Annotated in this window: 54 protein-coding genes and 1 riboswitch (2 of these 55 cut by a window edge); of the genes, 27 read left to right on the top strand and 27 right to left on the bottom strand. The window is 56.3% G+C overall.

What is annotated here, in order from left to right; genetic code table 11:
- Positions 1-2,000, top strand: the 3' portion of a protein-coding gene (locus APU02_RS18430) for a S8 family serine peptidase (RefSeq protein WP_060570860.1). 43 nt of this gene lie to the left of the window's left edge; only the last 2,000 of its 2,043 coding nucleotides appear in the window; its start codon lies beyond the left edge, outside the window; its stop codon occupies positions 1,998-2,000.
- 35 nt (positions 2,001-2,035) lie between these two features.
- On the opposite strand, the gene ureG is transcribed toward APU02_RS18430, so the two are convergent.
- The 10 genes from ureG to ttdA all read right to left on the bottom strand — a co-directional run bounded on the left by ureG (position 2,036) and on the right by ttdA (position 10,139).
- Positions 2,036-2,653, bottom strand: coding sequence for an urease accessory protein UreG (ureG, locus tag APU02_RS18425; protein WP_042289346.1), 618 nt, complete (start codon positions 2,651-2,653; stop codon positions 2,036-2,038).
- A gap of 9 nt (positions 2,654-2,662) precedes the next feature.
- Positions 2,663-3,337, bottom strand: coding sequence for an urease accessory protein UreF (locus APU02_RS18420; protein ID WP_060570859.1), 675 nt, complete (start codon positions 3,335-3,337; stop codon positions 2,663-2,665).
- Positions 3,337-3,801: an urease accessory protein UreE gene (ureE, locus tag APU02_RS18415; protein ID WP_060570858.1), complete on the bottom strand. Its 465-nt coding sequence runs from the start codon at positions 3,799-3,801 to the stop codon at positions 3,337-3,339. Before ureE ends, APU02_RS18420 begins: the two co-directional genes overlap by 1 nt.
- 9 nt (positions 3,802-3,810) lie before the next feature.
- Positions 3,811-5,514, bottom strand: a complete 1,704-nt coding sequence (gene ureC / locus APU02_RS18410) for an urease subunit alpha (protein ID WP_060570857.1) — start codon at positions 5,512-5,514, stop codon at positions 3,811-3,813.
- Complete coding sequence (locus APU02_RS18405) at positions 5,507-5,827, bottom strand: urease subunit beta (protein ID WP_042289337.1); 321 nt, start codon at positions 5,825-5,827, stop codon at positions 5,507-5,509. Before APU02_RS18405 ends, ureC begins: the two co-directional genes overlap by 8 nt.
- Before the next feature lie 9 nt (positions 5,828-5,836).
- Complete coding sequence (locus APU02_RS18400; protein WP_042289336.1) at positions 5,837-6,139, bottom strand: urease subunit gamma; 303 nt, start codon at positions 6,137-6,139, stop codon at positions 5,837-5,839.
- Positions 6,140-6,148: 9 nt separating this feature from the next.
- Positions 6,149-6,973, bottom strand: coding sequence for an urease accessory protein UreD (locus APU02_RS18395; protein WP_199957080.1), 825 nt, complete (start codon positions 6,971-6,973; stop codon positions 6,149-6,151).
- A gap of 140 nt (positions 6,974-7,113) precedes the next feature.
- Positions 7,114-8,577 carry an anion permease gene (locus APU02_RS18390; protein ID WP_060570855.1) on the bottom strand — a complete coding sequence of 488 codons (1,464 nt, stop codon included), beginning with the start codon at positions 8,575-8,577 and terminating at the stop codon, positions 7,114-7,116.
- Between the two features lie 48 nt (positions 8,578-8,625).
- A complete protein-coding gene (ttdB, locus tag APU02_RS18385; RefSeq protein WP_042324302.1) occupies positions 8,626-9,231 on the bottom strand; it encodes a L(+)-tartrate dehydratase subunit beta in 606 nt (201 codons plus the stop codon).
- On the bottom strand, positions 9,228-10,139 hold the full coding sequence (gene ttdA, locus APU02_RS18380) for a L(+)-tartrate dehydratase subunit alpha (RefSeq protein ID WP_120714909.1): 912 nt from the start codon (positions 10,137-10,139) through the stop codon (positions 9,228-9,230). Before ttdA ends, ttdB begins: the two co-directional genes overlap by 4 nt.
- A gap of 209 nt (positions 10,140-10,348) precedes the next feature.
- On the opposite strand from ttdA, the gene APU02_RS18375 reads away from it, so the two are divergent.
- The gene (locus APU02_RS18375; protein ID WP_060570854.1) at positions 10,349-11,284 is read left to right on the top strand and encodes a LysR family transcriptional regulator; all 936 of its coding nucleotides are present in this window, start codon (positions 10,349-10,351) and stop codon (positions 11,282-11,284) included.
- 30 nt (positions 11,285-11,314) lie between these two features.
- Here the strand turns inward: APU02_RS18375 and plsY are convergent, their stop codons facing one another.
- Positions 11,315-11,932, bottom strand: coding sequence for a glycerol-3-phosphate 1-O-acyltransferase PlsY (plsY, locus tag APU02_RS18370; RefSeq protein ID WP_042289743.1), 618 nt, complete (start codon positions 11,930-11,932; stop codon positions 11,315-11,317).
- Between the two features lie 106 nt (positions 11,933-12,038).
- Between plsY and folB the strand changes: the two genes are divergently transcribed.
- Both folB and bacA read left to right on the top strand, forming a co-directional pair.
- A complete protein-coding gene (folB, locus tag APU02_RS18365) occupies positions 12,039-12,404 on the top strand; it encodes a bifunctional dihydroneopterin aldolase/7,8-dihydroneopterin epimerase (RefSeq protein ID WP_042289321.1) in 366 nt (121 codons plus the stop codon).
- Between the two features lie 93 nt (positions 12,405-12,497).
- Positions 12,498-13,319 carry an undecaprenyl-diphosphate phosphatase gene (bacA, locus tag APU02_RS18360; protein ID WP_042289318.1) on the top strand — a complete coding sequence of 274 codons (822 nt, stop codon included), beginning with the start codon at positions 12,498-12,500 and terminating at the stop codon, positions 13,317-13,319.
- A gap of 96 nt (positions 13,320-13,415) precedes the next feature.
- On the opposite strand, the gene APU02_RS18355 is transcribed toward bacA, so the two are convergent.
- Entirely contained in the window at positions 13,416-14,657 is a 1,242-nt protein-coding gene (locus tag APU02_RS18355) for a multifunctional CCA addition/repair protein (protein WP_060570853.1), read from the bottom strand.
- Positions 14,658-14,722: 65 nt separating this feature from the next.
- Positions 14,723-15,337: a TIGR04211 family SH3 domain-containing protein gene (locus tag APU02_RS18350; RefSeq protein WP_042289312.1), complete on the bottom strand. Its 615-nt coding sequence runs from the start codon at positions 15,335-15,337 to the stop codon at positions 14,723-14,725.
- 240 nt (positions 15,338-15,577) lie between these two features.
- Between APU02_RS18350 and APU02_RS18345 the strand changes: the two genes are divergently transcribed.
- The 4 genes from APU02_RS18345 to glgS all read left to right on the top strand — a co-directional run bounded on the left by APU02_RS18345 (position 15,578) and on the right by glgS (position 21,668).
- Positions 15,578-16,879: an inorganic triphosphatase gene (locus tag APU02_RS18345; RefSeq protein WP_060570852.1), complete on the top strand. Its 1,302-nt coding sequence runs from the start codon at positions 15,578-15,580 to the stop codon at positions 16,877-16,879.
- A 105-nt stretch (positions 16,880-16,984) separates the two neighbouring features.
- Positions 16,985-19,813 carry a bifunctional [glutamate--ammonia ligase]-adenylyl-L-tyrosine phosphorylase/[glutamate--ammonia-ligase] adenylyltransferase gene (gene glnE, locus APU02_RS18340; RefSeq protein ID WP_060570851.1) on the top strand — a complete coding sequence of 943 codons (2,829 nt, stop codon included), beginning with the start codon at positions 16,985-16,987 and terminating at the stop codon, positions 19,811-19,813.
- Between the two features lie 47 nt (positions 19,814-19,860).
- Complete coding sequence (gene hldE, locus APU02_RS18335; RefSeq protein ID WP_042289305.1) at positions 19,861-21,294, top strand: bifunctional D-glycero-beta-D-manno-heptose-7-phosphate kinase/D-glycero-beta-D-manno-heptose 1-phosphate adenylyltransferase HldE; 1,434 nt, start codon at positions 19,861-19,863, stop codon at positions 21,292-21,294.
- 167 nt (positions 21,295-21,461) lie between these two features.
- Complete coding sequence (glgS, locus tag APU02_RS18330) at positions 21,462-21,668, top strand: cell surface composition regulator GlgS (RefSeq protein WP_082636864.1); 207 nt, start codon at positions 21,462-21,464, stop codon at positions 21,666-21,668.
- 34 nt (positions 21,669-21,702) lie between these two features.
- Here glgS and ubiK read toward each other — a convergent pair whose 3' ends face one another.
- A complete protein-coding gene (gene ubiK, locus APU02_RS18325; protein WP_042289303.1) occupies positions 21,703-22,005 on the bottom strand; it encodes a ubiquinone biosynthesis accessory factor UbiK in 303 nt (100 codons plus the stop codon).
- A 132-nt stretch (positions 22,006-22,137) separates the two neighbouring features.
- Positions 22,138-22,343, top strand: a riboswitch (FMN riboswitch).
- A 105-nt stretch (positions 22,344-22,448) separates the two neighbouring features.
- On the opposite strand from ubiK, the gene ribB reads away from it, so the two are divergent.
- Positions 22,449-23,102 carry a 3,4-dihydroxy-2-butanone-4-phosphate synthase gene (gene ribB, locus APU02_RS18320; protein WP_060570850.1) on the top strand — a complete coding sequence of 218 codons (654 nt, stop codon included), beginning with the start codon at positions 22,449-22,451 and terminating at the stop codon, positions 23,100-23,102.
- A 210-nt stretch (positions 23,103-23,312) separates the two neighbouring features.
- Positions 23,313-23,489 (top strand): hypothetical protein, encoded by a 177-nt coding sequence (locus APU02_RS26625; RefSeq protein ID WP_060570849.1) that lies wholly within the window; start codon positions 23,313-23,315, stop codon positions 23,487-23,489.
- Between the two features lie 21 nt (positions 23,490-23,510).
- Here the strand turns inward: APU02_RS26625 and zupT are convergent, their stop codons facing one another.
- Complete coding sequence (zupT, locus tag APU02_RS18310; protein WP_060570848.1) at positions 23,511-24,284, bottom strand: zinc transporter ZupT; 774 nt, start codon at positions 24,282-24,284, stop codon at positions 23,511-23,513.
- 132 nt (positions 24,285-24,416) lie between these two features.
- Between zupT and ygiD the strand changes: the two genes are divergently transcribed.
- Positions 24,417-25,214: a 4,5-DOPA dioxygenase extradiol gene (gene ygiD, locus APU02_RS18305; protein ID WP_060570847.1), complete on the top strand. Its 798-nt coding sequence runs from the start codon at positions 24,417-24,419 to the stop codon at positions 25,212-25,214.
- Positions 25,215-25,245: 31 nt separating this feature from the next.
- Here the strand turns inward: ygiD and APU02_RS18300 are convergent, their stop codons facing one another.
- The 3 genes from APU02_RS18300 to tolC all read right to left on the bottom strand — a co-directional run bounded on the left by APU02_RS18300 (position 25,246) and on the right by tolC (position 28,757).
- Positions 25,246-26,406 carry a glutathionylspermidine synthase family protein gene (locus APU02_RS18300; RefSeq protein WP_042289291.1) on the bottom strand — a complete coding sequence of 387 codons (1,161 nt, stop codon included), beginning with the start codon at positions 26,404-26,406 and terminating at the stop codon, positions 25,246-25,248.
- A gap of 5 nt (positions 26,407-26,411) precedes the next feature.
- Entirely contained in the window at positions 26,412-27,083 is a 672-nt protein-coding gene (locus APU02_RS18295; protein WP_042289288.1) for a DUF1190 family protein, read from the bottom strand.
- 198 nt (positions 27,084-27,281) lie between these two features.
- Positions 27,282-28,757: an outer membrane channel protein TolC gene (tolC, locus tag APU02_RS18290; protein WP_082636857.1), complete on the bottom strand. Its 1,476-nt coding sequence runs from the start codon at positions 28,755-28,757 to the stop codon at positions 27,282-27,284.
- Positions 28,758-28,957: 200 nt separating this feature from the next.
- Here tolC and nudF point away from each other — a divergent pair, with 200 nt between their 5' ends.
- The 5 genes from nudF to parE are packed head-to-tail and all read left to right on the top strand — an operon-like array spanning position 28,958 to position 33,362.
- Positions 28,958-29,590, top strand: coding sequence for an ADP-ribose diphosphatase (gene nudF, locus APU02_RS18285; protein WP_042289285.1), 633 nt, complete (start codon positions 28,958-28,960; stop codon positions 29,588-29,590).
- Positions 29,587-30,009: a DUF1249 family protein gene (locus tag APU02_RS18280; protein ID WP_012907621.1), complete on the top strand. Its 423-nt coding sequence runs from the start codon at positions 29,587-29,589 to the stop codon at positions 30,007-30,009. Before nudF ends, APU02_RS18280 begins: the two co-directional genes overlap by 4 nt.
- A 24-nt stretch (positions 30,010-30,033) precedes the next feature.
- Positions 30,034-30,861: a 3',5'-cyclic-AMP phosphodiesterase gene (cpdA, locus tag APU02_RS18275; RefSeq protein ID WP_042289280.1), complete on the top strand. Its 828-nt coding sequence runs from the start codon at positions 30,034-30,036 to the stop codon at positions 30,859-30,861.
- Positions 30,861-31,442 (top strand): esterase YqiA, encoded by a 582-nt coding sequence (gene yqiA, locus APU02_RS18270; protein ID WP_042289277.1) that lies wholly within the window; start codon positions 30,861-30,863, stop codon positions 31,440-31,442. Before cpdA ends, yqiA begins: the two co-directional genes overlap by 1 nt.
- Positions 31,443-31,469: 27 nt before the next feature.
- Positions 31,470-33,362 carry a DNA topoisomerase IV subunit B gene (gene parE, locus APU02_RS18265; RefSeq protein WP_060570846.1) on the top strand — a complete coding sequence of 631 codons (1,893 nt, stop codon included), beginning with the start codon at positions 31,470-31,472 and terminating at the stop codon, positions 33,360-33,362.
- A gap of 77 nt (positions 33,363-33,439) precedes the next feature.
- On the opposite strand, the gene APU02_RS18260 is transcribed toward parE, so the two are convergent.
- A complete protein-coding gene (locus APU02_RS18260; RefSeq protein ID WP_060570845.1) occupies positions 33,440-34,291 on the bottom strand; it encodes an AraC family transcriptional regulator in 852 nt (283 codons plus the stop codon).
- Positions 34,292-34,455: 164 nt separating this feature from the next.
- On the opposite strand from APU02_RS18260, the gene APU02_RS18255 reads away from it, so the two are divergent.
- From APU02_RS18255 to APU02_RS18240, 4 genes are all read left to right on the top strand, one after another.
- Positions 34,456-36,270 (top strand): DUF2264 domain-containing protein, encoded by a 1,815-nt coding sequence (locus APU02_RS18255; protein ID WP_060570844.1) that lies wholly within the window; start codon positions 34,456-34,458, stop codon positions 36,268-36,270.
- A gap of 32 nt (positions 36,271-36,302) precedes the next feature.
- On the top strand, positions 36,303-37,571 hold the full coding sequence (locus APU02_RS18250; protein ID WP_060570843.1) for an oligosaccharide MFS transporter: 1,269 nt from the start codon (positions 36,303-36,305) through the stop codon (positions 37,569-37,571).
- 23 nt (positions 37,572-37,594) lie between these two features.
- Positions 37,595-38,785 (top strand): glycoside hydrolase family 88 protein, encoded by a 1,191-nt coding sequence (locus APU02_RS18245; RefSeq protein ID WP_060570842.1) that lies wholly within the window; start codon positions 37,595-37,597, stop codon positions 38,783-38,785.
- 179 nt (positions 38,786-38,964) lie between these two features.
- Positions 38,965-40,149 carry a PLP-dependent aminotransferase family protein gene (locus APU02_RS18240; protein WP_060570841.1) on the top strand — a complete coding sequence of 395 codons (1,185 nt, stop codon included), beginning with the start codon at positions 38,965-38,967 and terminating at the stop codon, positions 40,147-40,149.
- Positions 40,150-40,201: 52 nt separating this feature from the next.
- On the opposite strand, the gene APU02_RS18235 is transcribed toward APU02_RS18240, so the two are convergent.
- The 4 genes from APU02_RS18235 to qseB all read right to left on the bottom strand — a co-directional run bounded on the left by APU02_RS18235 (position 40,202) and on the right by qseB (position 43,242).
- The gene (locus APU02_RS18235; RefSeq protein ID WP_042289259.1) at positions 40,202-40,516 is read right to left on the bottom strand and encodes a putative quinol monooxygenase; all 315 of its coding nucleotides are present in this window, start codon (positions 40,514-40,516) and stop codon (positions 40,202-40,204) included.
- Between the two features lie 30 nt (positions 40,517-40,546).
- Positions 40,547-41,128 (bottom strand): NAD(P)H-dependent oxidoreductase, encoded by a 582-nt coding sequence (locus tag APU02_RS18230; protein ID WP_060570840.1) that lies wholly within the window; start codon positions 41,126-41,128, stop codon positions 40,547-40,549.
- A 105-nt stretch (positions 41,129-41,233) separates the two neighbouring features.
- Positions 41,234-42,586: a quorum sensing histidine kinase QseC gene (gene qseC, locus APU02_RS18225; protein WP_042289247.1), complete on the bottom strand. Its 1,353-nt coding sequence runs from the start codon at positions 42,584-42,586 to the stop codon at positions 41,234-41,236.
- Positions 42,583-43,242 carry a quorum sensing response regulator transcription factor QseB gene (gene qseB, locus APU02_RS18220; RefSeq protein WP_042289246.1) on the bottom strand — a complete coding sequence of 220 codons (660 nt, stop codon included), beginning with the start codon at positions 43,240-43,242 and terminating at the stop codon, positions 42,583-42,585. Before qseB ends, qseC begins: the two co-directional genes overlap by 4 nt.
- A 152-nt stretch (positions 43,243-43,394) precedes the next feature.
- Between qseB and APU02_RS18215 the strand changes: the two genes are divergently transcribed.
- From APU02_RS18215 to APU02_RS18190, 6 genes are all read left to right on the top strand, one after another.
- Complete coding sequence (locus APU02_RS18215; RefSeq protein WP_042289243.1) at positions 43,395-43,793, top strand: YgiW/YdeI family stress tolerance OB fold protein; 399 nt, start codon at positions 43,395-43,397, stop codon at positions 43,791-43,793.
- Between the two features lie 130 nt (positions 43,794-43,923).
- Entirely contained in the window at positions 43,924-46,182 is a 2,259-nt protein-coding gene (gene parC / locus APU02_RS18210) for a DNA topoisomerase IV subunit A (protein WP_060570839.1), read from the top strand.
- Positions 46,183-46,459: 277 nt separating this feature from the next.
- Positions 46,460-47,197, top strand: coding sequence for a 1-acylglycerol-3-phosphate O-acyltransferase (plsC, locus tag APU02_RS18205; protein WP_060570838.1), 738 nt, complete (start codon positions 46,460-46,462; stop codon positions 47,195-47,197).
- Between the two features lie 75 nt (positions 47,198-47,272).
- Entirely contained in the window at positions 47,273-48,685 is a 1,413-nt protein-coding gene (gene ftsP, locus APU02_RS18200) for a cell division protein FtsP (RefSeq protein ID WP_042289238.1), read from the top strand.
- A gap of 110 nt (positions 48,686-48,795) precedes the next feature.
- On the top strand, positions 48,796-50,967 hold the full coding sequence (locus tag APU02_RS18195; protein ID WP_042289236.1) for a YgiQ family radical SAM protein: 2,172 nt from the start codon (positions 48,796-48,798) through the stop codon (positions 50,965-50,967).
- A gap of 80 nt (positions 50,968-51,047) precedes the next feature.
- Positions 51,048-51,452, top strand: a complete 405-nt coding sequence (locus tag APU02_RS18190) for a carboxypeptidase-like regulatory domain-containing protein (RefSeq protein ID WP_239692881.1) — start codon at positions 51,048-51,050, stop codon at positions 51,450-51,452.
- A 42-nt stretch (positions 51,453-51,494) separates the two neighbouring features.
- Here APU02_RS18190 and dkgA read toward each other — a convergent pair whose 3' ends face one another.
- Together dkgA and yqhD are read right to left on the bottom strand one after the other, a co-directional pair.
- On the bottom strand, positions 51,495-52,322 hold the full coding sequence (gene dkgA / locus APU02_RS18185; RefSeq protein ID WP_060570836.1) for a 2,5-didehydrogluconate reductase DkgA: 828 nt from the start codon (positions 52,320-52,322) through the stop codon (positions 51,495-51,497).
- A 104-nt stretch (positions 52,323-52,426) separates the two neighbouring features.
- Entirely contained in the window at positions 52,427-53,590 is a 1,164-nt protein-coding gene (yqhD, locus tag APU02_RS18180) for an alcohol dehydrogenase (protein ID WP_060570835.1), read from the bottom strand.
- Between the two features lie 191 nt (positions 53,591-53,781).
- Here yqhD and APU02_RS18175 point away from each other — a divergent pair, with 191 nt between their 5' ends.
- Positions 53,782-54,681 carry an AraC family transcriptional regulator gene (locus tag APU02_RS18175; protein WP_060570834.1) on the top strand — a complete coding sequence of 300 codons (900 nt, stop codon included), beginning with the start codon at positions 53,782-53,784 and terminating at the stop codon, positions 54,679-54,681.
- A gap of 49 nt (positions 54,682-54,730) precedes the next feature.
- Here APU02_RS18175 and yghB read toward each other — a convergent pair whose 3' ends face one another.
- Together yghB and metC are read right to left on the bottom strand one after the other, a co-directional pair.
- Positions 54,731-55,390 (bottom strand): DedA family general envelope maintenance protein YghB, encoded by a 660-nt coding sequence (gene yghB, locus APU02_RS18170; protein WP_060570833.1) that lies wholly within the window; start codon positions 55,388-55,390, stop codon positions 54,731-54,733.
- 162 nt (positions 55,391-55,552) lie between these two features.
- Positions 55,553-56,524, bottom strand: partial view of a cystathionine beta-lyase gene (metC, locus tag APU02_RS18165; protein WP_060570832.1) — the 3' portion only. It continues 216 nt past the right edge of the window; 972 of the gene's 1,188 nt are visible here — the last part of the coding sequence; its start codon lies beyond the right edge, outside the window; it ends in the stop codon at positions 55,553-55,555.

Below are 56,524 nucleotides of genomic sequence, written 5' to 3'. Positions count from 1 at the left end.
CCTGTGCGGCTTACGCTCAAACCGGCACCGCCTTACAGCACGTACATCAGCCGCAAGAGGTTCAGGAAGGCGTTTCGTATGACGCTATTGTCGTTAAGCTAAAACCGGGTAAATCTCAAACCTACCCGTTAAAACTTGACGATCCCGCACTCGTCGCCACCCGCATGTACCACGCGGACAACCTGAGCCGCGAACGCGCAGCTGAAATTGCGGAGCTAAACGCACGGTATGGATTCGATCGTTATCTGCGTATTGAGCTGCCAGAAAATAAAAAGCAAGATCGAAATTATATCGAACATGTGATCAACACTATTCAACAAAATCAGGATGTTGCGACTGTTTATCCTGAAGCTATGCCCGTAGGTTTTCAGGCAGAAAAGCAAGAAGCGGGTCAGTCTTCAACCCTATTAAAATCGACAGTGAACAGCGGCCTGTCGGCCGTGTCTGTGCCCGATTATCGACAGCAGCAGGATTATTTAAAAGCCCCGGATGACAAGCGTTCTGGTTATTATATTGGCGGGGTGAACCGCGACAGCGTTAATCAGTATATAGGGAACGAGGGTGAGGATATCACTATTGTTTCTTCTGAGAACTGCGGCTGGAATGCAAATCATGTGAATTTACCACCTGCTTCATTCGTTCAGGGACCAAATAAAGATACCTGCAATGAGCGGGAACATAATACGGCTTCTGTTGGTATTTTAGCTGCGCGCGATATTGGTTCTGGTGTTCGTGGTCTAAGTTATAAAAGTAAAGTGGGCTATGCGGCCTGGCCTGCGTCGAATCTCTTTAATGTTATTCCGTTATTAAAAGCGGGTGATGTTGTCTCGTTAAATATGCAGACGTATGGCGGAGAAATTACCGGGACCTGTAAATCAGCCTGTTATATTCCCATTGAATATCTGGACAGTTATTTCAACGTCATCAAGGCGCTCACGGATAAAGGCGTGTTTGTGATTACTTCCGCAGGGAATGGCAATATTAATCTGGACTCTCCCGCCTTTAATGGTCGTTGGGATACGCAAGTGCGTGATTCAGGCGCGATTATCGCCGGGGCATTCTGTTCAAAAGACGGTAAAAAAGCGAACTTTAGCACCTATGGGTCGCGTGTCACCAGTTCATCAAGAGGCTGTAGTGATGTCACAACGACGGGCTATGGCAATCTCTATAACAGAACCAATGCAAATTATACCGGAAGTTTTGGCGGGACGTCTTCAGCTACGCCTATTGTGGCAGGCGTGGTGGCCAGCCTGTCAGGTATTGCCAAAGCGAACGGGATCACCGTTACACCGCGCCAGATGCGTCAAATCCTGGCTGAGACTGGCACGCCAATTGCGAATGGCGACTCGGCGAAGGTCGGCACGCAACCCGATATGGCGCGTGCTGTCGCCCGGATCCTGGCGTTGAAGAATGGCAGCGATATTCCTGCTCCTACCGCCGCCGCAGGAGCAGACTACACTATGGTTTCCCCAACCACTGGCGTAAGCACCTATCCTCTGGACGGCAGCAAGAGCCTGAACGCGACATCGTATAACTGGAGCGTGACAAAAGGTGTTGGCACCTTCTTCCTGGAGGAAAAACTGAACGGCGTGCAGGTGAACAGCATCGACAATGCTCATGCCTATGCGGTGATTCCTGCCAATACGGAAGGGCAGGCTACCTTTACGCTGACAACAACAGGGGCGGATGGCCGTACCGCGCAGGACAGCATGACCATCATGGTAAGTAAACCTGCGACGCCAGCGAAGGAAGACACGCCGACAAAAGACGATACGCCGGCGAAGGACGACGCGCCGGCAAATGACGACGTGCCGGCGACCAATACGGCGCCAGCCTATAACGGCAAAATAGCCTATCCGACCAAATGCACCAAAGTATCTTACAACGGTAAAATTTGGTTCAACCAGTGGTATGTCAACCCGGGACAGGAAACACCGGGAACGGGCGGCCAGTGGGGCGCATGGCGTCAACAGGGCACATCCAATAACAGCTGCAAATAACCATGAAGGCCTGGCTTATCGCCAGGCCCTTTTAGTCAGATTCGCAGCATCCCTTTCTCTTTCAGAAACGCAATAATCGTCTCCAGACCGTCGCCCGTCTTCAGGTTAGTAAAGGTCCACGGACGCGCGCCGCGCATGCGGTTGGTGTCGCGCGCCATCACCTCCAGCGACGCCCCGACGTAAGGGGCCAGATCGGTTTTGTTGATCACCAGAAAGTCAGATTTAGTGATCCCCGGGCCGCCTTTGCGTGGGATCTTCTCTCCTTCAGCTACGTCGATCACGTAGATCGTCAGATCCGCCAGTTCCGGACTGAACGTGGCGCTCAGGTTGTCACCGCCGCTTTCGACGAAGATCAGATCCAGATTACCGAATTTCGCGCTTAATGCATCCACTGCCGCCAGATTCATTGAGGCGTCTTCACGGATGGCGGTGTGTGGACAGCCGCCGGTTTCGACGCCGACGATGCGTTCCGGCTCAAGCGCGCCCGCTTCTGTCAGGATGCGCTGGTCCTCTTTGGTGTAAATGTCGTTCGTGACCACCGCCAGTTGCCAGGTGTCGCGCATGGCTTTGCATAACGCTTCCAGCAGGGCGGTTTTGCCCGATCCTACCGGGCCGCCCACACCGACGCGCAGGGGATGTTTGTACTCACTCATTGACTCTCCTCAGGAGCGGAATAATCGGCAGTATTGGGTTTCGTGGCGGGCGGAGGCGATAGCCGCCAGCGGCGTAGCAGAGCCGAGGTGTTCATCCGGACAGCACAACGCCTGCGTTATACCCTGTGCGTAATGTTCGCTGAGGGTTATCATCAGCCGCTGCGCCGCCTGCTGACCAAAAGGTACCAGCTTGACGCCCGCCATCACGGCGCTTTCGATCCAGCTGTAGCCCAGCGTTAAGGCCAGATCGGCGAGCGGCAGCCGCCACTGTACGCCAAGCCAGGCCATTCCGCAGAGCTGGCTGTCAGCGAACAGCGCGCGCCACGCGGGCGGGCTTTCCGGCACCCAGTCCACCACCAGCCGCGTAAACGCCGCGCCTCTGCTGCGCTCTTCTTCGCGCAGTTCGCGGGTTTCCCGACAGGCCAGCAGGTACGTCGTCCAGCGGCGCGCGGCGGTGATATCGTCCTGCTCGCAGGCGCGATAAAGCCGGGCGAACAACGGCAGGTCGACGGTAAAAAAATTGTGCTCCATTTGCTGTCGCTGCCAGCGGGCGAAGGCATCGACGCTGTTGACCCAACCGCTCTCCACCGCCCACTCCAGCCCCTGAGACCAGGTAAACGATCCCACCGGTAGGCTGCTGCTGGCGAGCTGTAGCAGGCGCAACTGCTGGCGGGCGTCACGCATCAGTGCGCATGACCGTGATGATGGTTATGCCCGTGGGACTCGCTGGCGTAGGCGCCCGCTTCCGGCTCAAACGGTAAATGCGCAAAGGTCACGTCAAGATCGAACTGGCGCAGCATGGCGTCCAGCACATGATCGTGATGATAGCGCAGTTCATCCGGCAAAATTTGCAGCGGTACGTGGCGATTGCCGAGGTGATAGCACGCTTTGGCGAGCAGAAACGGGTTGGCGCAGCGCACCACCGAAACCGCTTCATGGGCGGCGATGATCTCCACCACTTCCGTCCCGTCTTCGCTACGCAGGCGGTCGCCGCCGCGCAACAGCAGGCCGCGCGGCAGCATCAATCCCGCCTCGCGCCCGTCGTTCAGTCGCACTTTGGCCCGGCTTTTTACGCGGATATCAATCGGCAGCGTCAGGGTGGCGGTGGCTTGCGCTGTCGTCTCAACCCGTTGCGTTAATAGCAGCATGTCGGCTCCTTAAAATAAAAAGTAACGTTGCGCCATCGGCAGCACGTCTGCCGGCTCGCTGGTAATGCGTTCGCCGTCAATGCGCACCTCGTAGGTCTGGGCGTCGACGGTGATATCGGGTTGCAGGCTGTTGTGGATCATGTCGGCTTTTTTCACCGTCCGGCAGCCTTTCACCACCGCGGTGGCGCTGTGTAAATTCAACTGCTGAGCGACGCCGCTGTCGTGGGCGGCCTGGGATAAAAAGGTTAACCGGGTGTGATGACGCGCAGCGCCTAATGCGCCGAACATCATCCGGTAGTGCACCGGCTGCGGCGTGGGGATCGAGGCGTTGATATCGCCCATCGGCGCGCAGGCGATCATTCCACCCTTGATAATGGCGGCGGGTTTGACACCGAAAAACGCCGGCGACCACAGCGCCAGATCCGCCAGTTTTCCGGCCTCAATGGAGCCGACCTCATGGGCGATACCGTGAGTCAGCGCCGGGTTAATGGTGTACTTGGCGATGTAGCGTTTCACCCGCTGGTTGTCGTTATCGCCGCGCTCTTCCGCCAGCGCGCCGCGCTGTACTTTCATCCGGTGCGCTACCTGCCAGGTGCGCAGGATCACTTCGCCGACGCGGCCCATCGCCTGGGAATCCGACGAGGTCAGCGAAAACGCGCCAATGTCATGCAGCACGTCCTCGGCGGCGATGGTTTCGCGCCGAATGCGTGACTCGGCAAACGCCACGTCTTCGGCGATATCGGGGTCGAGATGGTGGCACACCATCAGCATGTCGAGATGCTCATCGATAGTATTCACGGTGTAAGGCAGCGTTGGGTTGGTTGATGACGGCAGAATATTGGCGTGCGCGCAGGCGGTGATGATATCCGGCGCATGGCCGCCGCCCGCGCCTTCGGTGTGAAACGTATGGATCGTGCGATCGCCAATAGCCGCCAGCGTGTCTTCGACAAAGCCGGACTCGTTCAGGGTGTCGCTGTGCAGCGCCACCTGAATATCCATTTCGTCGGCGACGGTCAGCGCGCAGTCGATAGCCGCAGGCGTCGCCCCCCAGTCTTCATGAATTTTCAGGCCGATCGCCCCGGCGGTCACCTGCTCGCGCAGCGTATCCGGATTGGAGCCATTTCCCTTGCCGAGCAGACCGATATTGACCGGCAGGGTATCCGCGGCCTGCAACATCCGGGCGATGTTCCAGGGGCCGGGCGTACAGGTGGTGGCGTTGGTGCCCGCCGCCGGTCCGGTGCCGCCGCCGATCATCGTCGTCACGCCGGAAACCAGCGCCTCCTGCGCCTGCTGCGGACAGATCCAGTGAATATGGGTATCGACGCCGCCAGCGGTGACGATCTTACCTTCTCCGGCGATCGCCTCCGTCCCGACGCCGATCGGGATCGTCACGTCAGGCTGAATGTCCGGATTACCGGCTTTGCCGACGGCGAAGATCCTGCCGTCTTTGATGCCGATATCCGCTTTAACTATCCCCCAGTGGTCGACGATCAGCGCGTTGGTGATCACCAGATCCACGCAGGCGTCGGCGCGCATCTGTCCCTGGCCCATACCGTCGCGGATCACTTTACCGCCGCCGAATTTCACCTCTTCGCCATAGGTGGTGAGATCGTTTTCCACTTCGATCCACAAATCTGTGTCCGCCAGACGCACTTTATCGCCGGTGGTGGGGCCAAACATATCGGCATACGCTTGCCGGGAGATCTCAGCCATTGTTGACCTCCAGCGCGCCCATGACCTCGCCGCGAAAGCCAAAAATACGCTGCGCGCCTGCCACGCGCACCAGCTCGACTTCTCGCTTTTGCCCCGGTTCAAAGCGCACCGCGGTGCCGGCGGGGATATTCAGGCGGTATCCGCGCGCCGCCTCGCGCGGGAAGCGCAGGGCGGGGTTAGCTTCGAAAAAGTGGTAATGCGATCCAACCTGAACGGGGCGATCGCCGTGGTTTTCCACCACGAGAGTGCAGGTCTCGCGCTGGTGATTGAGCGCAATATTTCCTGCCGCGATCCGGTATTCGCCTGGAATCATAACCTCTCCTTACACGATCGGATTGTGGACGGTCACCAGCTTGGATCCGTCCGGAAACGTTGCTTCTACCTGGATGTCCGGGATCATCTCCGGTACCCCCTCCATCACCTGATCGCGGGTGAGTACATGGCGGCCGTCTTCCATCAGCGAGGCCACGCTTTTGCCGTCGCGTGCGCCTTCCATAATGAAGGCGCTGATCAGCGCTACCGATTCCGGATAATTCAGCTTCAGGCCGCGTGCCAGACGGCGTTCTGCCACCAGCGCGGCGGTAAAGAGCAACAGCTTGTCTTTTTCTCTGGGAGTCAGTTCCATCGGTGTCTCTTAGGTCTGCCAGATACGCGGCAGATGCGGTTGTTTGTGAGTTAACAGCGGACGTAAAAAGCGCCAGATATCGCGCATCGCGCGTTGGATAAGCAGGTTGTCTGCCGCCAGAAAGCGTACGGTGAGCAGCGAGTCAACGAGCGTCGCGCCTGCGTATTCGCCAAGCGGCATAAGCCGTTCACGGGCTCCGTCCAGCATCGCCTCTGTCCCCGGATAGCAAAACAGCGTGCCGCACCACGGCTGGTTCGCGACGGCGGAAAGATCGCCCCCGCGAATTTTCAGGCCTTCGATAAGCAGCGGTATGCCGTCGCGCCAGATTTCCAGTCGGTTGACCAGCGTGCCGTGGCTGAACGTTTCCTGCATTACCGGGCGACCCAGGCAGAGCAGATCCCAGCCGAGCAGCTGGCTTTCGGTTGTCAGATGGAACACGGTGCGCAGGCTGGCGCGAGCGCCGGGAAACAGGATCGTATCCTGCGGCAGCCATTCCAGCGTGGCGTGCGGCGCAAGGGTGAAATCCTGACGCAGTTGCGCCAGTTGCCCTGCGCTGCGGTAAAACTTTCCCGCGCCGGGCTGGGTGATTAACGCGTGGCTGTGGGCGTCAAGGGTGACGGAAATGTGCAGTTCATCGCCGCCGACAATACCGCCAGGCGGGTGAAGCAAATAAAGATGACAAACATCATCTTCCGGGTAAAACGGTCGTTGAACGGCTAACGGACCAACGTGACGCGCTGAGGTGAGCACCGTTTTGTGCGCGGCACGGGTAAACCGCAGGTCCAGTTCGGCCTGCCAGCCCCGAATGAGTGTCTCGTGCGCAACCGTGTCCAGAGCCTTCCCCTGTCAGTTTAAAGATAGGTGCATGGCAAAAAGTATGCCTCAGCACGGCGGCAAAGCGGTCATATGAGACGCTTATGGGAAAGGAGGGAAATCAGAAAAAAGGGGCGGCAGCCCGGCCGCCCCAACGGGGGTTAAAGCAAAACGAGAGGCATCCAGAGCAAACCGGTGACGATCAGTAGCAGCATGAAGATCAGGCCAAAAATCGCCCCCAGCCGCCAGTAGTCAGCCGTCGGCAAATAACCGCTACCGTAGTAGATGGGGCTGGGGCCGGTAGCATACGGGGTAAGAATGCTACCCAGACCAATCGCCGCGCCGACCATCAGGCAAAATACGGGGAGCGGAATGTCCGGCATCGCCAGCGCGGCGGCGATCATCATTGGCGCCAGTGCGGAGGTGTACGCCGTGGCGCTGGCGAAGAAATAACGCAGCAGATAAAACACCACGATCAGCGCGACCATCACCATTGTCGGGGGATAACCGCTCAGGCTGCCTGCCAGCAGGTTGCCAAACCAAGTGATAAAACCGGTATTGTTCAGCCCGGTCGCAAGAGTAATCAGTGACGCGAGCCAGAAAAAGACGTTCCATGCGGCTTTATTACTGACGATGTCATCCCAGCAGATAATGCGCAGCACCAGCATTAACGCCACCACGCTGTAGCCAACCATCGCCGCGTCAATGTAGTCACCGCCGAAAATCCACAGCACCAGCGCGCCGACCATCAGCACTAACATCTTTTTCTCACGCGTGCTTAGCGGGCCCATCGCCTTCAGCTCCGCTTCTGCCCAGCGCGGCACCTGATCGCCGGACTTAAGCACCGGCGGGTACAGCACATAAGCAAGCCACGGGACCAGCAGAACCAGCAAAATACTCAGCGGCAGCATCCCTAAGAACCAGTCGCCCCAGCTTAGCGCCGTGTGCGCCGCGCCCTTCATCAGGCCAATCAGCAGCAGGTTTGGCGCCATCGCGGTGAGGAAAATGGCGCTGGTGACGCAGTCGGCAGTGATCCCCATCCACATGATGTAGGAACCAATAGAGCGCGAACTGGCGTCATTCGGTTGCGAATGATACAGCGGCGGCAGATTACGGATTATCGGGTAGATAATCCCGGCGCCGCGCGCGGAGTTTGAGGGCGTAACAGGCGCGAGGATCAGCTCAGAGAGCATGACCGCGTAGCCGAGAAACAGCGTGCGGTGCCCCATCTTTTTCACCAGCCATAGCGCGATGCGTCGCCCCAGCCCGGTTTTTTCATAGCCCGTACCGAACATAAAAGCGGCAAAGATCAGCCAGATAACTGAATTAGAAAAACCAGATACCGCCCACGATAGCGCTTTGGCGGTGAATTTAAACCCGTCCTGCGCCAGCTGTTCGGGGCTGAACAGCAACCACGGCGAGAGGACGGCGATCGTCGAAATGCCGATCATCGCCACCACCGCGCCGGGAACAGGTTCCAGAATCAGTCCCACAATGACGCCGGTAAAGACCGCAAAATAGAGCCACGTGTGGTTCTCAAGACCGGTGGGGACGGGCAAAACAGCAATAATGGCGATGACCACCAGCGGAGCCAGGTATCGCCACCAACCAGCTAAAGGTGCCATTGTCGTATCCCTGCGAAGAGGGAGAGGCGGGGCGCCTCTCCGGAAGGGTTATTTGATGTAGTGAACGTGCTCGCAAATTTCGTCGACGATCGGACCACGACGCTCGGCGAACTGCTTTTTGTTCTCGGCGATCAGGTTATTGCCGTGGGTGTCGATAGAGACGATCAGCGGACCGAACTCCTTCACCCGACACACCCACAGGGATTCCGGCATGCCGAGTTCCATCCAGTGGACTTCCTCTATCTCTTCCACCTGCGTGGCTGCCAGCACCGCGCAGCCTGCGGGGAAAATCACGTGCAGCGCCTTGAATTTCTGGCAGCCTTCTTCGGTCAATGGCCCCATGCCGCCTTTGCCAACCACCAGTTTGACGCCGGTCTGCTCGATGAACTCTTTTTCAAACGCCTCCATGCGCATGCTGGTGGTCGGGCCGACGGAAACCATCTCCCATTTTTCACCGTTTTTGCGCACGATCGGCCCGGCGTGGAAAATGGCTTTACCGTTCAGGTCGTAAGGGATCGGGCGCTTGAGTTCGATCAGGCGGCGATGGCAGACGTCGCGGCAGGTGACCAGCGTGCCGGTCAGATAGATGACGTCACCAACGCGGATATCCTCCAGGTCTTCGGCCTTGATCGGGGTCGTCAGGATCTTTTTCATAGCGCGCTCCGGGTATGAGACAGGTTTTCGAAGGAGAGATCGGCATGCACCAGCAGCGTACCGCGACGGTGCGCCCAGCAGCCGGTGGAGACGGCCACCCCGATAGTCGAGGGGTGACGCGCGGCGGATTCAATGTGTACGCCCATGACAGAGCTGTTGCCCGTTAACCCCTGCGGGCCGATCCCCAGACGGTTCAATCCTTCTTCCAGACGCAGTTCCAGTTCAGCCGCTTTGGGATTTGGATGGCGAGTGCCGATGGGGCGCAGAATCGCTTTGCGCGACAATACCGCGGCGGTTTCTACGGAAGTGGCGATCCCCACGCCCACCAGCACCGGCGGACAGGCGTTTACCGCCAGCGTGGAGATATTTTCAAACACGAACTTAACAACGCCTTCGTAGCCTTCGGACGGCATCAACACTTTTGAGCGCCCCGGCAGGGTACAGCCGCCGCCTGCCATATAGACTTCTATTTCGGCGTCGTCGCCGTCGGGGATAATGTCCCATGTCACCCACGGCACGCCGCTGCCGGTGTTTTTGCCGGTGTTGACTTCGTCAAAAATTTCTACCGCGTTATGACGAAGTGGGGCTTTCACGGTCGCGTCTTCCACGGCCTGCTTCAGAATGGCCTGCAGTTCGCCCAGGAGCGGGAAGCGGGAGCCGACCTTGACGAAGAACATGATCTCGCCGGTGTCCTGACAGGCCGGACGGTTCAAGTCGATCGCTTTCTGCATGTTGTCGAACATCGTGTGATAGATGATTTTTCCCATCGACGAGGTTTCAGCATCGCGCAGCTGTTTTAATTTATCCACGACGTCGTCGGGCATCCGGGTGGAAATCATTGCCGTAAACCCGGCGACAATTTCCGTCAGCGTATTTATCGCTTTTTGTTTATTTTCATTGCTCATCATGACAACTCCAGTGCTTTTATTTGTCTGGAAAGACATTCTGGGAAACAAACTACCACTAAAAATAGGGTTTTATATTTTTTGCCACTGTGTATATGTAATTAACAGTTCGTGAATCATGATGTGAAAAATCAGCGAAAATTGAGCAAGGGCAGGGAATAGCGGCAGTAAGGGAATTACACTGCCGGTATTATCTTCATGGGTGCCCGAATATGCTGAACACATACCCTTTAGCGAAAGATCTGCAGGTGCTGGTTGAAATTGTTCATACGGGAAGCTTCAGCGCGGCGGCGGCGGCGCTCGGACAAACCCCGGCGTTTGTGACCAAGCGGGTGCAGATCCTGGAATCCACTCTCGCCGCCACGCTGCTGAACCGTTCGGCACGCGGCGTGGCGCTGACCGAGAGTGGGCAAAAATGTTATGAACATGCGCTGGACGTGTTGACCCGCTATCAGCTTCTGGTGGATGAGGTGACGCAAATTAAAACCCGTCCGGAAGGCATGATTCGTATCGGCTGTAGCTTTGGTTTCGGGCGTAGCCATATTGCCCCGGCTATTACCGAGTTGATGCGTAATTACCCTGAGTTACAGGTGCATTTTGAACTGTTCGATCGGCAAATTGATTTGGTGCAGGATAATATCGATCTCGATATTCGTATTAACGATGTGATTCCAGACTATTATATTGCGCACTTGTTAACAAAGAATAAAAGAATATTGTGCGCCGCGCCGTCTTATCTCCAAAAACATTCAGAACCGACAACTCTCCAGGAATTAAGCCGTCACGATTGCCTGATCACGAAAGAGCGCGATATGACGCACGGAATATGGGAGCTGGGAAACGGCGAGGAGAAAAAATCGGTCAAGGTGAGCGGGCATCTCTCGTCGAACAGCGGGGAAATTGTGCTGCAATGGGCGCTGGAGGGCAAGGGGATCATGCTGCGATCCGAGTGGGACGTGCAGCCGTTTCTGGCGAGCGGCAAACTGGTGCGGGTGCTGCCGGACTATGCGCAGAGCGCCAATATCTGGGCGGTGTATCAGGAGCCGCTATATCGCAGCGTGAAGCTTCGGGTCTGCGTGGAGTTTCTGGCGGCGTGGTGTCAGCAGCGGTTGGGCAGGCCGGATGAAGGTTATCGGGTGACGTGGTGAACCCGATAGCCTTCCGGCGAGGTGAAAACGCTATTGCGGATCTTTTTCGCGTTTTTTCTTCAGCTTCGTCCAGATCTTTGTCTCCTGACGACGCCACAGTCGCTGAATGTTGTCGTGATGGCGCAGCAGGATCAGGCACGACAGCATCGAAACCGGGAAGGTGAACTGAGGTTTAAACCACCAGACGTAGAACGGCGCGATCAGCGCGCTGACGATGGCGCCCAGCGACGAATAACCGCTCAGCAGCACCGTGAGCAACCAGGTGCCCGCCATCACGCCGGTTAAATCCCAGCCGATAGGGGCAATAGCGCCGAATGCCGTCGCCACGCCTTTCCCGCCTTTAAACCCAAAGAAGACCGGCCAGATATGGCCCAGACAGGCGGCAATGGCGATCAGGCCCAGCCAGAAGGGGGTTACGCCCAACGCGTATGCGCCCCAGACGGGCAACATCCCTTTCAGGACGTCGAAAATCAGCACCGCTGCGGCTGCTCCCTTGCCACCGATTCGTAACACATTGGTCGCGCCAGGATTGCCGGATCCGCTGCTACGCGGGTCGGGCAAGCCAGCAATGCGGCAGACCAGAATGGCACTGGAAATGGAGCCGCAGAGGTACGCGATGAGGATCATTCCAGGCGCGATTGCACTCATAAGCTGTTCCGTTTTGAAAATGTCGTGTAAAACGCTACTTCTGTGGATAATACGCATATTTCGCCGGAAGTGGTATCCGGGTTAGCCAAAAAGCGGGCAGGTCGTGATGGATATTGTATTTATAGAGCAACTTTCGGTAATCACCACCATTGGTGTTTACGACTGGGAACAGACCATCGAGCAAAAGCTGGTGTTCGATATCGAAATGGCGTGGGATAACCGGAAAGCGGCAAAAAGCGACGATGTCGCCGACTGTCTGAGCTATGCGGATATCGCCGAAACCGTGATCGCGCACGTTGAAGGCAGGCGCTTTGCGCTGGTGGAACGCGTCGCGGAAGAGGTCGCGGATCTCCTGCTGGGACGCTTCCATTCACCGTGGGTGCGAATCAAGCTCAGTAAGCCCGGCGCGGTCGCGCGCGCGGCGAATGTGGGCGTGATTGTCGAGCGTAGCCATAATCTGAAAGGAAAATAATTAACTTCATCATTGTTAAACCAAACGGATATAAAAGAGTCTTACAGCGGGAACTTTTTTTTTGCGGTAGTTTTTCTATTTAGGGGTTTATTGATGAGCGATATGCACTCGCTGCTGATAGCGGCAATTTTGGGTGTGGTCGAAGGATTGACGGAGTTTTTGCCGGTTTCCAGTACGGGCCATATGATTATCGTTGGCCATCTGCTGGGGTTTGAGGGTGATACGGCAAAGACCTTTGAAGTGGTGATCCAGCTTGGGTCGATTCTGGCAGTGGTCGTGATGTTCTGGCGGCGGTTGTTCGGCCTGATCGGGATTCATTTTGGGCGACCGTTGCAGCGCGAAGGGGAAAGTAAAGGGCGGTTAACGCTCATTCACATTCTGCTTGGGATGATCCCCGCAGTGGTGCTCGGGTTGGTGTTTCACGATACGATAAAATCACTGTTTAACCCCATTAACGTGATGTATGCGCTGGTGGTGGGCGGTTTACTGTTGATTGCCGCCGAATGCCTGAAGCCGAAAGAACCGCGCGCGCCGGGGCTGGACGATATGACTTACCGACAGGCGTTTATGATTGGCTGCTTCCAGTGTCTGGCGCTGTGGCCGGGCTTTTCCCGTTCCGGCGCGACCATTTCCGGCGGGATGCTGATGGGCGTGAGCCGTTATGCGGCGTCGGAGTTCTCGTTCCTGCTGGCGGTGCCGATGATGATGGGCGCAACGGTGCTGGACCTCTACAAAAGCTGGTCGTTCCTGACCGCCGCCGATATTCCGATGTTTGCCGTCGGTTTCGTGACGGCGTTTGTGGTTGCGCTGATCGCCATTAAAACCTTCCTGCAACTGATCAAACGAATCTCGTTCATTCCGTTTGCGATTTATCGTTTTATCGTTGCAGCCGCGGTTTACGTGGTGTTCTTCTGATGATTCACCGTGCCGGATGGCGGCTATGCCTTATCCGGCCAACCACGCACGTCTGTCCACAGGCCGGTCAGCGGTAGCGCTGCCGGCACGGGCCGTTTAGCTGGCGGGTTTCGGGCAGCGCGTCTCTTTCCAACTGGCGACCGCCGCAATTCGCCGCTTCGTCAACTCTTCGCGGATCTCTGCGCCTTTAAATCCGGCCTCCACAACCTCTTTTGTCGGTACCGACTGCGCTACCTGCCACGCTTCGCGCAGCAGACGACCCTGCGGATAATCCGCCGCTTCAAAGCCAGTACGCCCGCGTACGTCAGCCTCGCTGGTGAGGGCTATCTGCTCCACGCGCTGCGGTTTACGCCAGGCGTCGATCGCGTCGAACAGCTTTACAATGGTCTTAGGCTGCAGTATCGGAAAGGTATGAATGAGATCGTGAAACTCCGCCACCAGCTTTGCCAGATCGCGGATTTCGTTCGGTACCCGCAGACGCTGACACAGCTGCGCCACCAGCTTTACCCCCGCCGGACCATGACCGTGATGACGCGGCCAAAGCGCTGGCGGAGTCAACCCTTTTCCCAGGTCATGGCACAGGGTGGCGAAACGGATATCCACCTCCGGGCTGAGCATCGCCGCCATCGACAGCGTCATGAGCGTGTGAACGCCGGTATCGATTTCCGGGTGCCATTTCGCTGGCGCGGGAACGCCAAACAGCGCATCCACCTCCGGGAACAGCACGCGCAGCGCGCCACAGTCGCGCAGGACCTGAAAATAGACCTGCGGGTTACGGGTGGTTAACGCGTTTTCGGTCTCTTTCCACACGCGCTCAGGCGTCAGGTGCTCCAGCTCTCCGGCGTGGGTCATGTCGCGCATTAGCGCCATGGTTTCGTCGGCAATGCGAAAGCTGAGATGCGCATAGCGGGCGGCAAAGCGCGCCACGCGAAGGACGCGGAGCGGATCTTCACTGAAAGCCGGCGAGACGTGGCGCAACAGGCGGTTTTTCAGATCGGCGCGTCCGTGATACGGATCGACGATAGCGCCGTCATCATCCTGCGCCAGGGCGTTAATGGTCAGGTCGCGGCGCTGTAGGTCTTCTTCCAGCGTGACGTCCGGCGCCGCGTAGCAGGTGAATCCGGTATAACCGGAACCGGATTTACGTTCGGTGCGCGCAAGGGCGTACTCTTCGTGTGTTTGAGGATGGAGAAAAACAGGAAAATCGCGGCCTACCTGCTGGTAGCCCGCGTCGAGCATTTGCTGTGGTGTGGCGCCTACCACCACCCAATCTTTATCTTTGACCGGTAGCCCTAACAACGTATCCCTAACCGCACCACCGACCAGATAAATCTTCACGCCACACCACCTCTCCTGAGAAATACACTTTCTTAATGATATGACAGTGTGGCGGAGAAGGCGATTTAGTTCATCCAGCGGTCTTTGCGTTTGCGGCTTGGGATCATATGCGGCAGCACCAGACCGAGCAGCAGGCCGAGACCGAGCACGCCGCCGCCATACATAAACCATTGCATGATGATGGTACGCTGCTTGTCATCAAGCTGCAGATTTGCGGCGCTGACCTTCTTCTGCGCCACAATCAGCTCGTTTTTCAGCTTCTGGTTTTCTTCTTTCAGGCCGTTGATCACGCTGTCGCTCTGCGCGACCTTTTGCTGCATGTCGGCTGTCCGCTGATTCCAGGTGGTGTCAATGTTGGTCAGCTTATCGGTCAGGGTTTTGACCTGATTTTCCAGATCCGGTACGCGGGTGCGCAGGCTGGGCGAGGTGTTCAGCTCTTTCAGCGGGATCCAGGCAGTGCGACCGGTGCTGTCTTTGACCTGGCCGTAATTATTGTCGGTCTGTAACAAGGTGACCTGTTCGCCGGCGTTCATGGTGCCGACGAGGCGATAGTTATCTCCCGGACCGCTGCGGACCCAGGTGCTTAGTTCATCAGAGACATAGCGCGTTTCTTCTGCGTGGGAGACGGCAGTGGCGCTAAGTGCAAGTAAAGTTAGTCCAATCAGGCGTAATTTTGGCATCAGGCTGTCGTTATTGTCATAGAAAGTGGAACGATAGTAGTGGGATCAGTGTCTCTACGCAAAGCATTCGACATCAATCGGAATCATCTGTGTCAGCTTCGCCACTACGTCAAACTTTTACGCCCGTCAAATTGCTCGTTGCATGGCAATTTGGCGCAAAATACTATCTACTGACACTCAGTAACGCACGAAGTTCGCAGTCGATCCCTTCAACTGTGACATAACCCTAAGTACAAGGCCATGGCTCAGGAAATCGAATTAAAATTTATCGTTAATCACGATGCTGTTGACGCACTGCGCGACCATCTGAATACGCTTGGCGGCGAACATCACGCGCCCAGCAAGCTGCTGAACATTTACTACGAGACGGCGGATAACTGGCTACGCAGCCACGATATGGGGTTACGCATTCGCGGCGAGAATGGCCGCTATGAAATGACCCTGAAAATCGCCGGGCGGGTGGTCGGCGGTTTGCATCAGCGTCCGGAATATAATATTCCGCTTAGCGAACCTACGCTCGATTTAGCGCAACTTCCGCAGACAGTGTGGCCGAACGGCGAGCTGCCTGCCGATCTCGCTTCCCGCGTGCAGCCATTGTTCAGTACCGATTTTGATCGCGAGAAATGGCTGCTGGAAATTGACGGCAGCCAGATTGAAATTGCGCTCGATCTCGGAGAGGTTAAGGCCGGCGAATTTACCGAACCTCTTTGCGAGCTGGAGCTTGAACTGCTGAGCGGCGACACCCGGGCGGTGCTGAAGCTGGCTAATCAACTGGTGAGCCAGGCGGGATTGCGTCAGGGCAGCCTGAGTAAGGCGGCGCGAGGTTATCACCTGGCCCAGGGAAACGCCCGGCGCGAGATCAAACCGACCACAGTACTGACCTTGCCCGCAAAAGCCAGCGTTGAGCAGGGGCTGGAAGCGGCGATGGAGCTGGCCTTAGCGCAGTGGCAGTACCACGAGGAACTGTGGCTGCGCGGCGTGGAGTCGGCGAAAGCGGAGGTGTCTGCGGCGATGGGGCTGGTGCGCCATACGCTTACCCTGTTCGGTGGTATCGTTCCGCGTAAAGCGAGCACTCACTTACGAGATTTGTTAACCCAGTCTGAGGCTACCCTGGCCTCGGCGGTCTCTGCCGTGACGGCGGTGTATACCCCGCAAACCGCAATGGCAAAACTGGCGCTGACGGAGTGGCTGGTCACCAAAGCCTGGCAGCCGTTTCTGGAGGCTAAAGCACAGGCCAAAATGGCCGATTCCTTTAAGCGTTTCGCGGATATCCATCTTTCACGTACCGCCGCTGAACTGAAAAGCGTGTTTGCTCAGCCGTTAGGCGACCAGTATCAGGATCAACTGCCGCGCTTACGTCGTGATATCGACACTGTGCTACTGCTGGCCGGGTATTACGATGCTGTAGTGGCGCAGGCGTGGCTGGAAAACTGGCAGGGGCTGCATCACGCCATCGCCACCCGACAGCGTATTGAAATTGAACATTTCCGCAATGAAGCGATAAACCAGGCGCCGTTCTGGTTGCACAGCGGAAAACGGTAAACCGCGTCATTCCCGAACGCAGAAGTGATTGCCTGTTGGCGCTGCGTCGTTGTAGGCCGGCTCTGGCGAACGCCGCCATCCGGCAACGTTACAAGGAACCCTTTCATGAAGCCGCTCTCTTCACCGTTACAGCAGTACTGGCAAACCGTTGCTGAACAATTGCCTGACGCTACGCTTAGCGTACAAGCGAAGTCAGTGCTCACATTCAGCGACTTTGTGCGGGACAGCGTTATTGCCCATCCCCACTGGCTGAGCGGGCTGGAAAATGCGCCGCCGCAGGCGGACGAATGGCAGCGCTACGGCGAATGGCTACACACGGCGCTGGCTGAGGTGAATGACGAAGCGGCGCTAATGCGGGAGCTGCGCCTGTTTCGTCGTCGTATTATGGTGCGGATAGCCTGGGCCCAGGCGCTCTCGCTGATTGAAGATACTGCGGTTTTACAGCAGCTCAGCCAGCTGGCGGAGACGTTGATTGTCAGCGCGCGCGACTGGCTGTATGACGCCTGCTGCCGTGAGTGGGGGACGCCGTGTAACCCGGAGGGCATCCCACAGCCGCTGCTGATCTTAGGCATGGGCAAACTGGGCGGCGGCGAGCTGAATTTTTCCTCGGATATCGATCTCATTTTCGCCTGGCCGGAACACGGCGCCACACGGGGTGGGCGTCGCGAGCTGGATAACGCGCAGTTCTTCACCCGCATGGGCCAGCGGCTGATCAAAGTGCTCGATCAGCCCACGCAGGACGGCTTCGTTTATCGGGTGGATATGCGCCTGCGACCGTTTGGCGACAGCGGTCCGTTGGTACTGAGCTTTGCCGCGCTGGAAGATTATTATCAGGAGCAGGGGCGTGACTGGGAACGCTACGCGATGGTGAAGGCGCGTATCATGGGCGAGACAGAGGGCCGCTACGTTGACGAACTGCGCGCCATGTTGCGTCCGTTCGTGTTCCGTCGCTACATTGATTTCAGCGTGATTCAGTCACTGCGCAACATGAAAGGCATGATTGCCCGGGAAGTGCGTCGTCGCGGGCTGAAAGACAACATCAAACTCGGCGCGGGCGGTATTCGTGAAATTGAATTTATCGTTCAGGTTTTCCAGCTTATTCGCGGCGGGCGCGAACCGTCGTTGCAGTCCCGCGCTTTGCTTCCTACTTTACAGGCCATCGCCGCGCTGCATTTGTTGCCGGATAACGATGCGAGCCAGTTGCGCTCGGCTTATCTGTTCCTCCGCCGTCTGGAAAACCTGCTGCAAAGCATTAACGACGAACAGACCCAAACGTTACCGGGCGATGAACTGAACCGCGCGCGTCTGGCGTGGGGGATGAATGCGGATGACTGGCAGCAACTGACCGACATCCTGGACACGCATATGGCCAATGTTCGTCGCGTCTTTAATGAACTGATTGGCGATGATGAAAGCGAAACGCAGGAAGATACGCTTTCGGAGCAATGGCGCGAGCTCTGGCAGGACGCGCTACAGGAAGACGACACGCCGCCGGTCCTGGCTCACCTGACCGACGAAGACCGGACCCGGGTACTGGCGCTGATTACCGACTTCCGTAAAGAGCTTGATAAACGCACCATTGGGCCGCGTGGGCGACAGGTGCTTGATCATCTGATGCCGCATCTGCTGAGCGATGTCTGCGTCCGTCAGGATGCCTCCGTCCCGCTGTCACGCATCACGCCGCTGCTGGTGGGGATCGTCACGCGCACGACTTATCTCGAGCTGCTGAGCGAATTCCCCGGCGCGCTGAAGCATCTCATTTCGCTATGCGCCGCCTCGCCGATGGTCGCCAGCCAGCTTGCCCGTTACCCGCTGTTGCTCGACGAATTGCTTGACCCGAACACGCTCTACCAGCCCACCGCGACCGACGCCTACCGTGATGAACTGCGGCAGTATCTGCTGCGCGTGCCGGAAGATGACGAAGAACAGCAACTGGAGGCGCTGCGCCAGTTTAAGCAGACGCAGCTGCTGCGTATTGCCGCCGCGGATATCGCCGGAACGCTGCCGGTGATGAAGGTCAGCGATCACCTGACCTGGCTTGCGGAAGCGATGATAGACGCCGTGGTGCAGCAGGCGTGGCTACAGATGGTGGCGCGCTACGGACAGCCGGGACATCTGGCGGATCGTGAAGGGCGCGGTTTCGCGGTGGTAGGCTACGGTAAACTGGGCGGCTGGGAACTGGGCTACAGTTCCGATCTCGATCTCATCTTCCTGCACGACTGTCCGGTTGACGTAATGACCGACGGCGATCGCGAAATCGACGGACGACAGTTTTATCTGCGCCTGGCGCAGCGCATTATGCACCTGTTCAGCACGCGGACGTCTTCCGGCATTCTGTATGAAGTGGACGCGCGTTTGCGCCCGTCCGGCGCGGCGGGGATGCTGGTGACCTCCGCCGAGGCTTTCGCGGATTACCAGAAAAACGAGGCCTGGACCTGGGAACATCAGGCGCTGGTCCGCGCCCGCGTGGTCTACGGCGACCCGCAGCTCACCGCACAGTTTGACGCGGTACGCCGCGAGATCGTGACCCTGCCGCGCGACGGCGCCACGTTGCAAACCGAAGTGCGCGAAATGCGCGAAAAAATGCGTGCTCATCTGGGCAATAAACATCGCGATCGTTTTGACATCAAAGCAGATGAAGGCGGGATCACCGACATCGAATTTATTACGCAGTATCTGGTGCTGCGCTATGCACACGACAAACCGAAGCTGACGCGCTGGTCGGATAACGTGCGGATACTGGAACTGCTAGCGCAGAACGACATTATGGATGAGCAGGAGGCGATGGCGCTGACCCGCGCTTATACCACGCTGCGCGATGAGCTGCATCACCTGGCCTTACAGGAACTGCCGGGCCATGTGGCGCAAACCTGCTTTGAAGCCGAACGCGCGCTGGTGCGGGCAAGCTGGCGGAAGTGGCTGGTCGCCGTTTGAAGTGTGCTATTATCGCGCGCAAATTTTGAATCTCTCAGGAGACAGGAATGAAAGTAACGCTGCCAGAGTTTGAACGTGCAGGAGTTTTGGTTGTTGGCGATGTCATGCTGGATCGCTACTGGTATGGGCCAACCAGCCGTATTTCGCCGGAAGCGCCGGTGCCTGTGGTCAAAGTGGATACCATCGAAGAGCGTCCGGGCGGTGCGGCGAACGTGGCGATGAATATTGCCTCTCTGGGGGCAAACTCCCGTCTGGTCGGGTTAACCGGTATTGACGACGCGGCGCGTGCGCTGAGCAAAACGCTGGCCGATGTGAATGTGAAATGCGACTTTGTTTCTGTACCGACCCATCCCACTATCACCAAACTGCGCGTGCTTTCGCGTAACCAGCAGCTGATTCGTCTGGATTTTGAAGAAGGCTTCGAGGGTGTCGATCCGCAACCGCTTCACGAGCGTATTAACCAGGCGCTGAGTTCCATTGGCGCGTTGGTGCTCTCCGACTACGCCAAAGGCGCGCTGGCCAGCGTTCAACAGATGATTGCGCTGGCGCGTAAAGCGGGCGTTCCGGTACTGATCGACCCGAAAGGCACCGATTTTGAGCGCTACCGCGGCGCGACCCTGCTGACGCCGAACCTCTCTGAGTTCGAAGCGGTGGCCGGGAAATGTAAAAGCGAAGAAGACATTGTTGAGCGCGGCATGAAGCTGATCGCCGATTTTGAACTGTCCGCGCTGCTGGTGACCCGCTCCGAGCAGGGGATGACGCTGCTGCAGCCAGGCAAAGCGCCGCTGCATATGCCGACCCAGGCGCAGGAAGTGTATGACGTGACCGGCGCTGGCGACACCGTGATTGGCGTACTGGCTGCTACGCTTGCCGCAGGCAACAGTCTGGAAGAAGCCTGTTTCTTTGCCAACGCGGCGGCAGGCGTCGTGGTCGGTAAGCTGGGGACGTCTACCGTTTCGCCGATCGAACTGGAAAACGCGGTGCGTGGCCGTGCGGAAACGGGCTTTGGCGTGATGACCGAAGACGAACTGAAGGTCGCCGTCGCCGCCGCGCGTAAACGCGGTGAAAAAGTGGTGATGACCAATGGCGTGTTCGATATTCTGCACGCAGGGCATGTGTCGTATCTCGCGAATGCGCGCAAACTGGGCGATCGCCTGATTGTCGCGGTGAACAGCGATGCGTCAACCAAACGCCTGAAAGGCGAAACGCGGCCGGTGAACCCGCTTGAGCAGCGCATGATCGTACTCGGCGCGCTGGAAGCGGTGGATTGGGTGGTGTCGTTTGAAGAAGACACGCCGCAGCGCCTGATTGCGGGGATCTTGCCGGATCTGCTGGTGAAGGGCGGCGACTATAAGCCAGAAGAGATCGCCGGCAGCGAAGAAGTATGGGCCAACGGCGGCGAAGTGTTGGTACTGAACTTCGAAGACGGTTGCTCAACCACCAATATCATTAAAAAAATCCAGAAAGAGAGCGATAACTAAAAGCGCTGCCCTGCGCCGGATAAACGCCATGCTGGCGGGTAACTTGCCAAAGTGTGATATCCGGCATCTTAATTGCGCACATTATGTACAAACCCGTCACCGGGACGGGTAAATACTGAAATCAGAAAAAGCATATGGCCTTAACAGAGTTTCACAAACTGGAGGGTATGCTGATGAACAACACGGTTTATTCGTTGAACAATTTTGATTTCCTGGCGCGCAGTTTTGCCAGAATGCAGGCTGAAGGTCGCCCGGTGGATATCCAGGCCGTGACAGGCAATATGGATGAGGAACACCGCAGTTGGTTTTGCAAACGCTATGCACACTACTGTCAGCAGGCGATGCAAGCGAGAAAATTAGAAGTGGAACACTAAACGACTCAACGGGCCTTGCGGCCCGTTGCTGTTTTTACTCCTGCGGTTCTACCGGCGGAATGGCAGGCGCGGGTTTGACTTCGTCGCTGATACCGCTCTGACGCGCTTCCAGCTCGCTCAACCGCTGTTCCAGCAGCGCCAGCTTTTCACGGGTACGCAACAGCACCTGCGTCTGCACGTCAAACTCTTCGCGGCTCACCAGATCGAGACGCGTCAACTGAGACTGCAGCGTCTGACGGATCTTTTTCTCGACATCTTCCCCGAACTCCCGGATCCCTTTCGGCATCGACTCGTGAACCTGGCGAGCGATCTGCTCAATTTTTTTCGGGTCAATCATAGTGGTTTCCCTGAACTGGTAAGTGTTAAAGCACATTGTAGTGCGATATGCGCAAGGCATAAACCAGAATTGTGTGAAGCTTATGCGGGTAAAGGCGTTGATGAAGGTAATCAATAGCGTTATAGTTATTCCGCTTATTCTCAGGGCGGGGCGAAATTCCCCACCGGCGGTAAATCAGCGATGTTCATCACTTTTCGCGTTGCAGCTCATCCAGCAGCGGCGTGAAAGAGGAAGGACCGGCTGAAAGCCCGCGAGCGCTTTAGATGCGAATCTGAAGGTCAGCAGATCCGGTGTAATTCCGGGGCCGACGGTTAAAGTCCGGATGGGAGAGAGTAACGATCCAGTCGGGCACGGACCCGCTCACGTTATTTTTTTGCCGCTTGTCGGTACTCCTAAGACTGCCCTGATTCTGGTAACCATAATTTTAGTGAGGTTTTTTTACCATGAATCAGACGCTACTTTCCTCTTTTGGTACGCCTTTCGAACGTGTTGAACATGCGCTGACTGCGCTGCGCGAAGGCCGCGGTGTGATGGTGCTTGACGATGAAGATCGCGAGAACGAAGGCGATATGATTTTCCCGGCAGAAACCATGACCGTTGAACAAATGGCGCTGACCATTCGTCATGGCAGCGGTATTGTTTGCCTGTGCATCACCGAAGATCGCCGCAAGCAGCTCGATCTGCCGATGATGGTGGAAAATAACACCAGCGCTTACGGCACCGGTTTTACCGTGACCATTGAAGCCGCTGAAGGCGTGACCACCGGCGTTTCCGCCGCTGACCGCGTCACCACCGTGCGCGCAGCGATTGCCGATGGCGCGAAGCCTTCCGATCTGAATCGTCCGGGACACGTCTTCCCGCTGCGTGCTCAGCCTGGCGGCGTGTTGACCCGTGGCGGCCACACTGAAGCGACCATCGATCTGGTGACGCTGGCTGGTTTCAAACCTGCGGGCGTGCTGTGTGAACTGACCAATGATGATGGCAGCATGGCGCGCGCGCCGGAGTGCATCGACTTTGCCACTAAACACAATATGGCGGTAGTGACGATCGAAGACCTGGTAGCATACCGTCAGGCCCACGAACGTAAAGCCAGCTAATACCTCCTTGCCGGATAGTGGTTAAAGCACCTTATCCGGCAAATTTCCCTTATTTGCCCTTCTTATCGGTTAATAAACACCCAACCTTTTTCTCTATGATCGAAATCATCATTTCGATTTCATACTGTGCCAGTATATAAATATACCTAAAAATAGGTATGTTAATTTTAACGCTAAATCTCTGTTAATGTTAAATTTAAAGGGAAAAGGATGTTTATTGCCTGGTATTGGATTGTGCTAATTGTACTGGTCGTGGTGGGCTATTTCTGCCATATGAAGCGTTACTGCAAAGCGTTTCGCCAGGACAGAGATGCGCTGCTGGAAATTCGTAATACATTGCTGCGTCGGGACGAACAAGCGCGTGTTCTGACTAAAGAGCAGGAATAGTCGCTTCCTGCTCTTTCTGCGTTATCCCAGCCCCATCGTCTGAAGGACGACGAGGCTTAGCCCCATCACTGACATGCCGCAAAGAACGCCGTAACTGGGGTTGTTATTTGGATCGATCTCTTTTGCCAGCGGCATCAGCTCATCGACCGACAGTGCCACCATAATGCCCGCCACCGCAGCCATAATGGCGGCCATGACCACAGGTGAAACCAGGCTGCCGAGAATCAGCCATGCCAGGACGCCGCCCAGAATTTCGGCCATGCCGGAAATGCCTGCCCAGAAGACGGCCGTTCGCTTCGAGCCTGTCGCGGCGTATACCGGACCGGCTACCGCCAGCCCTTCAGGAATGTTGTGCAAGGCAACGGCCAGCGCCACGCCAAATCCAAGTTCGAGGTTACTGCTGGCGGTAACGTAAGTGGCGATGCCCTCCGGAAAGTTGTGCAAACTGATACCGAGCGTCAGCAGGAGAGCGGTGCGCTTAATCGAACCTGGAAGCGGCTGCGTTGTTTTTTGTACCAGATCCTGGGGATGAGCGTGTGGTAGCAGACGGTCGAGGCCAAAATAGCCCAGCAGGCCGATAATAAACATTCCGTAGCCGAGAAGCGGCGACATGCCTTCCGCGGCCAGTGCCGCAGGCAGCATCTCCATTAAAGAGATGAGCAGCATGATCCCGGCGGCAAATCCGAGTGAAAAAGCCAGCAGACGGTTCGAGGGTTTCTGGCCCAGGACGCCTAAAAACGCGCCGATAAACGTGGCGGCGCCCGCCAGTAAGGTCAGAAGTAAAGGTACTGACATCAATAACTCCTTAAAAATTCACCTGACCTTCAAAATAACTGATGATCATCATCATGGTTATCTGAGTTCTTCATATATCGAAAGAGCGTATGGTAAGACTCATAAAATGACTCCCTGAGTAAGGATATCATCATGTCGTCAATTCGTATGCCAGCTTTGTTTTTGGGGCACGGCAGCCCCATGAACGTGCTGGAAGATAATCTGTATACCCGCGCCTGGCAGCAACTGGGGGAGCGTCTGCCGCGTCCGAAAGCGATTGTGGTGGTGTCCGCTCACTGGTACACGCGCGGTACTGGCGTGACCGCAATGGACGCGCCAAAGACGATTCATGATTTTGGCGGTTTTCCGCAGGCGCTGTACGACACACATTATCCGGCTCCCGGTTCGCCGGAACTGGCACAGCGGCTGGTGGAGCTTCTGGCGCCGGTGCCAGTTACGCTCGATAAAGAGGCCTGGGGTTTTGACCATGGTTCGTGGGGCGTGTTGATCAAAATGTATCCGAATGCCGATATTCCCATGGTGCAGTTGAGCGTCGACAGCACCAAACCGGCGGCCTGGCATTTTGAGATTGGACGTAAGCTGGCGGCGCTGCGTGACGAAGGAATTATGCTGCTAGCCAGTGGTAATGTGGTGCATAACTTGCGCACTGTCCGCTGGCACGGTGACGATGCGCCTTATCCGTGGGCGACCTCGTTCAATGATTTTGTTAAAGCGAATCTGACCTGGCAGGGACCGACAGAACGGCATCCGCTGGTCAACTATCTCGACCACGAAGGCGGTCCGCTGTCGAATCCAACCCCGGATCACTTCCTGCCGTTACTGTATGTATTGGGCGCATGGGATGGTAAAGAGCCAGTGACCCTTCCCGTAGAGGGGATCGAAATGGGCAGTCTGAGTATGCTGTCGGTACAGGTGGGTCAGGCCGGATAAGGCGCTTTGCGCTCTCATCCGGCACCCTTAATCATTCGACAAAGATATGCGGGTAGAAGCGGGACAGATCCTGAGTGATCAGCGCGCGGTCTTCACGTATGCCGATCCCGGCAGGCTGATCGTTGATCAACCAACTACCGATCAGCATATAGCTGTCGCCAAACTTCGGCAGCGGATGGAACTGCTGCACGATCATGCCTTCTTCGCCGTAAGGGCCTTCCACCGCTTCGATCGTTTTACCGTTCTCTATGATGGAGACGTTAGCGCCTTCACGCGAGAAGATCGGCTTCACGACAAATTTTTCCATTTGCGGATGATCGTCCTCTGCGAAGTACGCAGGCAGCAGATTCGGATGGTCAGGAAACATTTCCCACAGCAGCGGCAGCAGCGCCTTGTTGGAAATAATGCTCTTCCAGGCCGGTTCCAGCCAGCGAACGCCTGCGTCTTCCAGCTTGGTAGAGAACATCTCACGCAGCATAAATTCCCACGGATACAGCTTGAACAGGTTGGCGATCACCTGATCCTGCAGGTCCGTAAACTGGCCTTTCTCGCCCAGCCCGATATCTTCGATGTAGAGGAATTCGGTGGCGATTTCCGCTTCTGCGGCGCAGTCCTGCAGATACTGAATGGTTCCGCGATCCTCAACGGTGTCCCGGCAGCAGGTAAGATGCAGAAGCTGAAAACCGTACTGCTCGCGCAGCTCGGCGAAACGCGCGATAAGTTTTTCCTGGAGGCTGTTAAACTGGTCGCTACCTTGCGGCAGGTTACCCGCGTTGAGCTGATCTTCAAGCCAGATCCACTGGAAAAATGCAGCTTCATACAGCGAAGTCGGCGTATCGGCGTTGTTTTCCAGCAGCTTAGGTTCGCCGGTGCCGTCCCACGCCAGATCGAGACGTGAATAGAGCGAGGGCTGGCTCGTTTGCCAGGACTGACGAACGAAGCCCCAGGTATGCTTGGGAATGCGGAATTTGGTCATCAGCGCGTCGCTGGCGATCACTTTTTCGACCACCTTCAGGCACATCTGGTGCAGTTCAGCAGTCACCTCTTCCAGCTTTTCAACCTGCGCCAGCGTCAGCTTGTAGTATGCCTCTTCACACCAGTACGGTTCACCGTACATGGTGTGAAAATTGAACCCATATTCGTTGGCTTTATCGCGCCAGTCCGGGCGCTCAGTGATACTGACTCTTTCCATGCGGATCAGCCACCCATTGAACGCGTGGAGGTGCCGCTGGCGCTACGTTGCATGGTGTTCTGTTTGGCGACAGATTCACCAAAGCCGCCGCGCGTGACGGTCGAAGTGGTGGCAGGCTTCGGCGCCATGGCGGTTTTCGGCACCGTCATGCTGCGACCTGGCGTGGCGGCGCCATAGTTTTTGCCGCTTGCGTCGGTATATTTACCGTATGCCGGGCTGGCCGGGTTTTTCGAGCTGAACAGCGGCTGTTGCGCGAAACCTGCGCCGCCGCCCATCATCCGACCCATCATGTAACCCGCCATTAACGGCATCCAGAAGCTGCCGCTGGACTGCTGCGCTTGCGCCTGTCCTTCAGGGGCCATACCGGCCTGGGCTGGCGCCTGCTGGCACTGGCCTTCGCCAAATTCGGCCACGCAGTCTTCGCGGGACGCGTATTTCGGCGCGGTACGTTCAGCTTCTTTCAGCGCGTTGTTGTAGGTTGCAGTACACTCCGCGCTTTTACCCGGATTGGCTGCCGAGCAGTCATCCGCATTCTGATACAGCGATACGGTTTCGTCGCTCTTTTCACATCCCGCCAGCATAAACACAGCGGTAACGGCTAACGCCACAGGCGTCAGGTGACGCGCGCTCCAGCTTTTGCGGAACGCAGCGTGTTTGATGGATTTTGTCCGTTTCATTTTCGTCTTCCAGGACCCAGTGGTAATTACTGCTCAGGATAGAGGATGAGTGGTTGAAAATGAAGCGAGAAGGGGCAGGAATGCGGCTGAATCGTGGGATCTTTACGTTGTCTTACGTTCAGCAGCGATTTTGTGCCGATCGGCGGTTGCGCCTTATCGGGCCTACGTAGCGGTAGGCCCGATAAGCGAAAGGCCGTCTTAATTGCGGAACGGGTTACTGCCGGAGGTCGTCCGGGCTGATGCTGGCTGTACGGCAGTGGCGTTACCGTTAAAGTTATCCACGGCGGCGTCCTGCTGCGGGGTTTCCGGCGCTACGCTGTCCGGGCTGGTCGGAATCGGTTTGCCCAACGTGTTGTTCAGCGCCACCAGATCCTGCTCGTTCAGCGTACCCAGTGCGGATTTGATATTGAGCTGGTTGATCAGGTAGTTATAACGCGCATTCGCCAATTGCTGCTTGGCGTTATACAGCGTGGTGGTCGCATCCAGCACGTCAACAATCGTACGCGTACCCACAGAGTAACCTGCTTCCATCGCGTCTAATGAGCTTTGCGCAGAAACAACCGCCTGTTTGTAGGCGTTAATACTGCTGATGGAAGCATTAATGTTATTGAAAGACGAACGTACGGTCTGTACCACGCTGCGGTGCGCGCTTTCCAGCTGCTCGCTCGCGCCGACAAAGTTGTACTGCGCCTGTTTCACCTGCGAGTTCACCATACCGCCCTGATAGATCGGCAGAGAGAAGCTCAGGCCCACTTTGTTTTGGCCCATATTGCTGTCGTCATATTGCGAACCGGCAGCGCCACGGGTTTTGGAACCGCTGTATGAGGTGTCGGAAACGCCGGTCGAGGCGGTTAAATCCAGTGTCGGCAGATGGCCGTCCTGCGCCTGGCGAATTTGCTCGCGCGCGAGATCCTGGCTCAAACGCGCCTGCAACAGCGTCAGGTTACGGTTTTCCGCTTCTTTCAGCAGGGCGTTTACCGGCTGCGGCTTGTCGGTTTTAAAGCTGTCGACGTTCAGCGACGCCAGCTCCGGGTAGTAGTTGCCGGTAACCTGACGCAGTTCTTCGACAGCATTGTCGAGATCGTTACGCGCGGTCACTTCGTTCGCCAGTACGGTATCGTATTGTGAACGGGCGTTCTGCACGTCGGTAATGGCCACCAGACCCACGTTGAAACGTTGAGTGGTTTGATCCAACTGACGATAAATCGCCTGTTTCTGCGCCTGGGTGTAAGAGAGAACGTCAATGGCGTTCAACACTTTAAAGTAGGCACTGGCGGTGTTTAGGATCAGCGTTTGCTGGTCCGTCTGAAAGGTGACGTCCTGAATGCCCGCTGATTTTTCCTGCAGGGTCAGCGCGCGCCATTTCGACATATCGAAAAGGGTCTGCGTTAATTGCAGAGAAGCGCTGGTGGCGTTAGAGTTCACGCCGTTCGCGTCACGGTAGCCGTTGCTGTAGGTGTAATCGGCACCCAGACCCAGTTGAGGCAGTAAAGGACTACGTGCTTCGTTGATTTTTTCGAATGCAGCATCGCGATCGGCGGCGGATTTACGCAGTTCCGGGTTGCTCAGGCGTGCTTGCTGATAAACTTGCATCAGGTTCTCTGCCTGGCTCAGTGTGCTGAACCCCGACAGGCTCAGGCCGATAAGGATGGGGAGCAATTTCTTCATTTGCATTCCTTGTTGTGAAGCAGTATTTAGCGCTGATCAAATTTTAGAAAAATAATTGCCGATTCTAGCAGAATCCGCCACTGCAAAAAGTTGGCGTTATGTGCCATCAGGCGTTAATTTGCACCAATTTACCACAAGGTCGCTAAAACAGCAGTCAAACGCCCTTGAAATTCACATTTAAATCACTATTGGTACAGGACGGCACAATGCGTAAATCAGGCAACTCGCCCGTAACTTTCACCAAAAACGATGTAGAAATTATTGCACGAGAAACGCTATATCGCGGTTTTTTTTCGATGGATCTTTACCGCTTCCGCCACCGCTTGTTCAACGGTGAAATGAGCCAGGAGGTGCGGCGCGAAATTTTTGAGCGCGGTCACGCCGCAGTCTTGCTACCCTTTGACCCTGAGCGGGACGAAGTGGTGCTTGTCGAGCAGGTCCGAATTGCGGCCTATGACACCAGCGACACGCCGTGGTTACTGGAACTGGTGGCCGGCATGATTGAAGACGGCGAAACCGTCGACGACGTCGCGCGCCGTGAGGCGATGGAAGAAGCCGGCATCGTGGTGAAACGGACGAAACCGGTGCTCAGTTATCTGGCAAGTCCGGGGGGCACCAGCGAGCGCTCGTCAATTATGGTGGGTGAAGTGGACGCCACGACCGCGAACGGGATTCACGGTCTGGCTGATGAAAACGAAGATATTCGGGTTCATGTGGTAAGCCGGGAGCAGGCTTATCAATGGGTTGAAGAGGGGAAAATTGATAACGCGGCTTCCGTCATTGCCCTGCAATGGTTGCAGTTGCACTATAAAGAGTTAATACACGAGTGGAAAAAATGAAGCGCTATACACCTGACTTTCCTGAAATGATGCGTCTGTGCGAAACCAATTTCTCACAGTTACGCCGCCTGCTGCCGCGCAATGACGCGCCTGGCGAAACAGTAAGCTATCAGGTGGGCAACGCACAATATCGGCTAACGGTTGTTGAATCGACCCGATACACTACGCTTGTTACGATCGAGCAGACGGCGCCGGCAATCACCTACTGGAGCCTGCCGTCGCTGACGGTCCGCCTCTATCATGACGCGATGGTGGCTGAAGTGTGTTCAAGTCAGCAGATCTTTCGCTTCAAAGCGCGGTATGATTATCCCAATAAAAAGTTGCACCAACGCGACGAAAAGCATCAAATTAATCAGTTTTTAGCCGACTGGCTGCGATACTGTTTAGCACATGGAGCGATGGCGATTCCGGTTTACTAGCGTCGTGAAACCTAAGGACACCATTTGGAAAGCCTGTTAAACCTTCCTCTGGCTGGTGAGGCCAGGGTCAGGATCTTACAAATTACCGATACTCACCTGTTTGCCGAAAAGCACGAAACGCTGTTAGGCGTGAACACCTGGGAAAGTTACCAGGCCGTGCTGAAAGCGATTCATGCCGAGGGGCAGGAATACGATCTGATCGTGGCGACAGGGGATTTAGCGCAGGATCAAAGCGCGGCGGCCTATCAGCATTTTGCTGAAGGCATAGCCAGCTTTCGCGCGCCTTGCGTCTGGTTGCCAGGCAACCATGACTTTCAGCCAGCCATGTACAGCGCGTTGCAGGAGGCGGGGATCTCGCCAGCCAAGCGCGTGATGATTGGCGAACACTGGCAGATCCTGCTGCTCGACAGCCAGGTGTTTGGCGTACCCCACGGCGAACTGAGCGAATTTCAACTGGAGTGGCTTGAGCAAAAGCTGGCGGAAGCGCCGGAACGTCATACGTTGCTGCTTCTGCACCATCATCCGCTGCCTGCGGGCTGCAGCTGGCTGGATCAGCACAGTCTGCGCAACGCCGCGGAGCTGGACAGCGTGCTGGTGAACTTCCCGCGCGTGAAATATCTGCTTTGCGGACACATTCATCAGGAGCTGGATCTCGACTGGAATGGCCGCCGCCTGCTGGCGACGCCATCAACCTGCGTCCAGTTCAAACCGCACTGCGCTAACTTTACCCTCGACACGATTGGTCCCGGCTGGCGTACGCTGGAGCTGTTTGCTGACGGTTCGCTACATACGGACGTCTGTCGTTTAGAGGGGACTGAGTTTCGCCCCGACACCGCGTCAGAAGGCTACTGATGTCTACGCTTCTTTATCTTCACGGCTTCAACAGTTCGCCTCGCTCGGCGAAAGCCTGTCTGCTCAAAGACTGGCTGTGCGCACAGCATCCTGACATTGAGATGATTGTGCCGCAACTGCCGCCATACCCGGCCGATGCCGCAGAAATGCTGGAGTCGATCGTGCTGGAGCACGGTGGGGAACCGCTGGGTGTCGTCGGGTCTTCTTTGGGCGGCTACTACGCGACCTGGCTGTCGCAATGCTTTATGCTGCCCGCTGTCGTGGTCAACCCGGCGGTGCGGCCTTTCGAACTGCTGACCGACTACCTCGGCCAGAACGAGAACCCCTACACGGGGCAGCAATATGTGCTAGAGTCTCGTCATATTTACGATCTTAAAGTCATGCAGATTGACCCGCTGGAAGCGCCAGACCTTATCTGGCTGCTGCAACAGACGGGGGATGAAGTGCTGGATTACCGCCAGGCAGTGGCGTACTACGCGTCCTGCCGCCAGACTGTAATCGAAGGTGGAAACCACGCATTCACGGGCTTCGAAGATTATTTCAACCAGATTGTCGATTTCCTTGGACTGCACAGTTGCTGACAATCATTTCGAACTGCTATTAAAACCATGACGCAAACTTATAACGCTGATGCCATTGAGGTACTCACTGGGCTTGAGCCGGTGCGCCGCCGCCCGGGGATGTACACTGATACCACCCGTCCCAACCATCTTGGGCAGGAAGTGATTGATAACAGTGTGGATGAAGCACTGGCAGGACACGCGAAACGCGTGGACGTCATTTTACATGCCGATCAATCGCTGGAAGTCATTGATGACGGGCGCGGCATGCCCGTCGACATTCATCCTGAGGAAGGCGTCCCGGCGGTTGAACTGATCCTTTGCCGACTGCATGCGGGCGGTAAGTTCTCCAACAAGAACTATCAGTTCTCCGGGGGGCTGCACGGAGTAGGGATCTCGGTGGTGAACGCCCTGTCGAAGCGCGTGGAAGTGAACGTGCGCCGCGATGGTCAGGTGTATAACATTGCGTTTGAAAACGGTGAGAAAGTGCAGGATTTGCAGGTTGTCGGGACGTGCGGTAAACGCAACACCGGCACCAGCGTTCACTTCTGGCCGGACGAAACCTTTTTTGATAGCCCACGTTTCTCCGTTTCGCGCTTAACGCATGTGCTGAAAGCGAAAGCGGTGTTGTGCCCCGGTGTGGAAATCACCTTTAAGGACGAGGTCAACAACAGCGAGCAACGGTGGTGCTATCAGGATGGTCTGAACGACTATCTCGGCGAGGCGGTTAACGGCTTGCCGACGCTACCGGAAAAACCGTTTATCGGTAATTTCGAAGGCGATACGGAAGCGGTCGACTGGGCGCTGCTCTGGCTACCGGAAGGCGGCGAACTGCTGACCGAAAGCTACGTCAACCTGATCCCGACCCTGCAGGGCGGGACGCACGTTAACGGTCTGCGTCAGGGGCTGCTCGACGCGATGCGCGAATTCTGCGAATACCGCAATATTCTGCCGCGCGGCGTGAAGCTGTCGGCAGAAGACATCTGGGATCGCTGCGCCTACGTGCTTTCCGTGAAGATGCAGGATCCGCAGTTTGCCGGTCAAACCAAAGAGCGCCTGTCGTCCCGTCAGTGCGCGGCGTTCGTTTCCGGCGTGGTGAAAGATGCGTTTACCCTGTGGCTGAACCAGAACGTCCAGGCCGCGGAACTGCTGGCGGAAATGGCGATCTCCAGCGCTCAGCGTCGTCTACGCGCGGCGAAAAAAGTGGTGCGTAAAAAGCTGACCAGCGGTCCGGCGCTGCCGGGGAAACTGGCGGACTGTACCGCTCAGGATCTGAATCGTACCGAGCTGTTCCTCGTCGAAGGGGACTCAGCGGGCGGTTCGGCCAAGCAGGCGCGCGATCGTGAATATCAGGCGATCATGCCGCTTAAAGGTAAGATCCTCAACACCTGGGAAGTCTCCTCGGATGAGGTGCTGGCCTCTCAGGAAGTCCACGACCTTTCGGTGGCGATCGGCATCGATCCGGACAGTGACGATCTTAGCCAGTTGCGCTACGGCAAGATCTGTATCCTTGCGGACGCCGACTCCGACGGCCTGCACATTGCCACGTTGCTCTGCGCGCTGTTTGTGAAGCACTTCCGGACGCTGGTGAAGCAGGGTCACGTCTACGTTGCGCTGCCGCCGTTATACCGTATCGATCTCGGCAAAGAGGTCTATTACGCCTTAACGGAAGAAGAAAAAGCGGGCGTGCTGGAACAGCTCAAGCGTAAGAAAGGCAAGCCAAACGTTCAGCGCTTTAAAGGTCTGGGTGAAATGAACCCGATGCAGTTGCGTGAGACAACGCTGGACCCGAACACCCGCCGTCTGGTGCAGCTCACCATCAGCGATGAAGATGACCAGCGTACCAACGCGGTGATGGATATGCTGCTGGCGAAGAAACGTTCTGAAGACCGACGCAACTGGTTGCAGGAAAAGGGCGATCTCGCGGATATTGAGGCATAGTTATCCGCTTTTTGCGCAAAGCCCGTTACGCCGCCGCCATCCGGTAAAGCTAAGAGTACCGGATGACGGCGGTAACATCAGATGGCGTGTTTTTTCCGGTACTGCAACGGCGTCTCGCCAATTCCCTTGCCAAACGCGCTGATGAAGTAGGTCACGTCCGAAAAGCCCACCTGTCGGGCGATATCGCGCACGCTGGCGTTGCTGTGTAGCAGCGCCTCGCACGCTTTTCGTAACCGTAATGTATTGAGATAGTCGAGAATGCTTTCGCCCGTCTCATAATGAAAGCGGCGCGAGACGTAGCTTTTCGATTTCCCCACCTCTGCCGCCAGCGCATCGAGCCGGAATTTGTGCCGGTAATTTTCATCAAGCCAAAACATCACCTGGCTGGCGATTCCGCTGTCTGTCGCTGTCAAATTGACGTTATCCTCGGGTAACAGGCTTAATAAACTGAGCAACAGGCAAGAGACCTGTTCCGTATTGAGCGGCTTGCGGGCGGCCATTTTTTCGTAGCGACTGAAAAGAAAATCGACGTGCGGATGAATATCCGCCGCGTCGGTCACCCAGGCTTCGCCGCCGCGCAGACTCAGGTTTTGCAGACGCTGATGGTTATGCGGAAAGTCGCGTAACGCCTTCAGCACCGCATGGTGATCGAGATGGATAATGGTGCGCCGGTAGCCATCCCGGGCCCGTTCATCGACCATAATTTTATGCAGCGTAAAGGGCGGGAAAAAGAACATCCTCCCTGGACGCATGGTGTATTGCTTGTGATCGACAATCACCACGCCAAATCCTTCCTCTACGTACAACACCTCAAGACACTGATGCCAGTGGTGATACCGCACTGTATTGGCAAACAGGCGACTGAACGAGGCAATGGCATCGTTCAGGGTGATCAACTCCAGGCGTTCTTCATTAAGCGGTGCGTTCATAGTGCAACAGATTTAAATTTTGATCGTCCTGGATTTGTTTATAAACCCTATTTTTAAATTTCCTCAATCACTGTTTTACTTCTGTGATAACGGTGTGACTGAGATAACATTTCCGCTTATCAGCGATTCACTATGATTTGTCCACTTAATCTGGAGGACAGGCTATGTGGACGGCTGGTGAAGAAACATCAAATCCTTTGTCATCACGCGAAGACGTAACGCGCGCCGTTAATGACATCTTACGTGCGCTGGACAAGCAGTTTCCGGCGGGGAAGGCGCAGTTTTCGCTGGGCAATACCTGCGCGCATTACAGCGTGGATATCGCCTGCATGGAAGGGCTTTCCCGCGCGCTGTGGGGGCTGTTTCCGTTGCTGGCGGGCGGCGCAGAAGTGCCGTTCGCAGAGAAGTATATTCAGGCGATTAAGCTGGGCACCGATCCGCATAGTCCTCAGTATTGGGGCGATACCGGCCCTTACGATCAGCGCCTGGTTGAGATGGCCGCTTACGGTTTGGGTCTTGCGCTATTGCAGACGCGGTTGACTGATGCGTTCAGCGTTGACGAACGGGAAAATCTTCATCGCTGGCTGAATCAAATCACTGACGCGCAAATGCCCGACAGTAACTGGAACTACTTTGCCATCATCGTGCAGCTCGGGTTCAAGCGCGCCGGTTTACCGTTCGATCAGGCTGCGATTGATCGCCGTTTTGCCATGATGGAAGCCTATTACCTCGGCGACGGCTGGTATTCCGACGGTCCCGGGCGGCCGAAAGATTATTACATCTCAATGGCCTTCCATTTTTACGGCCTGCTGTACGCCACCCTCAGTCCGGATGACGTTGAACGTGCCGCGACGCTGCGCGAACGGTCGCGGCTGTTTGCGCAGGATTTTATTTACATGTCAGCGGCGGACGGCGCGTCGGTGCCGTTCGGGCGCAGCCTGACCTACCGCTTTGCAATGGTGGCGTTCTGGAGCGCAGTGGCGTTTGCCGGGCTCGACGTGTTCTCTCCGGGTGTGGTGAAAGGGATCATTCTGCGCCATCTGCGCTGGTGGCAACAGCAGTCGATTTTCGATCGTGAGGGTATCCTGACGCTGGGTTTTGCCTACCCGAATCTGGTCATGTGCGAGGACTACAACTCGCCCGGTTCCCCTTACTGGGCGCTGAAGGTATTTTTAATCCTCGCCCTGCCGTCAACGCATCCTTTCTGGCAAGCGGAGGAACTGCCGCTTCCTGCGCTTAGCGAAACGCGGACCGTCCCGCACGCCGGGCAAATTTTGCAGCACAGCGAGCGTTCGCAACATGTCACCCTGTTGACCTCCGGCCAACTTGAGTTGAACAACTACGTCAACACCGAAGCCAAATACACCAAATTTGCTTACTCCAGCCGCTTTGGTTTCACCGTCGAACGCGGACGCTATGGCCTGAAACACGCGGCGTGCGACTCCATGCTGCTGCTGGCGGACGGCGACAACTATTATCGCGGTCGACGGGGTTGCGACGCGGTCAGCGTACGTGAAAACGTCATCCTTTCGCGCTGGTCGCCGTGGCATGACGTCATTATCGACACCTGGCTGGCGCCGTTTGGTGAATGGCATATTCGCCTGCACCGTATCCACAGCGCCCGTACCTTACAGACGGCAGAAGGCGGATTTGCGGTGATGAAAGCGGATCATCGGGTAAGCGAACGCGGCTGCGAAATCAACGCCAGCAACGGCAGCAGCGTGATTGTCGATCTGTCGCCAGCGATCCGTCGTCAACCGGACAGCGTCGTCACGCCGCCGAACAGCAGCATTATGTTCGCAGAGTGCGCGTCCATCCCCCTGCTGTTAACAACAATTACCCCGGGCGAAACCTGGCTGTGCTGCGCAGTGTCGGCTCAGCAGAAAAGCGATGCGGCTGTTCCGCAACTGGAAATAAACACAGACCAGGTCGTTATTCGCGAACCTGGAAGCTCACGTCAACTGTCGTTCATTTTATAAAAACTGGCGCCCAGTGCGTCGGCGAGGATGATATGAATAAACTCTCACTTAATAACAGAGTGGAATATTACAAAATTAGTAGCTTTATATTCCTCTACTTCTTTACCTGGTCAGCCAGTATTGGTCTTTTGGCTATTTGGTTAGGACAAAAAGCACAGCTCAGTGGAACGGTAATTGGCACCGTTTTTGCCGTGAATGGCATATTTTCAGTCATTCTTAAACCCATTTACGGCTATATTCTCGATAAGATCGGCATGAGCAAATATCTGCTCTATTTTGTGGTGATCATGTCTGCGTTAATGGCGCCGTTCTTTATTTACGTCTACCAGCCGCTGTTGATGTCCAATACGATGCTGGGGATTATTATCGGCGCAATCTACCTGAGCTTTGCCTGGTATGCTGGTGTGGCGGCCTGCGAATCCTATTCGGATCGCTACAGCCGTCTTAACGGAATGGAGTTCGGTCAGATCCGTATGTGGGGCTCCCTCGGCTGGGCTGTCGCGTCCTCGTTTTCCGGTCTGCTGTTTAACCTCTCGCCGGCTTATAACTTTATTCTTGGCAGCGTGGCGTCGGTGGTGATGCTGATCGTCCTGTTGAGCCTGAAGGTCAACGTCAACGCGGCTAACGCGGCGGACGTCCTGACGAAAGATAAGATCGTTCCGGCGGACGTTTACGCGCTGTTGCGTAACCGTAAATTCTGGGCTTTCTGCCTGTATGTCGCGGGCGTGGCGTGGATGATGTTTATCGCCGAACAGCAATTTTCACGCTATTTCGTCACCTTCTTCTCGGATGTTAATGAAGGAAATGCCGTGTTTGGCTATCTCGGCACCGTACAGTCGGGCATGGAATTTGTGATGTATATGGTCATTCCTCTGTTCGTGAATGCCATTGGCGCGAAACGCGGGTTATTGATTGTCGGGGTAGTGGTCGGGGCGCGACTGGTTATTTCCGGAATCTGCGATTCCCATCTGCTTATTTCCATTCTTAAGCCGCTGTACGGTCTGGAAATTTGTTTGCTGCTGGTATCGGTATTTAAATATATCGCGGAACATTTTGATAAACGCGTCAATGCGACCATGTATTTGTTGGGCTATCAGGCGATGCTGTACGTCGGCAACGTGGTCGTCTCCTCGCCCGCTGGATTAATGTATGACCGTATTGGTTTTGAGAAAACCTATATCATTATGGGCGTTATTGCTCTGACCTTTACGTTGATTTCCGCCTTTACCTTATCGGCATGTCAAAGTAAGCGCCGGAATACTGCCGCGCTGGATATCGCTGAAAATAACGCTTCAAGATAAATTACGTCAAAAGGAACCGAAAAATGTTAAATCATATCGTTGAGGAAACGTTGCGCGAATTTCCTGGCAGTCCGGTCAATATGGGGGCATTTCAGGATCAAATGAGCGGTGCGCGGCAGCATGTCCTTGAGCTGATTAGCCGTCATTTAACGGAATTCGGTGATAAATTCCCCGCCGAGACCTGCGTCAAAGGTTTTTACCCGTTAACAGACAACGTTGAGTGGACCACCAGTTTCTGGACCGGGCAACTCTGGCTGGCCTGGGAGATGAGCGGCGACGCGAAGTTCCGCGAGATGGCGGAAAAGCACGTGCGCTCATTCGGTTTGCGGATTGCCGGACGTCACGACACCAACACCCATGACCTCGGCTTTCTGTATACGTTGTCCTGCGTGGCGGCCTGGCGGCTGACGGGCAACCGCGACGCCCGCGGCTTTTCATTGATGGCGGCAGAGGCGCTCCTTGAGCGCTTCCACGAAAAGGCGCGGATCATCCAGGCATGGGGCGATCTTAACGATCCGGAGCAGGCCGGACGCATGATCATTGACTGCAACATGAATCTGCCGTTGCTCTACTGGGCGAGCGAGCAGACGGGCGACATGCGTTTTGCCGAGGCGGCAAAAGCGCACGTGGCGCAGGCGGCGAAATATCTGATTCGTGAAGATGCCTCGACGTTTCACACCTACTACATGGATGTCAAAACCGGCGCGCCGCGCTATGGCAACACACAGCAGGGCTACGCCGACGATTCATGCTGGTCGCGCGGGCAGGCGTGGGGCATTTACGGCTTCTTGTTGAGCTATATCTACACCGGCGATAAAGAGATGGTCTCGCTGTCGAAAAAGCTGGCGAACTATTTCCTCAACCGTCTGCCGGAAGATGCCGTCTGCCACTGGGATCTGGCGCTGGTGGGAACCGACGCGCTGCGCGACGCCTCGTCGGCGGCCATTGCGGTTTGCGGCCTGCTGGAGCTGATCAAGCATCTGCCAGTTACCGATCCGGATCGTGAACGCTATCAGCAGTGGGCGATGGGTATTATGTCCTCGCTGACGGCGCATTATGTGATGGCGAAGGACGAGAAGGGCAACGGCCTGCTGAAGCATTCGGTATATCATCTCTCCAGTCATAAGGGCGTCGATGAATGCGCGAGCTGGGGGGATTATTTCTATGTGGAAGCGCTGATGCGTTTCACCCAGTGCTGGAAGCTGTACTGGTAAGCCCTTTCCGCGTCAGGCAATCCCTGACGCGGAGAATATCTTATTGATCCAGACAGAGAGGTCTATTACGCTCAAACGAAGGCGAGAACGCGGGTGTGCAGGAACGTAATCTGGCGGGTATCGACAGGTGGATAGCTGATACCGGGGATGGACGCCGAACTACGTGATAAGGAAAAAGAATGAACAACACACATCTCGCCCGAAACGTCGACGCGTTAAAACCGTCGGCGATCCGCGAATTATTAAAACATAGCAAAATGCCCGGCGTCATTTCCCTCGGCGGCGGAATTCCCAGTCCTGAACTGTTCGACAAAACCGGTCTTGAACTCGCCACCCAAAAAATGATGGCGACGCAGTTTCTGGACGCGTTTCAGTACGGTCTGAGCGAGGGATATCCTCCGCTGCGTGAGGCCATCAGCCAGCTTTGCCTGGGGCGCGGGATTCATGCCGCGCCGGAGCGAATTCTGATCACCAACGGGTCTCAACAGTCGCTGGATATTCTGGTCAGAACGTTGATTAATCCGGGCGATAAAGTGGTGGTTGAGCGCCCGACCTACCTTGCCGCTCTACAGGTATTGCAGCTGTCGCAGGCGAATATCCTCTCTGTCGGTACAGACAAAGACGGCATGATTGTTGATGAGCTGGAGCAGTTGTTGCAGCGCCATACCATCAAAGCCCTGTATGTCGTTCCTACCTTTGGCAATCCGGGCGGAGTGGTGCTGAGCGATGACCGTCGCCAGAAGCTGGTGCAACTGGCGAAACAGCACAACTTTGTGATTATCGAAGACGATCCTTACGGTGAAATCAACTTTACCGGCCAGTCCTGCACAACCCTCTTCCAGCATGCGGCGCAAGCCGGTTGCCCGGAGCAGGTCATTTATACGTCGACCTTCTCCAAAATTCTGGCGCCGGGGCTGCGCGTGGGCTGGGTGGTGTTGCCGGAATGGATGGGGCAGAAGGCGACTATCGTGAAGCAGGCGACCGATCTGCATACCAGCGCGCACTCACAGGCGTTGGCGGCCAGCTATCTGTCGCTGGGACGCTTAGCAGAGCAGATTACGGTGATCCGTCAGGCTTATCGTGAGAAGTGCTATTTCCTCGCCGATATGATGCGCAGTGAACTGGGCGAGCATATTACTTTCCATATGCCGCAGGGGGGGATGTTCCTGTGGGGGACCTTCCGTTACGACGTCGACACCACGGCCTGGCTTTCCCGTACGCTGGAGGAAAAGGTCGTGTATGTTCCGGGGGAGTTTTTCTATAGCGATAACCCGGACAAGCGCACGCTGCGACTCTCTTTTGCCACGCCAACGAAGAATGAACTGGAAGAAGCGGTGCGCAGACTGAAAAGGGCGCTGCCGTAAAAAAATCGCCGGGTCGCGATGGTGTGTCGACCCGGCGTGACGCAGGAGACGCTTAAATGCCGGATTCGAGAATACGGATATTCATCTCCAGCACGTCGCCTTTTACCGCTTCGCTATAGGCTTTCATATGCGGGGTTTGCAGGTGCGCTTCAAGATGCGCGATGCTTTCCCACTGCTCAATCATCACGATTGAGTCAGGCGCAGTGGTCTGAAAACTCACGCCCGCGGCGTGATCCACCATCGGCGCATAGCCGTGGCAGCCTTCTTCCTTCAGGACGGTAGGAACGATTTTCGCAAACTGATCCAGTACTGCCTGGCGGTGATGTTGACCCGGACGGGTGCGAATTTCAGCAATAACTGTAAGCATGGTTAACTCCTTCTAATTCCAGACGACTAGTTAACCAAAAATTGCGTTCAGATGCTCGCGATATTCTGCAATGTGACGCGGAACATCCGGCATTTTAATGACGTCATTAGCGATATAGGTCGGCAGCGGCGTCATGCCCAGGAACTGATTCGCTTTGTGGAACGGCAGATACACGCCGTCAACGCCCACGCCGTGGAAGAACTGATCTTTCTCGGTAAAGGCTTCCATCGGGGCGTTCCAGGTCAGAGAGAGCATGTATTTGGTGCCCTGAATCAGACCGCCGGAACCGTATTTCTTCGATGCGTCGGAGCGGGTACGGCCATCGCTGGCGTACAGCGTACCGTGGCCTTCGGTGAACACATCATCGATATATTTTTTTACCGTCCACGGCGCGCCCATCCACCAGCCCGGCATCTGCCAGATCACCACGTCAGCCCAGACGAAGTTCTGCACTTCTTCTTTTACATCGTACTCGCCGTCAGCTCGAACGATGCGAACCTCATGCCCGAGGTCGCGCAGCGTGCCGTCCGCGACTTCGGTCAGGGTGTCGTTAAGTTGACCATTAGAGTGGGCGAATTTTTTCGCGCCGTTGACGATCAGAATGTTGCTCATTTTTTACCCTCTGGAAAATGCGTTTGAGGGCCATTTTACGCCGCAAAACGGCGCGGTGAAATGAGCAAAATGTGCAAAGTCTTTTGCTTCTGACGCAACAATCCGCTATCGCCAGTTCACCGTGGCTTCGAACCCACCGTCGGGCGCATTGCCAAACGCCACCGTCATGCCGTGCAGCGTGGCGATGCGGCGGACAATCGATAAGCCCAGGCCGCTGCCGGTAACGCGCTGCCCCGGGGGGCGGTAAAAGCGCTTGCCAATGTGGTCCAGCGCCTCTGGCGTAACGCCAGGGCCGTTATCTTTAACGGAAAAACCATTATGCCGCAGCGTGACCTGGACAATACTGCCCTGCGGACTGTAGCGAATGGCGTTATCCAGCAGATTGCGCACCAGCAGGCTGAGCAGCAGCGGCTGACCTGTGCGCTTTACATCGTGCGCGACGAGGTGCAGGCGCACATCGATATTCGCCTGTTGCGCCGGATGGTAAATGTCCATCACCGCAGACTGCAGGACGTCATCAAGCGCAAGCGTGGTGACGTCCTGCAGATTATCCAGCGAGTCGAGCCGGGAAAGCGTCAGGAGCTGATCGACCAGGCGGGTTGCGCGGTCGATGCCGGTATGCAACTGGAGTAGCGCCTTTTTCCGCGCCTGCGGGTCATCGTCAGACAGTTGCGCCACTTCGGTTTGCACCTGCAACGCCGCCAGCGGACTACGCAGCTCATGGGCCGCGTCCGAGGTGAAGCGCCGCTCGCGCATCATCATGTCGTGCGTGCGGGTAAAAAGCTGGTTCAGCGAGTCGATCAGCGGACGCACTTCGCTTGGTACGCCCTGTGAACTGAGCGGCTCGTTGGATTCCGGGTCGCGTAAACCTAACGTCCGGGCCATCTTTTTCAGCGGTTTCAGTTCGCGATGCAGTAGCATAATCAACAGCAGCAGCATCAGCGGCAGGGCGATAAGCCAGGGGATGAGCTGCGCGCTGACGATCGCCAGCGCCATGTCTTCGCGGTATTCCCACTCCTGACCCACCACAATGCGGTAATTACCGTCGGCGGACGTCAGCCAGACAAAGCGCCAGAGATCGTCGTCGCCGATCAATCGTCCATTGTCAAACCCTTCCCGGCGGTAGCTGTAGGGGATGTACTGACCGTTGTCGCCATCGTGCAGCACCATTTTGCCGTCGAGGGTGTAAACGGCGAACACCAGAACGTCATCGTCGATATGGCCGTGTTTAAATGTCTTTGGCGTATGGGCCATCCGCTCGGAGGCTTTAAGTTCATCAATGTCCAGCGTAATCAGCCGTTTGGCGAACAGCATCAACTGCGTGTCAAACAGCTCGTCCACATTGTCGGTGGTCTGTTTCCAGGCGACGAAACTCGATGCTCCCCAGGTCACCGCCGCCAGTATCAAAAAGATGAGTGTGAGCCTGACCCGCAGGCTGAGCCGTTTTGTCACCGTTATGCCTCACCGAGCGTGTAACCGATGCCGTGCACGGTGCGAATGAAATCGCTACCCAACTTACGGCGCAGATGATGAACGTGAACCTCAACGGCGTTGCTGGTGACCTCTTCGTCCCAGTTATACAGTTTTTCTTCGATACGTTTTCGCGGCAGCACCCGGCCTTTATTACGCATCAGCAATTCCAGCAGCGCGAACTCTTTTGGCTTGAGCGCTAAGTTTTCACCCGCCAGCGTGGCGGTCAGACCGCCGGGATCCAGCGTCACCTGACCGTGGTGGAGTTCGCTGCTGGCCTGCCCGCTGGCGCGGCGCATAAGCGCTTCCAGCCTGGCGGCGACCTCAATCAGCGCAAAGGGCTTGCAGAGATAATCGTCCGCGCCGAGGCGTAAACCTTCAACCCGCTCCGCCAGCGCATCGCGCGCGGTCAGAATCAGTACCGGTTCGCGTTTACCCTGTTCGCGCCAGTCGCGCAGAATATCGCGCCCGTCCATGCCCGGCAGCGACAGGTCGAGAATGACCGCGTCGTAAGGCGCGCTGTAAAGCGCCTCTTTTCCCTGGCGCCCTTCGGTAAACCAGTCGACGCTAAACCCCATTTTACTCAACCCCGCTTTGATGCCGTCGCCAATCAGCGCGTCGTCTTCAACCAGTAAAATCCGCATCTTTTCTTCCCTGGATCCGCCTTCATCACGGCAAGTAAACCCCGAGGTCGCCCGCGATGTACAGTAAAAAAATGTCTTTTTTTTGGCTTAAGAACTTGTTAAGGATTAACTTATGTAATGGACATGAAATGACATGAAAGGGAGAAACGATCGTGAAAAAATTAGCAGCTATCTTTGCCGTTCTGGCACTCAGCTCCGCACCGGTTCTGGCAGCTCAGCAGGGCGGTTTTTCCGGTCCCTCGGCCACACAAACGCAGACGCAGGGCGGTGGCTTCGTCGGACCGAACGGCAGTAGCGCAACCGTAGAAAGCGCAAAATCGCTGCGTGACGATACCTGGGTCACCCTGCGCGGGAACATCGTTGAGCGTGTTTCCGATGACCTCTATCTGTTCAAGGACGCCACCGGCACCATCAACGTTGATATTGACGATAAACGCTGGAACGGCCTGACCGTCACCCCGCAGGATACCGTTGAAATTCAGGGCGAAGTGGATAAAGACTGGAATTCCGTTGAAATTGACGTGAAGCAAATCAGGAAAGTCAGCAAATAATCCCCATCAGGGCCGCTTTCGCGGCCCTTTTCTTTGTGACTCAACGCGCCAGATAAGGTAGTATCTGCGGCAATATTGCCTGAAAAGATACCGGGTATCTGGCGGGCTTACAGTTGAGGAATCACGATTAATGAGCGATATGGCAGAGCGCCTTGCGCTGCATGAATTTACGGAAAACGCTTATCTGAATTACTCCATGTACGTCATCATGGACCGTGCGTTGCCGTTTATTGGTGATGGTCTGAAACCCGTACAGCGTCGCATCGTGTACGCGATGTCCGAGCTGGGGCTGAATGCCAGCGCCAAATTTAAAAAATCCGCCCGTACCGTCGGCGACGTGCTGGGTAAATACCATCCGCATGGCGACATCGCCTGTTATGAAGCCATGGTGCTAATGGCGCAGCCGTTTTCTTACCGTTACCCGCTGGTTGACGGTCAGGGGAACTGGGGCGCGCCGGACGATCCGAAATCCTTTGCGGCGATGCGTTATACCGAATCGCGTCTTTCGAAGTATGCCGAAGTCTTACTGAGCGAACTGGGACAGGGGACCGCCGACTGGGTGCCAAACTTTGACGGCACGATGCAGGAGCCCAAAATGCTGCCTGCGCGTCTGCCGAACATCCTGCTGAACGGCACCACCGGCATCGCCGTCGGCATGGCGACGGATATCCCGCCGCACAACCTGCGCGAAGTAGCGAAAGCGGCGATTACCCTGATCGAGCAGCCAAAGACCACGCTGGATCAACTGCTGGATATCGTTCAGGGGCCGGACTTCCCGACCGAAGCGGAAATCATCACATCCCGGGCTGAAATTCGTAAAATTTACGAAAATGGCCGCGGTTCGGTACGTATGCGCGCGGTGTGGACCAAAGAAGACGGCGCGGTGGTGATTACCGCGCTGCCGCATCAGGTTTCCGGCGCCAAGGTGCTGGAGCAAATCGCCGCCCAGATGCGCAATAAAAAGCTGCCGATGGTCGATGACCTGCGCGACGAGTCGGATCACGAAAACCCAACCCGACTGGTGGTCGTGCCGCGCTCTAATCGCGTGGATATGGAGCAGGTGATGAACCACCTGTTCGCCACCACCGATCTGGAAAAAAGCTACCGCATTAACCTGAACATGATCGGTCTGGACGGTCGCCCGGCGGTGAAAAACCTGCTGGAGATCCTTACCGAGTGGCTGGCGTTCCGCCGTGATACCGTGCGTCGTCGCCTGAACTATCGTCTGGAGAAAGTCCTGAAGCGCCTGCATATCCTCGAAGGTTTGCTGGTGGCGTTTCTCAATATCGACGAAGTGATTGAGATCATCCGTACGGAAGATGAGCCGAAGCCAGCGCTGATGTCGCGCTTTGGCATCAGCGAAACCCAGGCCGAAGCGATCCTCGAGTTGAAACTGCGTCATCTCGCCAAACTGGAAGAGATGAAGATCCGCGGCGAGCAGGACGAACTGGAGAAAGAGCGCGATCAGTTACAAGGGATCCTCGCTTCTGAGCGGAAGATGAATACGCTGCTGAAAAAAGAGCTGCAGGCGGATTCAGACGCTTACGGCGACGATCGTCGTTCGCCGCTGCACGAGCGCGAAGAAGCGAAGGCGATGAGCGAGCACGATATGCTGCCGTCCGAGCCGGTAACTATCGTACTTTCGCAGATGGGCTGGGTGCGTAGCGCCAAAGGTCATGACATCGACGCCCAGGGGTTGAACTATAAAGCGGGCGACAGCTACAAATCGGACGTGAAGGGCAAGAGCAACCAGCCGGTGGTGTTTATCGACACAACCGGGCGAAGCTACGCCATTGATCCGATTACGCTGCCGTCGGCGCGCGGTCAGGGCGAGCCGTTGACCGGTAAGCTGACGCTGCCGCCGGGCGCGACCGTAGAGCACATGCTGATGGAAGGCGACGATCAGAAGCTGCTAATGGCATCGAACGCGGGCTACGGTTTTGTCTGCACCTTTAACGATCTGGTGGCGCGCAACCGTGCCGGTAAAGCGTTGATTACGCTGCCGGAAAACGCTCACGTTATGCCGCCGGTGGTGATCAGCGACGAAAGCGATATGCTGTTGGCGATCACCCAGGCCGGACGGATGCTGATGTTCCCGGTGAGCGATCTGCCGCAGTTGTCCAAAGGTAAAGGCAATAAGATCATCAACATCCCGTCGGCGGAAGCGGCGAAAGGGGACGACGGTCTGGCGCACCTCTACGTACTACCGCCGCAAAGCACTCTGACCATTCATGTCGGGAAGCGCAAAATCAAGCTGCGTCCGGAAGAGTTGCAGAAGGTGACCGGCGAGCGCGGTCGTCGCGGTACGCTGATGCGCGGTCTCCAGCGTATCGATCACGTTGAGATTGATTCGCCGCGTCGCGCAAGCCAGGGCGACAGCGAAGAGTAAGAGGTTTTTTAACGCCTGAAACGCGGTCGGGCCTGAAAAGACGCAGTGCGTCGCCGTCAGGCCCGTCCGTCGTAGCGGATGGCGTTATTAATACTTTTTCGGCCTGCGGTTTTAACCCTGCCGCTGGGCCGGATGTACATTAAAATTTCCCGTAAAACCGTTGTTTATTCGTGAATAGCGATTAACAATACAGTTTTCCAGAGAGCCACATCAACAATACCCTAACCTGATAGCAGGTGACGTAGAATCCCGGGCTCTTAGGCCTTCAGAGGTTGTTATGCTATTTATTTTTCGTTTTATTATTACCGTTATTTACTCCATTCTGGTTTGTGTTTTTGGATCGATTTACTGCCTTTTCAGCCCGCGTAATCCAAAACACGTCGCGACATTCGGGCATATGTTTGGTCGCTTGGCGCCGGTGTTTGGCCTGAAAGTCGAATGCCGCAAACCTGCCGATGCCGAAAGCTACGGCAACGCCATCTATATTGCGAATCACCAGAATAATTACGATATGGTGACCGCAGCGAATATTGTGCAGCCGCCAACCGTTACGGTGGGAAAAAAGAGCCTGCTGTGGATCCCGTTTTTCGGCCAGCTTTACTGGCTGACGGGCAACCTGTTGATTGACCGTAACAACCGTGCGAAAGCCCACGGCACGATTGCCGAAGTGGTGAACCATTTCAAAAAGCGCCGTATTTCTATCTGGATGTTCCCGGAAGGAACCCGTAGCCGCGGTCGTGGGCTGCTGCCGTTTAAAACGGGCGCGTTTCACGCCGCCATTGCCGCAGGCGTACCGATTATTCCGGTGTGCGTTTCGAATACCTCAAATAAGATTAACCTCAACCGTCTGAAGAATGGTCTGGTGATTGTCGAGATGCTGCCGCCGGTGGATGTGAGCCAGTACGGTAAAGACCAGGTTCGCGAGCTGGCCGCCCGTTGCCGTTCGCTGATGGAACAAAAGATTGCAGAACTCGATAAAGAAGTCGCCGGGCGGGAAGCTGCCGGAAAAGTTTAATTAAGAACGCGTTATTTGCAGAGAACAGGCCTCCTTTTTCTGCCCGTCGTTTAGCCAGTTTTACAGGGAGCTTATATGTCACTCAGTCGGCGTCAGTTCATTCAGGCATCGGGGATCGCACTGTGCGCAGGTGCAGTTCCGCTGAGGGCAAATGCTGCCGGTCAGCAACAGCCGCTGCCCGTTCCGCCGCTGCTGGAGTCCCGCCGCGGTCAGCCGTTATTTATGACCTTACAGCGGACCCACTGGTCTTTTACCCAGGGGACGCGCGCGCCGGTATGGGGTATTAACGGACGCTATCTTGGCCCGACGATCCGCGTCTGGAAAGGCGATGACGTTAAGCTTATCTACAGTAACCGTCTGACCGAAAACGTCTCTATGACCATCGCCGGATTACAGGTGCCAGGACCGTTGATGGGGGGGCCGGCGCGGATGATGTCGCCGAATGCCGACTGGGCGCCCGTGTTGCCTGTTCGTCAGAACGCCGCCACGCTGTGGTATCACGCCAATACGCCAAACCGTACCGCTCAGCAGGTCTACAACGGCCTGGCCGGTATGTGGCTGGTGGAAGATGAGGTCAGTAAAACGCTGCCTATCCCCAATCATTACGGGGTGGATGATTTTCCGATCATCATTCAGGATAAGCGGCTGGATAACTTCGGTACGCCGGAATACAGTGAGCCGGGAAGCGGCGGTTTCATCGGCGATACGCTGCTGGTGAATGGCGCGCAAAGCCCATACGTAGACGTTTCTCGCGGTTGGGTACGTTTGCGCTTGCTAAACGCCTCCAACGCGCGCCGCTATCAGCTGCAAATGAGCGACGGGCGCGCGCTGCACGTTATCTCTGGCGATCAGGGATTTTTGCCCGCGCCGGTGTCGGTGAAACAGCTATCGCTGGCGCCGGGCGAGCGCCGTGAGATTCTGGTCGACATGACCAACGGTGATGAAGTGTCGATCACCTGCGGCGAAGCGGCAAGCATCGTCGACCGGATCCGCGGTTTCTTCGAGCCGTCCAGTATTCTGGTGTCCACGCTGGTGTTAACGCTGCGCCCGACCGGGCTGCTGCCGCTGGTCACCGACAGCCTGCCGATGCGCCTGCTGCCGACGGAAATCCTGGGCGGCGCGCCGATTCGCAGCCGCGATATCAGCCTGGGAGACGATCCGGGGATTAACGGTCAACTGTGGGATGTAAACCGCATTGATATCACCGCGCAGCAGGGCACCTGGGAGCGTTGGACGGTGCGCGCCGACATGCCGCAGTCGTTCCACATTGAAGGCGTTTCTTTCCTGGTGCGTAACGTTAACGGCGCGATGCCGTTCCCGGAAGATCGCGGCTGGAAAGATACCGTCTGGGTAGACGGTCAGGTTGAGCTGCTGGTGTACTACGGCCAGCCGTCCTGGGCGCATTTCCCGTTCTACTTTAACAGCCAGACCCTGGAGATGGCCGATCGCGGCTCTATCGGCCAGATTCTGGTCAACCCGGCGCCGTGACGCGTCACCCACTCGCCCGGAAGGGCGAGTGAATACCTTTCGATTTCTCTTTCGTTCCGGCTTATAATCCCCGGCCTTTGATTATTTTTTTACCATTTTTTGGAAGCAATATGAGCGCAATATCCCTGATCCAGCCAGACAGAGATCTCTTCTCCTGGCCTCAGTACTGGGCGGCCTGCTTTGGTCCAGCCCCTTTTTTGCCGATGTCTCGCGACGAAATGGATCAACTTGGCTGGGATAGCTGCGACATTATTTTGGTGACGGGCGACGCGTATGTCGACCACCCGAGCTTCGGCATGGCGATTTGTGGCCGTATGCTGGAAGCGCAGGGCTTCCGCGTGGGCATCATCGCCCAACCGGACTGGAACAGCAAAGACGACTTTATGCGTCTGGGCAAACCGAATCTGTTCTTCGGCGTGACCGCGGGCAACATGGACTCGATGATCAACCGCTACACCGCCGATCGCCGTCTGCGCCATGACGACGCCTATACGCCAGATAATGTGGCGGGCAAGCGTCCGGACCGGGCCACGCTGGTCTACACCCAGCGCTGTAAAGAGGCGTGGAAAGAGGTGCCAGTGATCCTCGGCGGCATCGAGGCCAGCCTGCGCCGTACCGCCCATTATGACTACTGGTCTGATACCGTGCGCCGTTCGGTGCTGGTGGACGCCAAAGCCGACATGCTGATGTTTGGCAACGGCGAGCGTCCGCTGGTGGAAGTGGCGCATCGTCTGGCAATGGGCGAAACCATCGACCAGATCCGCGATGTGCGTAATACCGCGATTATGGTAAAAGAAGCGCTGCCGGGCTGGAGCGGTGTCGACTCGACCCGTCTCGACACGCCGGGAAAAATCGACCCAATTCCGCATCCGTACGGAGAAGACCTGCCGTGTGCGGACAATAAGCCGGTCGCGCCGAAAAAGCAGGAGGCGAAAGCCGTCACCGTGCAGCCGCCGCGCCCGAAGCCGTGGGAAAAAACCTACGTGCTGCTGCCCTCCTTTGAAAAAGTGAAGGGTGACAAAGTCCTCTACGCTCACGCCTCGCGCATTCTGCACCATGAAACCAACCCGGGTTGCGCGCGCGCGCTGATGCAAAAGCATGGCGATCGTTATATCTGGATCAACCCGCCGGCTATTCCTCTCTCGACCGAAGAGATGGACAGCGTATTTGCGCTGCCGTACAAACGTGTGCCGCATCCGGCCTACGGCAACAGCCGCATTCCGGCCTATGAGATGATCCGCTTTTCCATCAACATCATGCGCGGCTGCTTCGGCGGCTGTTCTTTCTGTTCAATTACAGAACACGAAGGGCGCATCATTCAGAGCCGCTCTGAAGATTCAATCATCAATGAGATTGAAGCGATCCGCGACACCGTGCCGGGATTTACCGGCGTGATCTCCGATCTCGGCGGGCCGACGGCCAACATGTACATGCTGCGCTGTAAGTCGCCGCGCGCGGAGCAGACCTGCCGCCGTCTGTCGTGCGTTTATCCGGATATTTGTCCGCATATGGACACCAATCACGAGCCGACAATCAATCTGTATCGCCGCGCCCGCGATCTGAAAGGCATCAAGAAGATCCTTATCGCCTCCGGCGTGCGTTATGACATTGCGGTGGAAGATCCGCGCTATATCAAGGAGCTGGCGACCCATCACGTTGGCGGCTATCTGAAGATTGCGCCGGAGCATACCGAAGAAGGACCGTTGTCGAAGATGATGAAGCCGGGCATGGGCAGCTATGACCGCTTCAAAGAGCTGTTCGATCTCTATTCGAAACAGGCGGGCAAAGAACAGTATCTGATCCCGTACTTTATTTCCGCACACCCCGGTACGCGCGATGAAGATATGGTGAATCTGGCGCTGTGGCTGAAGAAACATCGCTTCCGTCTCGATCAGGTGCAGAACTTCTATCCGTCGCCGCTCGCTAACTCGACGACCATGTACTACACCGGCAAAAACCCGCTGGGTAAAATTGGCTATAAGAGTGAAGATGTGGTGGTGCCGAAGGGGGATAAGCAGCGCCGTCTGCATAAAGCGCTGCTGCGCTATCACGATCCGGCTAACTGGCCGCTAATCCGTCAGGCGCTGGAAGAGATGGGCAAAAAGCATCTGATCGGCGGGCGTCGCGAATGTCTGGTTCCGGCGCCAACGATCGAAGAGATGCGCGAGGCGCGTCGTCAGAACCGGCATACTCGTCCGGCGTTGACCAAGCATACGCCAGTGTCGCATCAGCGTCAGACCCCGGCGGCGAACAAAAAACGCGGCAAGGTCGCGGGGCGTTAATCAGAGTGCCCGATGACGCGCGTTTGTCGGGCCAGGAAAACCGTGGCCCATAGGGCGGAGACGCAGAGATGAAAGCAGGGATGCTGGCAGGGATAATTGCGATCGCCTTGCTGCAATCTGGTTGCATGATACATCGCCAGACGCAGCCGGAAGTGGAAGGACGGCTGATCGACAGCGCCGGCAAGCCAGTTAGCGGCGCAACAGTCGTACTGGCGAGCCATGCTGAGAAGCCGGTGACGACCTTATCAGATAAAGAGGGGCGTTTTGCCTTTCCGCCCCAACACGAATGGGCCTTTTTTCTGCCGATAGGTCCAATGGACTGGTTTTACGCTACCTCGCTGCAGGTGAATGCTAACGGTAAGGCATACGAAGCGGAGACCGGCGGGGGCGTCGGTGGGCCGTTCGAGCTTGAAGGCGACGTGTTCAAGGTTGTTTGCAGAGTCCCGGCCACACCCGGTGAGATGGCCTGCTCGTTCGGGTCATAGGCGCAGAAAAAGCCCGGCAGAACACCGGGCTGGGAAGGAAGATTAGCCGCCGAACTGATCCGGGTCGGGACCGAGCCGCTTGCCTTGCTCCAGTTTGGCAATTTCGCCCAGTTCGTCTTTATCAAGGCGGAAATCCCAGACGTCAAAGTTTTCGGCAATACGCGACGGGGTGACCGATTTCGGGATCACCACCAGGCCGTTATCCAGATGCCAGCGGATAACGATCTGCGCCGGGGTTTTACCGTACTTGTCCGCGAGATCGCGAATGATTTTCTGATCGAAAACGCCTTCGCCGCCCTGCGCCAGCGGACTCCAGGATTCCGTCTGGATTTTATGCGTCGCATTCCAGGCGTGAAGTTGGCGCTGTTGCATCAGCGGGTGCAGCTCGATCTGGTTGATCACCGGCGTGACGCCCGTTTCATCGATCAGTCGTTGCAGATGATTGACCTGGAAGTTGCAGACGCCGATGCTCTTGATTAACCCCTCTTTTTGCAGCTCGATCATACCCTGCCAGGCGTCAACGTAATGATCGATTGCCGGAACCGGCCAGTGCATCAGATACAGATCAAGGTAGTCGAGCTGAAGTTTTTCCAGACTCTCCTGCAGGGCTTCACGCGGACGTTTTTGATCGTCATTCCACAGCTTGGTGGTGATGAACAGTTCATCGCGAGGAACGCCAGCGCTGGCTAATGCTTTGCCCACGCCGTCTTCATTTTTGTATGCGGCGGCGGTGTCTATTGAGCGGTAGCCGACGTCCAGTGCTTTATGAATGGCGGAGACGACCTCGTCGTTACCGGCTTTCCATACGCCTAACCCCAACTGGGGCATTACATTGCCATCCTGAAGCTTAATTACGGTTTGGTTTGCCATTTTTCCTCCTTCATGTGCTCATCACCGGAGGAAGCCTCCGGTGATGCGGTGTGACTTAAGTCTGGACGAAATGTCCAAAAACGAAAGGCAGAGGCGAAAAAAGCTTAGCGCGCGGCTTCGTAAATACGGCGGCTGACGTCAAGTGTAATGTCTTTATTTTCACCGAGTTGCGTCATACCGTGCTCTTCTAACTTCGCCAGCAGCGCCGGGATAGAACTGCCATCCAGACCGTAGCCGGAAAGGCGTGTCGGTACGCCAAGCTGCTCGAAGAAGTTGCGCGTCGCCGCAATAGCGGCATCAATACGTTCAGCGTCAGACCCTTCGCGGATGTTCCACACGCGTTCAGCGTACTGCAGCAGTTTGGCGCGTTTGGTGTCGCGTTTTTCATTCCACAGCGCGGGCAGCACCACCGCCAGCGTCTGGGCGTGATCGAGACCGTGCATCGCCGTCAGTTCGTGACCGAGCATATGGGTGGCCCAGTCCTGCGGTACGCCTGCGCCAATCAAACCATTCAGCGCCTGCGTCGCCGCCCACATCACGTTGGCGCGCACATCGTAGTTTTCCGGCTCTTTCAGCGCTTTCGGACCGTCTTCGATCAGCGTCAGCAGGATGCCTTCCGCAAAGCGATCCTGAATTTTGGCGTCAACCGGATAAGTCACGTATTGCTCAACGGTATGGACAAAGGCATCAACTACGCCGTTCGCCACCTGGCGCGGCGGCAGGGTGTAGGTGTATACCGGATCCAGTACGGCGAAGACTGGCTGCACATGTTCGGAATGAAACGCCTGTTTGTCACCGGTAGTTTTGCGCGAAATCACCGCGCCTTTGTTGGATTCAGAACCGGTGGCGGGTAGCGTCAGCACGGAGCCCATCGGGATGGCGCTTTTAATCTCGCTGCCGCTGGTTTGCAGAATGCGCCACGGGTCAATGTCTGTCGGATAGTGTGCCGCCGCGGCGATAAATTTGGTGCCGTCAAGCACCGAACCGCCGCCCACCGCCAGCAGGAAGGTGACCTTGTCTTCGCGGGCGATTTTCACCGCGTTCATCAGGGTTTCGTAAGACGGGTTTGGCTCAATGCCGCCAAACTCACGCACGTCCATGCCTTTCAGCGCATCCTGAACCTGAGCCAGCACGCCAGTCTTTTTCACGCTGCCGCCGCCATAGGTGATCATGACACGTGCGTCCTGTGGGATTTGATCGCGCAGGTCGGCAATCGCGCCTTTACCAAACAGAATGCGGGTTGGGGTATGCAGATTAAAGTTATTCATTGCTCGTTCCCTTATGTGGGTAAAAAGAGGGCAGGCGTCGGTCTGCCTGATGGAAACATTGTGGGCGTCCCCACGCTGCCTCTCAATGCTCATTTCTGCCAATGTTTTGCCTATTCCTCCAGAGCGCTGGAGAAAAACACTAAATTTGCGCACAATCAATTCATCGATACTCGTTGCGAAAATAAGCCGTCATGAACCGTGAAGAGATTTGTCTGTTGCTGACAGATAAAATTAAGCATCTGAAAGATATTGAGAAAAACCAGGGGGAGCGGTTGCCGGACATCCGCCTGCTGTACGGCACTGAGCCGGGGCCGCGCACGCCGGTGATGTACGATCCCGGCATCATATTTCTCTTTTCGGGCTATAAAATTGGTTATATCAACGAGCGCGTTTTCCGTTATGACGCTAATGAATATCTGCTGCTGACGGTGCCGTTGCCGTTTGAATGTGAAACCTATGCGACGCCGGAGGTGCCGCTGGCTGGCATTCGCATTAACGTCGACATGCTGCAGCTACAGGAACTGCTGATGGACATCGGCGAGGATGAACGTTTTCAGCCGTCGATGGCGGCAAGCGGGATTAACTCTGCAACGCTGTCTGATGAGATCCTGTGCGCGGCGGAACGCCTGCTGGACGTGATGGAGCGACCGCTCGACGCGCGTATTTTAGGGAAACAGATTATCCGTGAGATCCTGTATCACGTGCTGACCGGACCACGTGGCGGCGCGCTGTTGGCGCTGGTGAGCCGACAAACCCATTTCAGCCTGATCAGCCGGGTGATAAAGCGCATTGAGAACAAATACACCGAGAGCCTGAACGTCGAGCAACTGGCGGCGGAAGCCAATATGAGCGTGTCGGCGTTTCACCATAACTTTAAGTCGGTGACCAGTACATCACCGTTGCAGTACCTGAAAACGTATCGGCTGCATAAGGCCCGGATGATGATTCTTCACGACGGTATGAAGGCCAGCGCGGCGGCGATGCGGGTGGGTTATGAAAGCGCGTCGCAGTTCAGCCGCGAGTTTAAGCGCTACTTCGGCGTCACGCCGGGAGAAGATGCGGCGCGGATCCGCACTTTACAAGGAAGTTAACTTGCCTGTTCCACGCCGGATAAGCGAAGCGCTATCCGGCATTCAGCATTCAGGCGTTGCAGTATTTCTTTTTGATCACCACGACCAGCGTGCCCAGTAAACCCGCTGCTAACAGGACGATCGGCAGGATCATTAAAAAAGTCATCACCTGGTCTTCGTGACGCTTCACAAACGGGATCATGCTCAGCGCGTAGCCAAAGCTGGTGACCACGCCGACCCACAGCAGCCCGCTCAGCCAGTTAAAGAACTGGAAGCGGCGGTTGGAAAGCCCGGAAATGCCCGCCATGGTTGGCAGCAGGGTACGCACGAAGGCCAGAAAACGGCCAGCCAGCAGCGCCAGCAGGCCGTGGCGGTCGAACATGCAGGTCGCGCGCTGGTGATATTTCACCGGCAACTGCGCCAGCCAGCCTTTTACCGTTTTGGTATTGCCCAGCCAGCGTCCCTGAATATAGCTCAGCCAACAGCCCAGGCTGGCGGCGGTCGTCAGAATGAACAGCGTCGGGACAAAGCTCATCACCCCTTGCGCAACCAGCGCGCCCGCCAGCAGCAGCAAACTGTCGCCAGGCAAGAATGAGGCCGGTAACAGGCCATTTTCTAAAAACAGCGTGGCGAACATCACAAAGTAGACGACGCTAACAATATGGGGATCCGCCAGCGCCGCAAAATCGTGTTGCCAGAGCGCAGCGATAATATCTTGAATGACAGACATGGACTTTCCTGTGGAACAGCGTTTACGCCCCTGAGCCGAACGGAATGGGCGCTTAATTTACCCATTATACTCCCTTACAGGCCCGGATGCCTTGATCCGAGGCGCAACAAATGCAGACAATTTCGGTCGATGTGTCTGCATTCATGTCCATTGGCGTCAATATTATACGATGCGGGAGAAACCGGCGGCTAAATCTGCAATCAGATCGTCAACATTCTCTAAACCAATATGCAAACGGATGAGCGTGCCGTCGAAATCGACGTTGCCTTGCGGGCGGATCTCCGCAATCTGTTCCGGCTGGTTCGCCAGAATCAACGACTCAAAGCCGCCCCACGAGTAGGCCATGCTGAACAGACTAAAGTGATCGAGATAGGCGGAGAGTTCTTCGTTGGTCAGCTTTTTGTTCAGCACAAACGAGAACAGCCCGCTGCTGCCCGTAAAGTCTCGTTTCCAGTATTCATGACCTTTGCTACCGGGCAGGGCCGGGTGATTCACTCGCGCCACCTGAGGATGCGCGGCCAGCCACTCGGCAACCCTGAGGCTACTTTCATGGTGCTGACGCAGACGCACGCCGAGCGTGCGCAGTCCGCGACTGGTGATATAAGCGGTGTCGGCGTCGACCATTTGTCCCATCAGATAGGCGTTTTCACGCAGTTGATCCCAGCAGCGGGCATTAGCGACCGCCGTGCCGATCATCGCGTCTGAATGACCAACCAGATACTTTGTCGCGGCCTGTATAGAGATGTCGATACCGAAGTCGAGCGCGTTGAACAGGATCCCCGCCGCCCAGGTATTATCGATCATAATGATGGCCTCCGGCGCGACGCTTCTTACCGCGCTGACGATCGCCGGAACATCATGCACCTCCATCGTAATGGAGCCGGGCGACTCCAGAAACACCACTTTGGTGTTGGGCTGAATATGCTTTGCGATATCCGCGCCGACGAGAGGATCGAACCAACTGGTGGTCACGCCAAGTTTGCCGAGGATTTTGCGGCAGAAATCCTGACTCGGTTCATAGGCGGTGTTGGTCATCAGCACATGATCGCCTTGTTCCACAAACGCCAGAATGGTATTGGCGACCGCCGCAGCGCCGCAGGGAAACAGCGCGCATCCGGCGCCGCCTTCCAGTTC

Source organism: Citrobacter sp. 50677481 (genome assembly GCF_001463265.1).
GTDB classification, from domain to species: domain Bacteria; phylum Pseudomonadota; class Gammaproteobacteria; order Enterobacterales; family Enterobacteriaceae; genus Citrobacter_A; species Citrobacter_A sedlakii.
Note: the sequence above shows the minus strand (reverse complement) of the source record. Positions and strands in the feature narration are given on the sequence as shown.

What these genes read in the sequence shown, in the direction of transcription:
- APU02_RS18390 (WP_060570855.1), bottom strand. Translation starts at nt 8,577, where the DNA reads ATGGCACCTTTAGCTGGTTGGTGGCGATACCTGGCTCCGCTGGTGGTC.
- yghB (WP_060570833.1), bottom strand. Translation starts at nt 55,390, where the DNA reads ATGTCTGTCATTCAAGATATTATCGCTGCGCTCTGGCAACACGATTTT.
- APU02_RS18295 (WP_042289288.1), bottom strand. Translation starts at nt 27,083, where the DNA reads ATGAAACGGACAAAATCCATCAAACACGCTGCGTTCCGCAAAAGCTGG.
- APU02_RS18260 (WP_060570845.1), bottom strand. Translation starts at nt 34,291, where the DNA reads ATGAACGCACCGCTTAATGAAGAACGCCTGGAGTTGATCACCCTGAAC.
- zupT (WP_060570848.1), bottom strand. Translation starts at nt 24,284, where the DNA reads ATGTCAGTACCTTTACTTCTGACCTTACTGGCGGGCGCCGCCACGTTT.
- APU02_RS18400 (WP_042289336.1), bottom strand. Translation starts at nt 6,139, where the DNA reads ATGGAACTGACTCCCAGAGAAAAAGACAAGCTGTTGCTCTTTACCGCC.
- APU02_RS18195 (WP_042289236.1), top strand. Translation starts at nt 48,796, where the DNA reads ATGAGCGCAATATCCCTGATCCAGCCAGACAGAGATCTCTTCTCCTGG.
- hldE (WP_042289305.1), top strand. Translation starts at nt 19,861, where the DNA reads ATGAAAGTAACGCTGCCAGAGTTTGAACGTGCAGGAGTTTTGGTTGTT.
- ureC (WP_060570857.1), bottom strand. Translation starts at nt 5,514, where the DNA reads ATGGCTGAGATCTCCCGGCAAGCGTATGCCGATATGTTTGGCCCCACC.
- APU02_RS18240 (WP_060570841.1), top strand. Translation starts at nt 38,965, where the DNA reads ATGAACAACACACATCTCGCCCGAAACGTCGACGCGTTAAAACCGTCG.
- dkgA (WP_060570836.1), bottom strand. Translation starts at nt 52,322, where the DNA reads ATGGCAAACCAAACCGTAATTAAGCTTCAGGATGGCAATGTAATGCCC.
- yqhD (WP_060570835.1), bottom strand. Translation starts at nt 53,590, where the DNA reads ATGAATAACTTTAATCTGCATACCCCAACCCGCATTCTGTTTGGTAAA.
- ftsP (WP_042289238.1), top strand. Translation starts at nt 47,273, where the DNA reads ATGTCACTCAGTCGGCGTCAGTTCATTCAGGCATCGGGGATCGCACTG.
- ureE (WP_060570858.1), bottom strand. Translation starts at nt 3,801, where the DNA reads ATGCTGCTATTAACGCAACGGGTTGAGACGACAGCGCAAGCCACCGCC.
- APU02_RS18375 (WP_060570854.1), top strand. Translation starts at nt 10,349, where the DNA reads ATGCTGAACACATACCCTTTAGCGAAAGATCTGCAGGTGCTGGTTGAA.
- APU02_RS18405 (WP_042289337.1), bottom strand. Translation starts at nt 5,827, where the DNA reads ATGATTCCAGGCGAATACCGGATCGCGGCAGGAAATATTGCGCTCAAT.
- glnE (WP_060570851.1), top strand. Translation starts at nt 16,985, where the DNA reads ATGAAGCCGCTCTCTTCACCGTTACAGCAGTACTGGCAAACCGTTGCT.
- APU02_RS18350 (WP_042289312.1), bottom strand. Translation starts at nt 15,337, where the DNA reads ATGCCAAAATTACGCCTGATTGGACTAACTTTACTTGCACTTAGCGCC.
- APU02_RS18190 (WP_239692881.1), top strand. Translation starts at nt 51,048, where the DNA reads ATGCTGGCAGGGATAATTGCGATCGCCTTGCTGCAATCTGGTTGCATG.
- ttdA (WP_120714909.1), bottom strand. Translation starts at nt 10,139, where the DNA reads ATGATGAGCAATGAAAATAAACAAAAAGCGATAAATACGCTGACGGAA.
- ribB (WP_060570850.1), top strand. Translation starts at nt 22,449, where the DNA reads ATGAATCAGACGCTACTTTCCTCTTTTGGTACGCCTTTCGAACGTGTT.
- glgS (WP_082636864.1), top strand. Translation starts at nt 21,462, where the DNA reads ATGCTGATGAACAACACGGTTTATTCGTTGAACAATTTTGATTTCCTG.
- plsY (WP_042289743.1), bottom strand. Translation starts at nt 11,932, where the DNA reads ATGAGTGCAATCGCGCCTGGAATGATCCTCATCGCGTACCTCTGCGGC.
- tolC (WP_082636857.1), bottom strand. Translation starts at nt 28,757, where the DNA reads ATGCAAATGAAGAAATTGCTCCCCATCCTTATCGGCCTGAGCCTGTCG.
- APU02_RS18245 (WP_060570842.1), top strand. Translation starts at nt 37,595, where the DNA reads ATGTTAAATCATATCGTTGAGGAAACGTTGCGCGAATTTCCTGGCAGT.
- APU02_RS18300 (WP_042289291.1), bottom strand. Translation starts at nt 26,406, where the DNA reads ATGGAAAGAGTCAGTATCACTGAGCGCCCGGACTGGCGCGATAAAGCC.
- APU02_RS18345 (WP_060570852.1), top strand. Translation starts at nt 15,578, where the DNA reads ATGGCTCAGGAAATCGAATTAAAATTTATCGTTAATCACGATGCTGTT.
- bacA (WP_042289318.1), top strand. Translation starts at nt 12,498, where the DNA reads ATGAGCGATATGCACTCGCTGCTGATAGCGGCAATTTTGGGTGTGGTC.
- plsC (WP_060570838.1), top strand. Translation starts at nt 46,460, where the DNA reads ATGCTATTTATTTTTCGTTTTATTATTACCGTTATTTACTCCATTCTG.
- folB (WP_042289321.1), top strand. Translation starts at nt 12,039, where the DNA reads ATGGATATTGTATTTATAGAGCAACTTTCGGTAATCACCACCATTGGT.
- APU02_RS18235 (WP_042289259.1), bottom strand. Translation starts at nt 40,516, where the DNA reads ATGCTTACAGTTATTGCTGAAATTCGCACCCGTCCGGGTCAACATCAC.
- APU02_RS18230 (WP_060570840.1), bottom strand. Translation starts at nt 41,128, where the DNA reads ATGAGCAACATTCTGATCGTCAACGGCGCGAAAAAATTCGCCCACTCT.
- ttdB (WP_042324302.1), bottom strand. Translation starts at nt 9,231, where the DNA reads ATGAAAAAGATCCTGACGACCCCGATCAAGGCCGAAGACCTGGAGGAT.
- ubiK (WP_042289303.1), bottom strand. Translation starts at nt 22,005, where the DNA reads ATGATTGACCCGAAAAAAATTGAGCAGATCGCTCGCCAGGTTCACGAG.
- ygiD (WP_060570847.1), top strand. Translation starts at nt 24,417, where the DNA reads ATGTCGTCAATTCGTATGCCAGCTTTGTTTTTGGGGCACGGCAGCCCC.
- APU02_RS18255 (WP_060570844.1), top strand. Translation starts at nt 34,456, where the DNA reads ATGTGGACGGCTGGTGAAGAAACATCAAATCCTTTGTCATCACGCGAA.
- ureG (WP_042289346.1), bottom strand. Translation starts at nt 2,653, where the DNA reads ATGAGTGAGTACAAACATCCCCTGCGCGTCGGTGTGGGCGGCCCGGTA.
- nudF (WP_042289285.1), top strand. Translation starts at nt 28,958, where the DNA reads ATGCGTAAATCAGGCAACTCGCCCGTAACTTTCACCAAAAACGATGTA.
- parE (WP_060570846.1), top strand. Translation starts at nt 31,470, where the DNA reads ATGACGCAAACTTATAACGCTGATGCCATTGAGGTACTCACTGGGCTT.
- parC (WP_060570839.1), top strand. Translation starts at nt 43,924, where the DNA reads ATGAGCGATATGGCAGAGCGCCTTGCGCTGCATGAATTTACGGAAAAC.
- APU02_RS26625 (WP_060570849.1), top strand. Translation starts at nt 23,313, where the DNA reads ATGTTTATTGCCTGGTATTGGATTGTGCTAATTGTACTGGTCGTGGTG.
- yqiA (WP_042289277.1), top strand. Translation starts at nt 30,861, where the DNA reads ATGTCTACGCTTCTTTATCTTCACGGCTTCAACAGTTCGCCTCGCTCG.
- qseB (WP_042289246.1), bottom strand. Translation starts at nt 43,242, where the DNA reads ATGCGGATTTTACTGGTTGAAGACGACGCGCTGATTGGCGACGGCATC.
- APU02_RS18280 (WP_012907621.1), top strand. Translation starts at nt 29,587, where the DNA reads ATGAAGCGCTATACACCTGACTTTCCTGAAATGATGCGTCTGTGCGAA.
- APU02_RS18250 (WP_060570843.1), top strand. Translation starts at nt 36,303, where the DNA reads ATGAATAAACTCTCACTTAATAACAGAGTGGAATATTACAAAATTAGT.
- APU02_RS18420 (WP_060570859.1), bottom strand. Translation starts at nt 3,337, where the DNA reads ATGCGTGACGCCCGCCAGCAGTTGCGCCTGCTACAGCTCGCCAGCAGC.
- APU02_RS18175 (WP_060570834.1), top strand. Translation starts at nt 53,782, where the DNA reads ATGAACCGTGAAGAGATTTGTCTGTTGCTGACAGATAAAATTAAGCAT.